The sequence below is a fragment of the Gilliamella sp. CG25 genome (assembly GCF_046635705.1).
GTDB lineage: Bacteria > Pseudomonadota > Gammaproteobacteria > Enterobacterales > Orbaceae > Gilliamella > Gilliamella apicola_I.
In genome coordinates, this window is record NZ_JBIDFJ010000006.1 from 1 (window position 1) to 57,671 (window position 57,671).

At 34.1% G+C, this 57,671-nt stretch carries 59 protein-coding genes, 3 tRNA genes and 1 pseudogene; 37 read left to right on the forward strand and 26 right to left on the reverse strand.

Annotated elements, in window-relative coordinates:
• Positions 1-173: 173 nt before the first annotated feature.
• The 6 genes and pseudogenes from ACGH6P_RS05970 (at position 174) to ACGH6P_RS05995 (ending at position 5,039) form a co-directional block, all read left to right on the forward strand.
• A complete protein-coding gene (locus tag ACGH6P_RS05970) occupies positions 174-737 on the forward strand; it encodes a pseudouridine synthase (RefSeq protein WP_267360526.1) in 564 nt (187 codons plus the stop codon).
• Between the two features lie 161 nt (positions 738-898).
• Positions 899-1,822: pseudogene (gene ftsY / locus ACGH6P_RS05975) on the forward strand (signal recognition particle-docking protein FtsY); the annotation flags it as partial.
• Between the two features lie 9 nt (positions 1,823-1,831).
• A complete protein-coding gene (ftsE, locus tag ACGH6P_RS05980; RefSeq protein ID WP_267360522.1) occupies positions 1,832-2,485 on the forward strand; it encodes a cell division ATP-binding protein FtsE in 654 nt (217 codons plus the stop codon).
• Between the two features lie 5 nt (positions 2,486-2,490).
• Positions 2,491-3,453 carry a permease-like cell division protein FtsX gene (gene ftsX / locus ACGH6P_RS05985; RefSeq protein WP_267360521.1) on the forward strand — a complete coding sequence of 321 codons (963 nt, stop codon included), beginning with the start codon at positions 2,491-2,493 and terminating at the stop codon, positions 3,451-3,453.
• A 198-nt stretch (positions 3,454-3,651) separates the two neighbouring features.
• Positions 3,652-4,512, forward strand: a complete 861-nt coding sequence (gene rpoH, locus ACGH6P_RS05990; RefSeq protein WP_267360520.1) for an RNA polymerase sigma factor RpoH — start codon at positions 3,652-3,654, stop codon at positions 4,510-4,512.
• Between the two features lie 221 nt (positions 4,513-4,733).
• Entirely contained in the window at positions 4,734-5,039 is a 306-nt protein-coding gene (locus tag ACGH6P_RS05995) for a hypothetical protein (protein WP_267360518.1), read from the forward strand.
• A 213-nt stretch (positions 5,040-5,252) separates the two neighbouring features.
• Here the strand turns inward: ACGH6P_RS05995 and ACGH6P_RS06000 are convergent, their stop codons facing one another.
• Complete coding sequence (locus ACGH6P_RS06000; protein ID WP_411596974.1) at positions 5,253-5,954, reverse strand: aspartate/glutamate racemase family protein; 702 nt, start codon at positions 5,952-5,954, stop codon at positions 5,253-5,255.
• 147 nt (positions 5,955-6,101) lie between these two features.
• Between ACGH6P_RS06000 and ACGH6P_RS06005 the strand changes: the two genes are divergently transcribed.
• Genes ACGH6P_RS06005 through cobB form a run of 3 tightly spaced genes read left to right on the forward strand, consistent with a single transcriptional unit; the run spans position 6,102 to position 8,475 of the window.
• A complete protein-coding gene (locus ACGH6P_RS06005; protein WP_411596975.1) occupies positions 6,102-6,941 on the forward strand; it encodes a VanW family protein in 840 nt (279 codons plus the stop codon).
• The gene (locus ACGH6P_RS06010) at positions 6,925-7,740 is read left to right on the forward strand and encodes a hypothetical protein (RefSeq protein WP_411596976.1); all 816 of its coding nucleotides are present in this window, start codon (positions 6,925-6,927) and stop codon (positions 7,738-7,740) included. Before ACGH6P_RS06005 ends, ACGH6P_RS06010 begins: the two co-directional genes overlap by 17 nt.
• Before the next feature lie 45 nt (positions 7,741-7,785).
• The gene (cobB, locus tag ACGH6P_RS06015) at positions 7,786-8,475 is read left to right on the forward strand and encodes a Sir2 family NAD+-dependent deacetylase (RefSeq protein WP_411596977.1); all 690 of its coding nucleotides are present in this window, start codon (positions 7,786-7,788) and stop codon (positions 8,473-8,475) included.
• A gap of 507 nt (positions 8,476-8,982) precedes the next feature.
• On the opposite strand, the gene ACGH6P_RS06020 is transcribed toward cobB, so the two are convergent.
• The 3 genes from ACGH6P_RS06020 to ACGH6P_RS06030 all read right to left on the reverse strand — a co-directional run bounded on the left by ACGH6P_RS06020 (position 8,983) and on the right by ACGH6P_RS06030 (position 12,434).
• On the reverse strand, positions 8,983-9,831 hold the full coding sequence (locus tag ACGH6P_RS06020) for an HNH endonuclease signature motif containing protein (RefSeq protein ID WP_267360509.1): 849 nt from the start codon (positions 9,829-9,831) through the stop codon (positions 8,983-8,985).
• Between the two features lie 5 nt (positions 9,832-9,836).
• On the reverse strand, positions 9,837-10,709 hold the full coding sequence (locus ACGH6P_RS06025) for a phosphorothioated DNA-binding restriction endonuclease (protein WP_411596978.1): 873 nt from the start codon (positions 10,707-10,709) through the stop codon (positions 9,837-9,839).
• A gap of 1,649 nt (positions 10,710-12,358) precedes the next feature.
• Positions 12,359-12,434: transfer RNA gene (locus ACGH6P_RS06030), tRNA-Phe, on the reverse strand.
• Positions 12,435-12,591: 157 nt separating this feature from the next.
• Here ACGH6P_RS06030 and ACGH6P_RS06035 point away from each other — a divergent pair.
• The 3 genes from ACGH6P_RS06035 to groL all read left to right on the forward strand — a co-directional run bounded on the left by ACGH6P_RS06035 (position 12,592) and on the right by groL (position 15,160).
• The gene (locus tag ACGH6P_RS06035) at positions 12,592-13,029 is read left to right on the forward strand and encodes an FxsA family protein (RefSeq protein WP_267380051.1); all 438 of its coding nucleotides are present in this window, start codon (positions 12,592-12,594) and stop codon (positions 13,027-13,029) included.
• A 146-nt stretch (positions 13,030-13,175) separates the two neighbouring features.
• On the forward strand, positions 13,176-13,469 hold the full coding sequence (locus tag ACGH6P_RS06040; RefSeq protein ID WP_034915350.1) for a co-chaperone GroES: 294 nt from the start codon (positions 13,176-13,178) through the stop codon (positions 13,467-13,469).
• A 47-nt stretch (positions 13,470-13,516) separates the two neighbouring features.
• Complete coding sequence (groL, locus tag ACGH6P_RS06045) at positions 13,517-15,160, forward strand: chaperonin GroEL (protein WP_065558075.1); 1,644 nt, start codon at positions 13,517-13,519, stop codon at positions 15,158-15,160.
• Between the two features lie 198 nt (positions 15,161-15,358).
• Here groL and ACGH6P_RS06050 read toward each other — a convergent pair whose 3' ends face one another.
• Genes ACGH6P_RS06050 through ACGH6P_RS06060 form a run of 3 tightly spaced genes read right to left on the reverse strand, consistent with a single transcriptional unit; the run spans position 15,359 to position 17,821 of the window.
• On the reverse strand, positions 15,359-15,934 hold the full coding sequence (locus ACGH6P_RS06050; protein ID WP_267360503.1) for a manganese efflux pump MntP family protein: 576 nt from the start codon (positions 15,932-15,934) through the stop codon (positions 15,359-15,361).
• 59 nt (positions 15,935-15,993) lie between these two features.
• Positions 15,994-16,608, reverse strand: a complete 615-nt coding sequence (locus tag ACGH6P_RS06055; RefSeq protein WP_411596979.1) for a hypothetical protein — start codon at positions 16,606-16,608, stop codon at positions 15,994-15,996.
• 31 nt (positions 16,609-16,639) lie between these two features.
• Positions 16,640-17,821, reverse strand: coding sequence for a bifunctional tRNA (adenosine(37)-C2)-methyltransferase TrmG/ribosomal RNA large subunit methyltransferase RlmN (locus ACGH6P_RS06060; protein ID WP_411596980.1), 1,182 nt, complete (start codon positions 17,819-17,821; stop codon positions 16,640-16,642).
• A gap of 91 nt (positions 17,822-17,912) precedes the next feature.
• Here ACGH6P_RS06060 and ACGH6P_RS06065 point away from each other — a divergent pair, with 91 nt between their 5' ends.
• A complete protein-coding gene (locus ACGH6P_RS06065; RefSeq protein ID WP_267350023.1) occupies positions 17,913-18,659 on the forward strand; it encodes a M15 family metallopeptidase in 747 nt (248 codons plus the stop codon).
• Between the two features lie 25 nt (positions 18,660-18,684).
• Here the strand turns inward: ACGH6P_RS06065 and ACGH6P_RS06070 are convergent, their stop codons facing one another.
• A complete protein-coding gene (locus ACGH6P_RS06070; RefSeq protein ID WP_267350021.1) occupies positions 18,685-19,986 on the reverse strand; it encodes an ATP-binding protein in 1,302 nt (433 codons plus the stop codon).
• 18 nt (positions 19,987-20,004) lie between these two features.
• Entirely contained in the window at positions 20,005-20,685 is a 681-nt protein-coding gene (locus ACGH6P_RS06075; protein ID WP_065558131.1) for a response regulator transcription factor, read from the reverse strand.
• Between the two features lie 333 nt (positions 20,686-21,018).
• Between ACGH6P_RS06075 and ACGH6P_RS06080 the strand changes: the two genes are divergently transcribed.
• From ACGH6P_RS06080 to ACGH6P_RS06090, 3 genes are all read left to right on the forward strand, one after another.
• Positions 21,019-22,323, forward strand: coding sequence for a serine dehydratase subunit alpha family protein (locus tag ACGH6P_RS06080; RefSeq protein ID WP_411596981.1), 1,305 nt, complete (start codon positions 21,019-21,021; stop codon positions 22,321-22,323).
• A gap of 124 nt (positions 22,324-22,447) precedes the next feature.
• Positions 22,448-22,523: transfer RNA gene (locus ACGH6P_RS06085), tRNA-His, on the forward strand.
• 26 nt (positions 22,524-22,549) lie between these two features.
• Positions 22,550-22,626, forward strand: a tRNA-Pro gene (locus ACGH6P_RS06090).
• Between the two features lie 96 nt (positions 22,627-22,722).
• On the opposite strand, the gene ACGH6P_RS06095 is transcribed toward ACGH6P_RS06090, so the two are convergent.
• Positions 22,723-23,583: a hypothetical protein gene (locus tag ACGH6P_RS06095; protein WP_411596982.1), complete on the reverse strand. Its 861-nt coding sequence runs from the start codon at positions 23,581-23,583 to the stop codon at positions 22,723-22,725.
• Positions 23,584-23,986: 403 nt separating this feature from the next.
• Here ACGH6P_RS06095 and ACGH6P_RS06100 point away from each other — a divergent pair, with 403 nt between their 5' ends.
• The 10 genes from ACGH6P_RS06100 (at position 23,987) to asd (ending at position 33,866) form a co-directional block, all read left to right on the forward strand.
• Positions 23,987-24,709 carry a GntR family transcriptional regulator gene (locus ACGH6P_RS06100; RefSeq protein WP_220216178.1) on the forward strand — a complete coding sequence of 241 codons (723 nt, stop codon included), beginning with the start codon at positions 23,987-23,989 and terminating at the stop codon, positions 24,707-24,709.
• Positions 24,706-25,389, forward strand: a complete 684-nt coding sequence (locus ACGH6P_RS06105) for a GntR family transcriptional regulator (protein ID WP_411596983.1) — start codon at positions 24,706-24,708, stop codon at positions 25,387-25,389. Before ACGH6P_RS06100 ends, ACGH6P_RS06105 begins: the two co-directional genes overlap by 4 nt.
• An 11-nt stretch (positions 25,390-25,400) precedes the next feature.
• The gene (locus ACGH6P_RS06110; RefSeq protein ID WP_220216176.1) at positions 25,401-25,868 is read left to right on the forward strand and encodes a PTS sugar transporter subunit IIB; all 468 of its coding nucleotides are present in this window, start codon (positions 25,401-25,403) and stop codon (positions 25,866-25,868) included.
• A 17-nt stretch (positions 25,869-25,885) separates the two neighbouring features.
• Entirely contained in the window at positions 25,886-26,722 is an 837-nt protein-coding gene (locus ACGH6P_RS06115) for a PTS mannose/fructose/sorbose/N-acetylgalactosamine transporter subunit IIC (protein WP_294829508.1), read from the forward strand.
• Complete coding sequence (locus ACGH6P_RS06120) at positions 26,703-27,524, forward strand: PTS system mannose/fructose/sorbose family transporter subunit IID (protein ID WP_411596984.1); 822 nt, start codon at positions 26,703-26,705, stop codon at positions 27,522-27,524. The genes ACGH6P_RS06115 and ACGH6P_RS06120 overlap by 20 nt, the downstream gene beginning before the upstream one ends.
• Before the next feature lie 13 nt (positions 27,525-27,537).
• A complete protein-coding gene (locus ACGH6P_RS06125) occupies positions 27,538-28,623 on the forward strand; it encodes an SIS domain-containing protein (RefSeq protein WP_411596985.1) in 1,086 nt (361 codons plus the stop codon).
• Positions 28,620-29,618 carry an SIS domain-containing protein gene (locus ACGH6P_RS06130; protein WP_411596986.1) on the forward strand — a complete coding sequence of 333 codons (999 nt, stop codon included), beginning with the start codon at positions 28,620-28,622 and terminating at the stop codon, positions 29,616-29,618. The genes ACGH6P_RS06125 and ACGH6P_RS06130 overlap by 4 nt, the downstream gene beginning before the upstream one ends.
• Before the next feature lie 12 nt (positions 29,619-29,630).
• The gene (locus tag ACGH6P_RS06135) at positions 29,631-30,065 is read left to right on the forward strand and encodes a PTS sugar transporter subunit IIA (protein ID WP_411596987.1); all 435 of its coding nucleotides are present in this window, start codon (positions 29,631-29,633) and stop codon (positions 30,063-30,065) included.
• A gap of 502 nt (positions 30,066-30,567) precedes the next feature.
• Positions 30,568-32,547: a prolyl oligopeptidase family serine peptidase gene (locus ACGH6P_RS06140; RefSeq protein WP_411596988.1), complete on the forward strand. Its 1,980-nt coding sequence runs from the start codon at positions 30,568-30,570 to the stop codon at positions 32,545-32,547.
• Positions 32,548-32,762: 215 nt separating this feature from the next.
• Positions 32,763-33,866 carry an aspartate-semialdehyde dehydrogenase gene (asd, locus tag ACGH6P_RS06145; protein ID WP_267360951.1) on the forward strand — a complete coding sequence of 368 codons (1,104 nt, stop codon included), beginning with the start codon at positions 32,763-32,765 and terminating at the stop codon, positions 33,864-33,866.
• A gap of 66 nt (positions 33,867-33,932) precedes the next feature.
• Here the strand turns inward: asd and ACGH6P_RS06150 are convergent, their stop codons facing one another.
• From ACGH6P_RS06150 to nagB, 3 genes are read right to left on the reverse strand one after another with little or no spacing between them, the layout of a single operon-like run.
• The gene (locus ACGH6P_RS06150; protein ID WP_267360953.1) at positions 33,933-35,162 is read right to left on the reverse strand and encodes an ROK family protein; all 1,230 of its coding nucleotides are present in this window, start codon (positions 35,160-35,162) and stop codon (positions 33,933-33,935) included.
• Positions 35,163-35,196: 34 nt separating this feature from the next.
• Complete coding sequence (nagA, locus tag ACGH6P_RS06155; protein WP_411596989.1) at positions 35,197-36,339, reverse strand: N-acetylglucosamine-6-phosphate deacetylase; 1,143 nt, start codon at positions 36,337-36,339, stop codon at positions 35,197-35,199.
• An 11-nt stretch (positions 36,340-36,350) separates the two neighbouring features.
• Positions 36,351-37,157 carry a glucosamine-6-phosphate deaminase gene (nagB, locus tag ACGH6P_RS06160; protein ID WP_267349995.1) on the reverse strand — a complete coding sequence of 269 codons (807 nt, stop codon included), beginning with the start codon at positions 37,155-37,157 and terminating at the stop codon, positions 36,351-36,353.
• 250 nt (positions 37,158-37,407) lie between these two features.
• On the opposite strand from nagB, the gene nagE reads away from it, so the two are divergent.
• Entirely contained in the window at positions 37,408-38,907 is a 1,500-nt protein-coding gene (nagE, locus tag ACGH6P_RS06165) for an N-acetylglucosamine-specific PTS transporter subunit IIBC (protein ID WP_267360956.1), read from the forward strand.
• A 268-nt stretch (positions 38,908-39,175) separates the two neighbouring features.
• Here nagE and tusC read toward each other — a convergent pair whose 3' ends face one another.
• The 3 genes from tusC to fkpA are packed head-to-tail and all read right to left on the reverse strand — an operon-like array spanning position 39,176 to position 40,754.
• Positions 39,176-39,529 carry a sulfurtransferase complex subunit TusC gene (gene tusC / locus ACGH6P_RS06170; RefSeq protein ID WP_267349992.1) on the reverse strand — a complete coding sequence of 118 codons (354 nt, stop codon included), beginning with the start codon at positions 39,527-39,529 and terminating at the stop codon, positions 39,176-39,178.
• A 17-nt stretch (positions 39,530-39,546) separates the two neighbouring features.
• Positions 39,547-39,912, reverse strand: a complete 366-nt coding sequence (gene tusD, locus ACGH6P_RS06175; RefSeq protein WP_411597052.1) for a sulfurtransferase complex subunit TusD — start codon at positions 39,910-39,912, stop codon at positions 39,547-39,549.
• Positions 39,913-39,920: 8 nt separating this feature from the next.
• Complete coding sequence (gene fkpA / locus ACGH6P_RS06180) at positions 39,921-40,754, reverse strand: FKBP-type peptidyl-prolyl cis-trans isomerase (RefSeq protein WP_267349990.1); 834 nt, start codon at positions 40,752-40,754, stop codon at positions 39,921-39,923.
• A gap of 221 nt (positions 40,755-40,975) precedes the next feature.
• Between fkpA and fabZ the strand changes: the two genes are divergently transcribed.
• From fabZ to rnhB, 4 genes are read left to right on the forward strand one after another with little or no spacing between them, the layout of a single operon-like run.
• Positions 40,976-41,422, forward strand: a complete 447-nt coding sequence (gene fabZ, locus ACGH6P_RS06185; RefSeq protein ID WP_065558097.1) for a 3-hydroxyacyl-ACP dehydratase FabZ — start codon at positions 40,976-40,978, stop codon at positions 41,420-41,422.
• 45 nt (positions 41,423-41,467) lie between these two features.
• The gene (gene lpxA / locus ACGH6P_RS06190; protein WP_411596990.1) at positions 41,468-42,247 is read left to right on the forward strand and encodes an acyl-ACP--UDP-N-acetylglucosamine O-acyltransferase; all 780 of its coding nucleotides are present in this window, start codon (positions 41,468-41,470) and stop codon (positions 42,245-42,247) included.
• The gene (gene lpxB, locus ACGH6P_RS06195; protein ID WP_411596991.1) at positions 42,247-43,431 is read left to right on the forward strand and encodes a lipid-A-disaccharide synthase; all 1,185 of its coding nucleotides are present in this window, start codon (positions 42,247-42,249) and stop codon (positions 43,429-43,431) included. Before lpxA ends, lpxB begins: the two co-directional genes overlap by 1 nt.
• Entirely contained in the window at positions 43,425-44,015 is a 591-nt protein-coding gene (gene rnhB, locus ACGH6P_RS06200) for a ribonuclease HII (RefSeq protein ID WP_411597053.1), read from the forward strand. The genes lpxB and rnhB overlap by 7 nt, the downstream gene beginning before the upstream one ends.
• Here the strand turns inward: rnhB and ACGH6P_RS06205 are convergent.
• Complete coding sequence (locus ACGH6P_RS06205) at positions 44,012-44,617, reverse strand: YiiX family permuted papain-like enzyme (RefSeq protein WP_411596992.1); 606 nt, start codon at positions 44,615-44,617, stop codon at positions 44,012-44,014. The genes rnhB and ACGH6P_RS06205 overlap by 4 nt on opposite strands.
• 130 nt (positions 44,618-44,747) lie before the next feature.
• Positions 44,748-46,037, reverse strand: a complete 1,290-nt coding sequence (locus ACGH6P_RS06210) for an NAD(P)/FAD-dependent oxidoreductase (RefSeq protein ID WP_411596993.1) — start codon at positions 46,035-46,037, stop codon at positions 44,748-44,750.
• A gap of 335 nt (positions 46,038-46,372) precedes the next feature.
• On the opposite strand from ACGH6P_RS06210, the gene ACGH6P_RS06215 reads away from it, so the two are divergent.
• The 5 genes from ACGH6P_RS06215 (at position 46,373) to rraA (ending at position 51,318) form a co-directional block, all read left to right on the forward strand.
• Complete coding sequence (locus ACGH6P_RS06215; protein ID WP_411596994.1) at positions 46,373-47,344, forward strand: HlyD family secretion protein; 972 nt, start codon at positions 46,373-46,375, stop codon at positions 47,342-47,344.
• The gene (locus tag ACGH6P_RS06220; protein ID WP_411596995.1) at positions 47,326-48,465 is read left to right on the forward strand and encodes an ABC transporter permease; all 1,140 of its coding nucleotides are present in this window, start codon (positions 47,326-47,328) and stop codon (positions 48,463-48,465) included. The genes ACGH6P_RS06215 and ACGH6P_RS06220 overlap by 19 nt, the downstream gene beginning before the upstream one ends.
• A 16-nt stretch (positions 48,466-48,481) precedes the next feature.
• On the forward strand, positions 48,482-49,645 hold the full coding sequence (locus ACGH6P_RS06225) for an ABC transporter permease (protein WP_411597054.1): 1,164 nt from the start codon (positions 48,482-48,484) through the stop codon (positions 49,643-49,645).
• Positions 49,646-49,840: 195 nt separating this feature from the next.
• A complete protein-coding gene (locus ACGH6P_RS06230) occupies positions 49,841-50,737 on the forward strand; it encodes a 1,4-dihydroxy-2-naphthoate polyprenyltransferase (protein ID WP_267349975.1) in 897 nt (298 codons plus the stop codon).
• Between the two features lie 89 nt (positions 50,738-50,826).
• On the forward strand, positions 50,827-51,318 hold the full coding sequence (rraA, locus tag ACGH6P_RS06235; RefSeq protein ID WP_065558104.1) for a ribonuclease E activity regulator RraA: 492 nt from the start codon (positions 50,827-50,829) through the stop codon (positions 51,316-51,318).
• An 81-nt stretch (positions 51,319-51,399) separates the two neighbouring features.
• Here rraA and dprA read toward each other — a convergent pair whose 3' ends face one another.
• Entirely contained in the window at positions 51,400-52,503 is a 1,104-nt protein-coding gene (dprA, locus tag ACGH6P_RS06240) for a DNA-processing protein DprA (protein ID WP_411596996.1), read from the reverse strand.
• 149 nt (positions 52,504-52,652) lie between these two features.
• Here dprA and def point away from each other — a divergent pair, with 149 nt between their 5' ends.
• Positions 52,653-53,165, forward strand: coding sequence for a peptide deformylase (def, locus tag ACGH6P_RS06245; RefSeq protein WP_267349971.1), 513 nt, complete (start codon positions 52,653-52,655; stop codon positions 53,163-53,165).
• A gap of 203 nt (positions 53,166-53,368) precedes the next feature.
• Here the strand turns inward: def and fliR are convergent, their stop codons facing one another.
• From fliR to ACGH6P_RS06280, 7 genes are read right to left on the reverse strand one after another with little or no spacing between them, the layout of a single operon-like run.
• Positions 53,369-54,163, reverse strand: coding sequence for a flagellar biosynthetic protein FliR (gene fliR, locus ACGH6P_RS06250; protein ID WP_411596997.1), 795 nt, complete (start codon positions 54,161-54,163; stop codon positions 53,369-53,371).
• A gap of 5 nt (positions 54,164-54,168) precedes the next feature.
• The gene (gene fliQ / locus ACGH6P_RS06255; RefSeq protein ID WP_065558107.1) at positions 54,169-54,438 is read right to left on the reverse strand and encodes a flagellar biosynthesis protein FliQ; all 270 of its coding nucleotides are present in this window, start codon (positions 54,436-54,438) and stop codon (positions 54,169-54,171) included.
• A 37-nt stretch (positions 54,439-54,475) separates the two neighbouring features.
• Positions 54,476-55,228: a flagellar type III secretion system pore protein FliP gene (gene fliP, locus ACGH6P_RS06260; RefSeq protein WP_324101200.1), complete on the reverse strand. Its 753-nt coding sequence runs from the start codon at positions 55,226-55,228 to the stop codon at positions 54,476-54,478.
• The gene (gene fliO / locus ACGH6P_RS06265; RefSeq protein WP_411596998.1) at positions 55,219-55,656 is read right to left on the reverse strand and encodes a flagellar biosynthetic protein FliO; all 438 of its coding nucleotides are present in this window, start codon (positions 55,654-55,656) and stop codon (positions 55,219-55,221) included. Before fliO ends, fliP begins: the two co-directional genes overlap by 10 nt.
• A 20-nt stretch (positions 55,657-55,676) precedes the next feature.
• Positions 55,677-56,057, reverse strand: coding sequence for a flagellar motor switch protein FliN (gene fliN / locus ACGH6P_RS06270; protein WP_267360979.1), 381 nt, complete (start codon positions 56,055-56,057; stop codon positions 55,677-55,679).
• Positions 56,050-57,087 carry a flagellar motor switch protein FliM gene (fliM, locus tag ACGH6P_RS06275; RefSeq protein ID WP_411597000.1) on the reverse strand — a complete coding sequence of 346 codons (1,038 nt, stop codon included), beginning with the start codon at positions 57,085-57,087 and terminating at the stop codon, positions 56,050-56,052. Before fliM ends, fliN begins: the two co-directional genes overlap by 8 nt.
• 5 nt (positions 57,088-57,092) lie before the next feature.
• Positions 57,093-57,560: a flagellar basal body-associated FliL family protein gene (locus tag ACGH6P_RS06280; RefSeq protein ID WP_267349961.1), complete on the reverse strand. Its 468-nt coding sequence runs from the start codon at positions 57,558-57,560 to the stop codon at positions 57,093-57,095.
• Positions 57,561-57,671 lie beyond the last annotated feature (111 nt).

Consider the following 57,671-nt stretch of genomic DNA (forward strand, 5'->3'; position numbering starts at 1 on the left):
AGTGAAACGCCGTAGTGCCGATGGTAGTGTGGGTATTACCCATGTGAGAGTAGGGTGCCGCCAGACTTTTAAATAAGAGCGAGAGCCCAGCAGAGATGCTGGGCTTTTTTGCTATTTACAGAATAACAAATTAAAATCAATCAAACTGACGACTGAACGGGATATGATTTGAAATGAGCTCATTAATCGCTTTTAATAAACCATTCAATGTAGTTACACAATTTTCAGCACATGAAAAATATCCAACATTGAAAGATTTTATCTCATTACCCAAATTTTATCCTGCTGGACGATTAGATACTGACAGTGAAGGATTACTTTTATTAACAAACGATGGTAAACTACAAGCTAAAATTAGTTCACCAAAATTTAAGCTACCAAAAACGTATTGGGTTCAAGTTGAAGGATCAATTACTCAACAAGCAATAGATAAATTAAAGCGTGGTGTTCAATTAAAAGAATTTTATACTGCACCTGCACTAGCAACTATTTTAGAAGAACCAACATTCCTATGGCAAAGAGTGCCTCCTATTAGAGAACGTAAAACTATTCCGACATCATGGATAAGTATCACTATTACAGAAGGTAAAAATCGACAAGTTCGAAGGATGTGTGCTGCAGTTGGTTTTCCATGTTTACGATTGATTAGAGTCCAAATAGGTCAATATAATTTATTCAGCCATAATTTACCTTTAGGTGAATGGAAAACAATAAACCTAGATAATCTTTATCTATAAAATAAATAGTAGATAATTAAGTACTATTTTGTAGAGAATTTTTGAATAAACTAGATCAATATATTCATCTATTTGTACTGAATAAATTGGGCTTTATACTAAAATAAGATAAAATGATCTTTATCATGATCATAGGATAACTATTTATGGTAGAACAAAAAAAAGAGGGATTTTTTTCTCGTCTAAAACAAAGTCTCTTTAAAACAAAACAAAATATAGGATCAGGTTTTTTAAATTTATTTAGAGGAAAAAAAATAGACGATGCTTTATTTGAAGAACTTGAAGAACAATTATTAATTGCAGATGTTGGTTTTGAAACTACGCAAAAAATTATTTCAGCTTTAACTCAACAAGCTTCTCGCAAAGCGTTAAAAGATGCTGATGCTTTACATGAACTATTAAAGCAAGAAATGAAATCTGTGTTAAATGGAGTTGATAAACCGCTGGATATTTCAACTCATAAACCATTTGTGATATTAATGGTTGGTGTTAACGGTGTCGGTAAAACAACAACAATAGGTAAATTAGCTCGTCAATTTCAACAACAAGGTAAATCTGTTATGCTTGCCGCAGGTGATACATTTCGTGCTGCAGCGGTTGAACAATTACAAGTATGGGGAGAACGAAATAATATTCCGGTAATTGCACAGCATATTAATGCGGATTCGGCTTCAGTTATTTATGATGCCATTCAAGCTGCCAAAGCTAAAAATATTGATGTTCTAATAGCTGATACTGCAGGTCGTTTACAAAACAAATCACATTTAATGGATGAACTAAAAAAAATTGTTCGAGTGATAAAAAAACATGATGAAACTGCACCACATGAAATCATGTTAACAATTGATGCAGGCACTGGACAAAACGCAATTAGCCAAACTAAATTATTTAATGAAGCAGTTGGATTAACAGGCATGACCTTAACTAAATTAGATGGTACCGCAAAAGGAGGTATTATCTTTAGTATTGCTGATCAGTTTAATATCCCTATCCGTTATATTGGTGTTGGCGAAAAAATTGAAGATTTAAGACCTTTCAACGCTGATGATTTTATTAACGCACTGTTTGATGAAACAGATGAATAGAGAGAGGCTATGATCCAATTTCAACATGTGAGTAAAGTTTATTCTGGCGGAAGACCTGCATTGCAGAATATAAACTTTACATTATCAACAGGTGAAATGGCATTTTTAACAGGTCATTCGGGTGCTGGCAAAAGCACCTTAATGCGTCTTATTTGTGGTTTGGAAAAAGCGAATGATGGTAAAGTAATGCTTAATAACATTGATGTGTCAACGTTACGAAAGCAGGATATGCCTTTTTTACGGCGAAAAATAGGTATGATCTTTCAAGATCACCAATTACTTATGGATCATACTGTTTATGACAATGTTGCTATTCCTTTAATCATTTTAGGTAAACCAGTTGAAGAAATCCGACGACGGGTTTCTGCATCGCTTGATAAAGTTGGATTAATCAATAAAGCTAAATTCTATCCCATTCAGTTATCTGGTGGAGAACAGCAAAGGGTAGGGATTGCAAGAGCGATTGTTAATCGTCCCAGTGTGTTATTAGCCGATGAGCCTACAGGTAATCTTGATGATAAACTTTCAAAAGATATCTTAAAATTGTTTGAAGAATTTAATCAAGCTGGCGTAACGGTATTAATGGCAACGCATAATATTGGGCTTATTCGTCGAAAACACCACCGGATACTTCATTTAAATCAAGGGCGTTTAGAGGGCTAATATTAATGATAAACGCTAATGTCAGATCAGCCAAATCAACTTCTAAAAATAAAAGTCACTTTTTAGGTCGTTGGAAAAGACAAATAAGTTATGCATGGCAAAATGTTTTTAATCATTTCAAACAAAATATTTTAACATCACTACTGACAATTTTAGTTATAGCAATTTCAATAAGCTTACCAACAATCGGCTATTTATTATGGAAAAATGCGAATCAAGCTGCACATCGGTGGTCTCCAACGCCAAATTTAACGGCATATATAAGCAAGACATTTAATGCTGAGCAAACTGACGAATTAATTGAAAAAATCAAATCTCTTTCAGAGGTGGAAAAAGTTAATTATCTTTCACGCGATGATGCTAAAGAAGAATTTATTTCATGGTCTGGATTCAGTAGTGCATTAGATTTATTAGAAGAAAATCCACTGCCGGCGGTAGCAATTATTATTCCTAAACCAGAAGCAAAAAAGACAGAAATACTTCATAAATTACAATCAGAAATTTTCAAAATTGATGGTATCGATGATGTCAAACTAGACGATAGCTGGTTTACTCGTTTGACAGCTTTAACTGATATGGTTAAAGCAATAGTTTGGGCTATTGCAATATTTATGATTATTGCAGTATCACTGGTTATTGGAAATAGTATTCGTTTAAGTATTTTTGCCCGAAAACAAACAATTATTGTTATGCAATTAATAGGCGCTACCGAAGGTTTTATTTTACGCCCTTTTCTGTATAGTGGAATGTTTATTGGATTTATAAGTGCTTTATTTTCTGTCGTTTTATCGGAAATATTTATTTTTCAGATAGAATCTATTATATTAAATGTCTCAAATGAATTCGGAACAGTATTTTCACTAGAAGGGTTATTGTGGGATGAAGTCTTGCTAATTGTATTAATTACAATTGTGATAGGATGGTTATCATCACTTATTACAACAAAAAGATATTTAAAAATTAGTTAATTAAGATAGTTCTTCTTAATAGTATTAAGTAGAAAAGGTGATTAATATTTTTATAAATATTTTTTTATTTTAAACCTAATTGTGAACTAAATTACATTTTAACTGTCTAATATTAAAAGTTTAAAACTGTATAAAGTTTTATATTGTTGTAATCAAAAATAAATACAACAAAAAAAGTTTAAATAAAGGGGGAATTAAATGAGTACTGATTTAAAAATGCAAGTAGGTGCTTTAATCCCACAAGGCAATATTGAATCTTACCTTCGCTTGATTAATACCTATCCTATGCTAACTGCTGAGGAAGAAAAATCTTTAGGCGAAAGACTTTACTATCATGATGATGTTGATGCAGCAAGACAATTAATTTTATCGCATTTACGTTTTGTTGCGCACATCGCCCGTGGTTATTCTGGTTACGGTTTACCACAAGCAGATTTGATACAAGAAGGTAATATTGGTCTAATGAAAGCAGTACGTCGCTTTAATCCTGAAATGGGCGTTCGTTTAGTGTCATTTGCAGTACATTGGATTAAAGCTGAAATTCATGAGTATGTGTTAAAAAACTGGCGTATTGTTAAAGTTGCAACGACTAAAGCACAAAGAAAATTATTCTTTAATTTAAGAAAAAATAAACAACGTTTGGGTTGGTTTAATAGTGCTGAAGTTGATATGGTTGCTGATGAATTAGGTGTTAGCCGTAAAGATGTGCTTGAAATGGAATCGCGTATGTCTGCACAAGATATGTCCTTTGATGTCGATAGCGATGATGATGATAACGCAGTTGTTGCGCCGGCATTATATTTAGAAGATAGTAATTCAGATTTCTCTAAATCAATTGAAAATGATAATTGGGAAAATGATGCAACCGACAAGTTACATGATGCTTTATCACAATTAGATGAACGTAGCCAAGATATCATTAAAGCTCGATGGTTAGATGCTGATGATAGTAAATCAACGTTGCAAGTTTTGGCTGATAAATATAGTGTTTCGGCTGAACGAATCCGCCAACTTGAAAAAAATGCTATGAAAAAACTACGTGTTGCGATAGAAGCATAAGCTTTTTGTTAACTGCTACTTTTATAAGCCTTGCTGGAAAAGCAGTAAGGCTTTTTTTATGAATAAAATCTTTAAATTACAGTTAATAGGGGTTTAAAATACTATTATCAAAATTCATCCAAAAAACATATAAATATGTTATAAATAAAAAATAATCTTTATTTATGACCACATTGCATAAATATATTTATGTAAATGACTTACTAATTTAGGAATAAGAAATGTTGAAAAAAATTACTAAAAGTATTTTATTAAGCCTTCTGTTTGCAAATCTTGTTGCTTGTAATGAAAAAAATAAACATGACCTAGGAACTATCAAAATAGATACTGGTGCAGTTGAATGTGATCGCTATATTGCATTGATTTTGGATTTACAAAATACATCACAACTGCCTGCCGAATCTGAAGAGTCAATTAAAAAAAGTATTGAGGAGTTTAGACAGATGGTTGAAAAAAATCCAGATGTGATTAAAGGTGAATGTAATGCGGCCTATTCTGCGATGCGAGGCGCTATAGAGGAACGCTAATTTCAATGAAACATTGAACAAGGATTATTTAGCGCACCCATTCAAAAGAATTTTTATGTATTTATAATAACTGATTTCAAAGCGCACAATAAAAAGTTAATTGGTTTTTGTTGAAAATGCATATTATTTAAATCAGTTAAAATCAAGAATTTTTTGTAGCGATTTTATATTAAAGGCAATCGGTAAGTATTTAGATTGCCATCTGCTATAGGATTAAAAACAACCTTTATTTATTGCGCTTAATGCTGCTTCTTGAGCATGTAACAGAGCTGTATCAAAAAAAGGGATCTTGTGATCTGCTTGAGAAATTAATAAACCAATCTCCGTACAACCAAGTATCACTCCTTGGGCTCCTTTTATAACTAGCTTATCAATGATATTAAGATAGGTTTGTTTCGATGTAGGGTTAATGATACCATGGCAAAGTTCATCATAAATAATTTGATTGATGATCATTCTATCTTGCTCATCGGGAATCAGCACTTTTAAACCTTTATTAATCAGTTTTGATTTATAAAAGTCTTGTTCCATCGTATATTTTGTTCCAAGCAAAGCAACGGTTTGAATATTTTCTTTAATTAAGTGCTGTGCCGTAACATCAGCAATATGAAGAATGGGAATATCAATGGCTGCTTGAATCTGATCTGCGACTTTATGCATAGTATTGGTGCAAATCACGATAAAATCTGCACCAGCTTGCACTAACCTTTTCGCTGCATCAATTAAAATAAGCGCACTTTTATCCCACTCACCATTGGCTTGGCAATGTTCAATTTCTTGAAAATTGACACTATATAAGAGTGTTTTTGCTGAATGTAAACCACCCAATGATTTACCGATTATTTGATTAATCACTTGATAATAAGTCACGGTACTTTCCCAGCTCATCCCGCCGATTAAACCTATTGTTTTCATTTTATTCATCCTTAACGTACTAAATCATAATATAACTTCTTTAAGATATCTTTTAGTTTATTATTAAAAGTTTATGTATCTCTTCTCTCAAAAAATAGTACTAATGTTATAATTTATCTTATTGGAATTTAAGCTAAAAAACAATTAATGTCTAAACCGTTATCAAGTTATCATCCCTTACTTTATTGGTTAAGGGTAAATCAGCGTCGTTTGTTTCGTCATTTGTTCTGGTATTGTTCTTCGCGTCAATATAGCTTAGAACGTAGTCATGATTTACGTTTACCATATCGCTATAAAAAACATACATCCAAATTAATACGTCGATTGGGTAACAGCGACATTCAGCTTCAATACAATAAAGTCACAAATCTAAAAATTGCAGTGGATTCGTTAAATGGAATCTTAATTAAACCTGGTGAGTATTTTTCGTTTTGCCGATTAGTCGGAAAACCAACTAAAAAGCGAGGATTTGTGAATGGAATGGAACTTTCATTTGGTGTAGCTCGTTCCGGTATTGGCGGTGGTATATGTCAGATTAGTAATCTAATTCATTGGTTAGCTCTCCATTCAGAACTCCAAATAGTCGAACGAGCAAATCATAGCTTTGATCCTTTTCCTGATGATGGTCGAGTGTTGCCTTTTGGTTCGGGTGCCGCTGTTTTTTATAATTATATTGATCTTATTATTCATAATCCTACCGATAAAACGTTTCAAATTATGCTTCATGTTGGCAATCACCAACTAGAGGGTGAGCTATTATGTGATGAAGAAAGACAATACAGCTATCATGTTTATGAAAAGCAGCATGCCTTTATCAAAAGGCAAGGTGTTATTTATAGAAAAAATGAAATTTGGAGAGACACCATGACCAAAAACAATATTGGTGGCGCTCCCGCATATATTCGTTCAGAAATGATGTATAAAAATAATGTAATTGTAAAATACGAAGTGAATGGAGAATTGATAACAAATGAAGAAAACGAGTAAATATCTATTATTAATGCCAATAATGTGTTTAGTTTTTTCTTTTTCATGTTTTGCTGATCCCAAAGTGATTCATGTCGTTGTTGCATTATGTGATAATAAGTATCAAGGCATTGCACCAGTTCCGGCTGCAATCGGTAATGGTCAAGATCCAAAAAATAATCTTTATTGGGGGGCGGCCTATGGTTTTAAAACCTACTTTGGTAAACAAAAAGAGTGGCAAGTAGTACAAATCAATAAACCTGATGATGATAAAATATTAGAAGAGATTATATATAAGCATCGAAGCAAAGATGTTTATCTGATTGCTCAGGCATATAATGGCAAATACATAGATGATACTATTGATGATTTTATAGAATATTCAGCAGGCAAAAAACAATCATCATTTACGATAGATAACAAGCAAATAACGGCTGGAGGTAAAGCTGATTTAGTCGTTTATATTGGTCATAATGCTTTAATGGAATGGTCTTGGCATAAATTTTTGCCTGATAACTGGCGTTGGGAAACTCTACCAAATGACGCACAAGAACAACAAAAATCGAGATATGCGGCCGTTTTTGCTTGTAAAAGTCAGAAATATTTTTCGAAGCCGTTATCTCGTTTGGGGATTTCGCCCTTGATTTTAACTATGCATCTTATGGCTCCGGAAGCATATAGTGTGCACGCTATGATTGACGCTTGGTTAAAAGGCGAAAGTAAAGCTAATATTCGATTGAAAGTGGCTACTGCCTATAGCAAATATCAGAAATTAAACAAACCCGCTTTGAATATGTTTACTACTGAATATAGTCAATAGCATCGTAGTTAAATCGGCATAATTTTGAATACTAGAGTCTAAAATATGATCAAAACACCTAAAATTGTTATTTTAACTGGTGCCGGTATTTCGGCTGAGTCTGGGCTATCGACATTCCGTGCGCAAAATGGATTGTGGGAAGGGTATGATGTTAACGATGTTGCAACCTATGAAGGTTATAGTCGTAATCCCATTGCGGTTCATTCCTTCTATAATATGCTACGAAGAAAATTACAACGTCCTGATGTAAAACCGAATTTAGCTCACTTTACTTTAGCTGAACTGGAACACAAATTGGGCAGTGAAAATGTATTAGTGGTCACACAAAATGTAGATAATCTACATGAAATAGCAGGTTCTAAAAATATTATTCATATGCACGGAGAATTACTTAAAGTGCGCAATGAACAAACAGGGCAGATTATCGATTGTCTGGAAGATGTCGATTATCAACAAAATAAATTTATTCGCCCCCATATAGTATGGTTTGGAGAAATCCCATTACAAATGGATAAAATCTACGATGCACTTTCACAGGCTGACTATTTCATTTCTATTGGGACATCTGGTAATGTTTATCCTGCCGCAGGATTTGTAAAAGTTGCCAATCAATCGGGAGCTAAAACTGTTGAGCTTAATTTAGAGCCAAGTTTAAGAGAAAGTTTATTTCAAACCAAAATTTACGGCCCAGCAAGTCAAGTTGTGCCTGAATTTATTAAAAAATTTATTGTTTAATTTATGTTTGAAAAAAATTAAATAAAGAATTTTTAATCTATAATTTCATTTAAAGAGCTTAATTGCAAAAAAAGAATAAGTGGTTATTTGGAAAAAATAGATTTTTTATATTAAATTTATCGATAAAATACTATTTTTGTAATTTAATCATATGATTTAAAGCATTAATCAATTCCGATTATTTTAATCTAAGCTTTCTTTTAAGATAATTGACAGAGCTTCTTTCATATTCTTAATATATTTAAAAATTTTTTACTAATGCCATTTTAGTTTGATATTATTTATTTTAAAAAGTGCTATAGTTTAGAAATTTATGTGGGAGAAATGTTTTATTGGTTTCTTAACTATTCTCTTTATTAAAACTTAGTAATCAGCTTATTGAACACATAATCGATATCAAATTAGATAATGCTGCTAGTAATCTACTTTTTTAATTTCACATTACCAGGTTGAGCAAAAAAATATTTCCCTTCACTGGTAATTACGGAAGCAATAATATGAATAAATTTATTTGTGTTTAGTGGCTGCTTTTGCTCTTAATTTGGCAATTTTTTTTAATTTTGTAATATCGTTATCATTTTTAACAATATGCATTTTACGGTGGCAGTTAGGACATAATGCAACCGTATTTTCTATTGAATCTTCGCCACCTTCAGATAACCAGATTATATGATGACACTCTAGATAAGGAATATTATCCTTTGTCAAGAAAGGTGCTGGATTGTCACAAAGATCACATTTTCCTTTAGCTTTACGTTTTGTAAATTCAGCTAACTCAGCACTTCTTATATATTGAGGCGTAACAATGTCTCGTTTACCTGGTTTTTTATTTTGCTTAATTATTTTACTGAGTAACTTATCTACTTTGTATTTGTGAACTTGTTCTTCTTTTGCTTTTTTATAATTAGAAAAAATTCTATTTGGTAACTTATTCTCAGTAAGTTTTAGTGGAAAAACCCAAACTTTACGTAATACTTGATTAGCATCGTGTTGCTGAGTTTGATAGGGTGAAGCAGCTTTAATTAAACGTCCTGAATAGGTATATTCTTTTTCCTTAAACACTTCAAAATAATGTACACTAATGCCATTAGATTCAATTTCATTAAGTGTTTTATTTTGCATAAAATCTAAACTTTGATCACCTGTTTGTCCCATTCCTGTATAATGAAGTACATCATCATTCCAAACATCAGAATAAACTGACTCTACATGATTCGTAATTAGAACTAGAGTATGAGTAGTATTAGATTTTCGCATTCCACCTTGTGGACTACATTTAAAAATATCACATAATTGTTGATTATTTAAAACTGTACCAGGTATTAATTGTTTAATTTGATTGTCGATTTTGGCCATCGTTATTAGTTCCTAAACACTTCTCTCAAATGCCATTCAACAAACCGATCATGTAAATAATCTTCCTTCGATCTAGGTTGCTTAATATCTTTTCCGTCAAAATCCCAAAATAGTCTCTCGACAATTTGATTACCGTTAATACCATTCGATATTTTAATTTTTAAACTACTATCAAGCCCAATTACTCCCATATCAAAAGCCGAATGATGTAATGAACAAAGCGCTAAACCATTATTGATAACACAAGGACCGCCATGCTGTTTCCATTTTACATGGGCTGCTTCAAGACCAATGGATACTGAATCATACCTTAAATCAAAACCACAAATTGCACATTGGTAATTGTAAGCTCGTAAGACTAACTGTCTGAACTTTGGATCGCGTTGGCGATGAAAATCGGTTAAACTAAAATCAAGTCGATTGATTAAATTTTCTTGCACACTTTCAGGAAAATGCTGACTTAAAATCTGTTCTGCTATTTGATCGATAGCAGATGGATTTTTTATAAGACATTGAAAGGATGGTTCATCAAATCCCCCATAAACTTGTGATGAGGCTAGCTGTTTGCTGGTTGGCTCTTTACTTGGATTATTGATATTTATGCAATTTTCAATATTGGTTAATTGCCAGAATCCATCATTTTTCAATCGCCAAAAAGGCATATTAGGATAGTAATGTGTACGCTGAGGACCAAAACGCATCAAGAGATCATGCAACGGTTCCTCAATTTCAGTTTTATAATTAAATAAACGTGTATGACTTTGTTTATATTTTGATAAGACATACAGAAGTAATAAAGGTTTATGTGGTGCTCGTTGTTCGCCTTTTTTCCAAATGGTGATATCAATGATTTTTTTCTGTAATTGTTTGCAATCCATTATTTTTGATAAATTAATGTAAAGATAAAGATTGGACATTATTATAAAAATAAAATTATTTTTGTGATCTAGTTCACAAAAATATGAAACATACTGTAAAAAATTAGTTTATTACAGAACAAATAAGAATATTTACTTCCAAATCGTATTTGATAAAAAGCTAGGAATAGCCGGCTTTATTTTTGGATACTAAATTAGATTACACAGTTTGTTAATTCCATATTATTCTTACAGAACGTTAATATAACGGGTCTTAAAGTATCGCCATGTATAATTTCAGGGGGGGACATTTGTTTTGTTCGCAGATTGAATCAATGTGTTGGTAATAGCGAATGTAATTTTAAATTTATATCAAACGTTCAAGATAGATTTCGCATCCACGTTATTTCCGGATAATTATAGTCTTTGTAGGGAGATATATACATACCTTCATTGGGATATACTTCTATGAAACACCCTTATATCAATTTTTTTCTCAATGCTGGCTAAGTCTTCACCAATATAGAATTGTATGCCTTCGAAGGAGATCCAACAAATGGGGTCTTTATCAATATCGACATGTTTAGTGGGATTTAGGTTATTATCTTCATTACATGAAAATAGCAGCATGAATAATAAGAACAGGATGAACTTCTTTTTCCCTTTTAATTTTAATTTATTTCCGCAATATTCCCATATTCATTTATTTTAAATTTTGTCTTTTGAGAACATATATTCTAATTATCATGCGTGTCAAAAAATTATTGTTTTTTAAAACAACATATTTATAAATTTTTCAATTCCTGCAATCCTCTGTTATTGCTGATTCCTCAATCTTTTTTACAGGATATTCCAAACCATTGTAAAATAAATAAAACGTTTTTTAGGTAAGACAATTTCATGCGTAATACACGCCATAATCATTTACCAGAGCTATTCGATTTACATTTTTAAAACAATTAGGTCGACATAACCATGAGTCATACTACTTCCCAATATTATATTACGATCATAGATATGAATGTTATGTGCGTACCTTTGATCATTCTCAACTGAAAGTTCAAACATGGGGAGATTATCAACAACGGGTTTTAATTTATCATTTTGTTTAACGTAGAGATTAATATATTCTGCGCTATAAGGAGAGGAAGTTGATCTGATTCTATATTGAATACGAACACCAAAAGCCAAAGTTTAAGGATTAAGTTGATAACGATCTGTATCAATTTCAAAATCAACTAATTCTTTGGCATAACTTTTAAGTGCATTAAGTTGCCAACTATGTAGTAAGGGTAAAACGACAATAGATTTGCTTTCATCTGCTGGTCAAACTTTGCAAATTGTTATCACGAGAATGGTGTCGTTCATTGAGCAATATATCAATCCATTTTTTACCATCTTCGTGACTAACAATAGGTAAACATAATAGTGTTAATAACAACGAATTTTTTAACCAATCATTTGATTATACTTTTATAAGCCTTTTCTATTGGGATTAGAATTTATATTTTATTAATATAGTTATTTTTTATTTTAACGTGAGGATTGTTTTAAATTTCAGGTCAATAAACATATTGATTCATCGATATTAATAACGATTTTTTAAAGTTTTTAATTTGCTGGAATTTCAGACACAAAAAAACCAGCTTTCGCTGGTGTTCTTTTAGGATTGGTGCCCGGACGCGGAATCGAACCACGGACACGGGGATTTTCAATCCCCTGCTCTACCGACTGAGCTATCCGGGCAACAATGGAGGTGTATTAAACACGATCTGTGATAATTCGTCAATTCTTTTTGTGATATATTTTTAAAAAAATAGTTTGTTTGGTTGAAAAATAACTTATTAGCTTTATATTATTACTAATATATAACAATATCACGTTATTTTAAGGGAATTGTTACATGCGATATTTCTTGTGTATTCTTTTTTTCATTTATGCTTATTTCGAAATTAGTTTTTTCATAAAGGTTGCTGATTCAATTGGAGTATTCCTTGCGCTAATTTGTATTATTGCTACTTCCTTTATTGGGTTTTCTTTAGTTAAAACACAAGGTTTAAAGAATTTTAGTATTATGCGACAAAAAATGGCTAATCATCAAAGTTTGAAAAACGAAGTAATTAAAAATGTCGCTTTGCTATTTGCTGGTTTTTTCCTGCTGATTCCGGGATTTTTGACTGATATATTAGGAGTGATTTTATTAATTCCTTACGTACAAAATTATTTAGTGAAATTAATTGTAAAAAAAATGCCTATTCAATCTAGCGTTGATTCATCAAGATCCTTTAATCAATCTGATGAGATTATTGAAGGAGAATTTATTCGGAAAGATGATGAATAAATAATCAATTGGTCATTTTTTTGAAATTCCTCACTTGAAGAATATAAAAAAGACCCCCATGTAAACTTCACTACATTTTAAAATCATAATTTTATGATTTATTTTTAATTATCATCTATTTAAATATTAGTGCTAGGAGATAACTAATGAAAATTCGTCCATTGCATGATCGTGTGATCATTAAACGTAAAGAAGTGGAATCAAAGTCAGCTGGAGGTATTGTTTTAACAGGTTCAGCTGCAGGTAAATCAACACGTGGTGAAGTTTTAGCTGTTGGTAATGGTCGCATTTTAGAAAATGGTCAAGTACAACCGCTAGATGTTAAAGTTGGTGATATCGTAATTTTCAATGAAGGATATGGCGTTAAAACAGAAAAAATCGATAATGAAGAAGTACTTATCCTGTCTGAAAGCGATATTTTAGCTATTGTACAAGCATAACTGGCAACTAATTTAAATTATATACAGAATTTAGGAGAAATACGAAGATGGCCGCTAAAGATGTAAAATTTGGTAATGACGCTCGCGTTAAAATGCTTCAAGGCGTGAATGTATTAGCTGATGCAGTAAAAGTGACTTTGGGTCCTAAAGGGCGTAACGTCGTTTTAGATAAATCATTTGGTGCTCCAACTATCACTAAAGATGGTGTTTCAGTTGCTCGTGAAATCGAATTAGAAGATAAATTCGAAAATATGGGTGCACAAATGGTTAAAGAAGTGGCATCGAAAGCTAATGATGCTGCTGGTGATGGTACAACAACGGCAACTGTACTTGCTCAAGCTATTGTTAACGAAGGCTTAAAAGCTGTGGCTGCAGGAATGAATCCAATGGATTTAAAACGTGGTATCGATAAAGCAGTCGTTGCAGCTGTTGAAGAGCTTAAAAAATTATCAGCTCCATGTGCAGACTCTAAAGCAATTGCACAAGTTGGTACTATTTCTGCTAACTCAGATGAAACTGTGGGTACTTTAATTGCGCAAGCAATGGAAAAAGTAGGTAAAGAAGGTGTTATCACTGTTGAAGACGGCACGGGTTTACAAGACGAACTTGATGTGGTTGAAGGTATGCAGTTTGATCGTGGTTATTTATCACCTTATTTCATCAATAAACCAGAAACAGCAACGGTTGAATTAGATAGTCCATATATTTTATTAGTTGATAAAAAAATCTCTAATATCCGTGAATTATTACCGGTATTAGAAGCGGTTGCAAAAGCGGGTAAATCACTATTAATTATTGCTGAAGATGTTGAAGGTGAAGCATTAGCAACATTAGTTGTGAATACTATGCGTGGTATTGTTAAAGTTGCAGCCGTAAAAGCACCAGGCTTTGGTGACCGTCGTAAAGCAATGTTACAAGATATCGCTATTTTAACAGCTGGTACTGTCATTTCAGAAGAAATCGGTTTAGAGCTTGAAAAAGCAACGTTAGAAGATTTAGGTCAAGCTAAACGTGTTGTTATCAATAAAGACAATACTACTATCATCGATGGTGTGGGTGAAGAGTCTTTAATTAATGCTCGTGTTGAACAAATTCGTAAACAAATTGAAGAATCAACTTCTGATTACGATAAAGAAAAACTTCAAGAACGTGTGGCTAAATTAGCTGGCGGTGTTGCAGTAATTAAAGTTGGTGCAGCTACTGAAGTTGAAATGAAAGAGAAAAAAGCACGTGTAGAAGATGCATTACATGCAACTCGTGCTGCAGTTGAAGAAGGTGTTGTTGCTGGTGGTGGTGTAGCATTAGTTCGTGCTGCCTCAGCGATTGCTGAACTAAAAGGTGCAAATGAAGATCAAAACGTAGGTATCAAAGTTGCACTTCGTGCAATGGAAGCACCATTACGTCAAATCGTCACTAACTGTGGTGAAGAAGCATCTGTTGTTGTTAACGCAGTTAAAGGTGGTAAAGGTAACTATGGTTACAATGCTTCAACTGAAGAGTATGGTGATATGATTGCAATGGGTATTTTAGATCCAACTAAAGTAACTCGTAGTGCATTACAATATGCTGCATCTGTCGCTGGTCTTATGATCACAACTGAATGTATGGTAACTGATTTACCTAAAGATGATAAAGCTGATTTAGGTGCTGCTGGTATGGGCGGCATGGGTGGTATGGGCGGAATGATGTAATTCTTTCCTTACACACAAAATAATTATTTAAAAAACTATCCGTTTACGCGGATAGTTTTTTTGTATTCACAAATCAATCTTTTTTTCACCTTTTCATTTTCTTTTTATCAAAAAAACTTTTTACAAGTTTGAATAAATTAACAAATTGAAATTAAATGTATGTTGGAATTTGTAAAAAGAGTATTGAATTTTGCGAACTTAATTTGAAAGATGCTGATAAAGTGTTATTACGCCAATCGCAATTAACACCAATCCGCCTAAAATCTCGGCTTGTTTTCCGATAAAACAACCAATTTTTTTTCCTAGTAATAAACCTATAGTCACCATGACACAGGTTGCTAATCCAATCATGCTTGCTGCAATATAAATATTAACACTAGCTAATGCTAAACTAATTCCAACAGCAAATGCATCCAAGCTGGTAGAAATAGCGGTAAAAATTAAGATAAGAAAAGATTTTTTGGAAGAAGCTATTTCTTTTTCTGAAAAATCATCATCGCCATCTTTAAAACTATTATAAATCATGCTAATGCCTAAAAATAACATGACAGCAAATACTACCCAGTGATCCCAACGCTCTATATAGTGCAGTGTCAAAATGCCTATGAGCCAACCTAGCAATGGTGTGATTGCTTCAACGACACCAAATAAAATACCAACTTTTAAGGCGCCAATAAAGGGAGTCGATTTAAATGAAATTCCACGACAAACAGCAACCGCAAAAGCATCTGTAGACATTGCCATTGCTAATAAAAATATCGTCAAAAAACTCATGACATATGCTCTTGTTTATAATTATTTGGATAAACGATTATTTAATATAGGGTTGTACTTTATTGTTCAACAATTGATAATAAATAACTCGCTATTCTTTTATCACCTTTATTTTGATAAAGATCAGCTGTTTTTAAAACCGTTTCACGACGTTTTGCATCATATTGGAAAAGTTGTTTAAACATTAAGTCAGCTGTTTTTTTATCATCATTTTGGATTGCACAATATCCATACTGTTCATAGGTATCGGCTTTCCAATTATGGCGATCGTATTCAAGGCTTTTTTCAAACTCCTTTTGTGCTTCCTGATAACGTCCAAGTCCACATAAAAAAGATCCATAATGTACATGATATAAGCCATTACCTGGTTGCATAAGGGTAATGCGTTTATAAATCATTTCTGCTTCATTGTATTCGCCAACGTGCTGATCAAACATTGCCATAGCTAGCATAATTTGTGGGTTATTGGGTGAATATTGATTTGCTAATTTGAGATTATAGTGTGCAGCTTTAATGTTATCTTCCGATTCATTTGCTTTGCTTAGATATCCTAACCCTAATTGCATTCTTGCAAAAGCTGCCGCTTCGGGATCGAACTCTTCGTTACCATTTATTTGGCAGCCTGATAGTGTTAATAATGCTAAACAGCTTAGTAATATGAGTATTTTTTTCATCAACTATTCCTTTATTAATTTACCTTGATCGTTATGCTGTTTGTTTAATAAGATTTTGCTTTTTATATAAAGTCCGTTTAGTACGATCAACGACGTCACCGGCCAACTGACCGCAAGCCGCATCAATATCATCGCCACGTGTTTTACGAACAATCACTGTAAATCCATATCCCATTAACGTTTTCATAAAACGATCGATACGTGTGTTTGAGCATTTTGAAAAAGGAGCGCCAGGGAATGGGTTCCAAGGTATTAAATTGATTTTACTTGGAACGTTTTTTAAGAATTTAGCAAGTTCATGAGCATGTTCAACACTATCATTGATTTGATTAAGTAATACATATTCAATCGTTACTTTTCCATGATTAGCGTTTGATGTCGACAGATAACGTAAAATTGAGTCGCGTAACATTGCCATATCATATTTTTGATTAATTGGCATAATTTCGCTACGTATATTATCATTTGGCGCATGCAATGAAATAGCTAAGGCGACATCAATCATACCGGCTAATTTATCTAAAGCAGGAACAACACCAGAAGTCGATAGGGTTACTCGTCTTTTTGATAAGCCATAACCAAAATCATCTAACATGATTTCCATTGCTGGTACGACATTCGATAAATTGAGTAGAGGCTCTCCCATACCCATCATGACCACATTCGTAATAGGTCTATCTGCTAATTTACCTGTTACTCCAATGACTTTCGATGCTCGCCATACTTGACCTATAATTTCAGATACCGTTAAGTTACGATTAAAGCCTTGTTGTGCGGTTGAACAGAATTTGCACGCTAAAGCACAGCCAACTTGTGATGAAACACAAAGGGTTGCACGATCTCTTTCTGGAATATAAACAGATTCAATCATCTGGTTATCACCAACATCTAACGCCCATTTTATCGTACCATCGGATGAGCGCTGTTCCATTGCAATTAGTGGTGCTTTGATTTCAGCGATTAATTTTAGATGTTCACGTAACTTTTTGTTGATATCGGTCATCTGATCAAAATCATCTACCCCAAAATGGTAGATCCATTTCATGACTTGATCGGCTCTAAATGGTTTTTCGCCCAATGAAATAAAAAACTCTCTCAATTGTTGACGAGTTAAATCAAGTAAATTTATTTTTTCACTTTTAGGATTAGTTGTATTAAGATTGGATGCATCTGCACAATTAACAGACGTATTTGGTGTAGCAGGTGTTAACATATGGCCTCGTTTTTACACATTATGGCTATTTAAAAATTTAAGGAAAGGATTATACTGTTTTTCCCTTTATATGGCTAATAGAATATTAATAATGAAAACAAATTCAGCAAAATATATCCATATTTTCTGTTTAACATTAACCCTATTTTTATATTCAACGTTTACTATGGCACAACCTATACCTTTTAACAAACTAATTGGACAGTTTGATGAAAAGATTGACAATAATTTTGTCGCATTAGATTCTACCATGTTACCTGTCAATAAAAAGGGCATGTATCTTCAAAAGGAACCCACTCAGCAGCTTATAAAAGCTTATCAAGCTTTTAAAAAAGCACATCCTGATATTCCGTTTATTATCGTAAGTGCTACACGTAATTACACCTATCAAAACTCAATTTGGCAGCGTAAATGGGATAAATTGTCCAATCAGTTTAATGATCCAGAACAAATTGCTGAAGAAATACTAAAATATTCATCAATGCCCGGTACATCTCGTCATCATTGGGGAACGGATATCGATATTACCAGTGTTTCATCAGATTATTTCAAAAATGATAAAAAGGGTAGAATTTTATATCAATGGCTTCAGGACAATTTACCTAAGTATGGCTTTTGCCAAGCGTTTAACGAAGGAAGAAATGGAGGCTATCAGCCAGAAGAGTGGCATTGGTCCTATAAGCCTATCGCTAGCCAATATATAGCACAATATAAAACACTATTAGAAAATGAACCAAGCACCATCACACAAGTCTTGAATTTCATCGGTCACGATAAAATTGATTTAGAAAGATTAGTGAAAGAATTTGTCTTAACGGTTAATACTGATTGCTATTAATCCGTAAATGAATATGCATGGTTGATTAATGCTTTCGCCAATAAGGTAAGCGAATTGTCACCGTAAGTCCACCATGATCACGGTTTGTTGCTTGAATAGTGCCATTATGCATGGTGAACGTCTTTCTGGCTATTGCAAGACCAAGACCGTAACCCTTACCTAATTGAGGCGATTGAATGCGAACAAACGGTTCAAAAATACTCGATAGTTTATTTGGATCGACACCAGGACCACGATCTTTAACTTCAATTTGTAGGTATTTACCGACTTCTTTTAAAGATACATTAACTTCTTGTCCCGGCTTTGAAAAACGAATTGCATTACGAATAATATTTTCAACTGCACGGCGAATTTGTTCCGAGTTACCTTTAACAATAGAATGAATAATCGCTGATGAAATGAAGTGAACATTTATCGATTGGTGATTCGCTTCATAATTTGCATCATTAATGACCACACGCAATAAATCTTTTAGATCAAAATATTCATCTGTGCGATTATTCATTTCAGCACGTGAATAATTTAATATTTCACCAATAAGTTGATCTAATCGTTCAGATTCTAATTCTATTCTTGCTAATGCGGTATCAATATTTTGCTTATTTTGTTGAGCTAATCCGATGGCTAATTGTAAGCGAGCAAGTGGCGTTCTAAGCTCATGTGATACATCATGCAAAAGAGCTTGGCGGTCTGAGATTAAAATATTGAGTTGTTCAACCATCATATCAAAATCTTTGCCTAATTCGCTAAGCTCATCATGGCGTGGTTTAAGTTTATTGAATAATCTAACCGAGAGATCACCTTGAGAAACTCTGAAAAAGCCTTGCCTTAATAGTTTCATTGGTCTGGTTAAGTTCCAAGCCAAAAAGAGACTAAAGACTAATCCCACACAAATTCCCATTAACACAATTGGCATTGGCATATTAAACAGGGCTTTTTTGACTTGATCGTCTTTGTCTTTATCTTCCCTAAATGAAACCGCATAAAGTGTTCCATCAGGCGCAACTGCTGTACGTTGATAAATATAATTTGGCGGTTCTAATTCATCCGTAATGATATTGATTTGATCGTTTTGAGGAGAAATCAATTTTATTGATAATAAAACTCGCTCGCGTTCAGGCAGATGAGCAACAAAATTTAACGTTTCATTTTCACCTGCTACATGTAATAATTGAGCGATCATATCGACTTTTGTCGGCATATGATTGAGAAATCGTTGGTTTTTATTTTCTATATAATAAGAAAATGCAATCCAGGTTAACTGAAAAGTAAGATAGAAAATCACCCAAAATATAATGAGTATTTTCCAAAATAATCGACGATTCATCTCAAGCCTATTATCAAATTAACGGATTCGGTAACCAACAGCTCGAATAGTTTCAATAGTTACTACATTTTGAGCAACTTGATGAAGTTTTTGGCGAATATTACTGATATGTACATCGACACTACGATCATAAAGTTCACGAGCTCGACCAAGACCTATTTCAGATAACTCTTCTTTAGTGACCACCCGCTCACTGTGTTTTACCAATAATACTAATAAATTAAACTCGGTTGATGTCAAATCTATCACTTGGCCATTCCAAGTGCATAAACGTTGCGGTAAATCTAATACTAAGCCATTAAAATGGTATTTTTTATCATCGACCAACTCAACAGACCGTTCATCAAAACGACGTAAAACAGCACGCAGTCTTGCTAATAATTCGCGTGGATAACAAGGTTTTGGAATATAATCATCTGCGCCCAATTCTAACCCTAAAACACGATCAATATTATCGCCTTTAGCGGTTAACATAATAACAGGCATATTACATTGCTGACGAATACTTTTAAGAACATCAATTCCATTAATATCGGGTAACATTACATCCAAGATTGCAGCTCGATATTTGCCTGATAAGGCTTCTTCAATACCATCTTTACCTAAATAAACACTTTTGATATTAAAGCCTTCATTAGTCAGATACTCACTTAGCATCTGTGATAATTCAATATCATCATCAATTAATAAAATATTTATCATAATCGCCATTATTATATAATTATAGGTAGTTATATTATTGCAATAATAAAAAAAATGTCAGGTAATTTTACTAAAATATTACATATTTTGAACGATTGCTGTTTATTTAATTTACTACCTAATTGTTTAAAAAATGTTAGTTTAGCTATAGCTTTAATCAAAATTTAAATGAAATTGAATAACACTTTATTTTGATTAATCTAATTTGCTATAAAATTGCACTATTATATAGAGATTGTGTCATATCATCATTCAAATATAGCTTAAGATATAATAAAATATTGATAAATAAATTGTTAAATTTTCAACTAATAACATTAAGATTGATGAATGGAAGAATCTAAACAGCAAACACAATGGCAGACATTAATTCAATTAATAAAACATGAAGTTTTACCAGCACTTGGTTGCACTGAACCTATTTCTTTGGCATTTGCTTCAGCGGTTGCTAGTCAATATCTTGACAAAAATAACATAAAAAAAATTGAAGCTTATGTTTCGCCAAATTTAATGAAAAATGGAATGGGTGTCACTGTTCCTGGTACCGGTATGGTTGGCTTACCTATTGCTGCTGCGATTGGTGCGATAGGCGGTGATGCAGATGCTGGGCTTGAAGTGTTAAAAAACATCACTTCAGCGCAAATTATACAAGCAAAAGAAATGCTCACTTATGGTAAGGTACGTGTTCAAATTGCAGATAATCATAAAGCAATTTATGCAGAGGCTAATGTTTACACTGAAACAGATCATGTCAAAGTCTGTATTGAAAACACGCATACTCATTTGATATTAATTGAAAAAAATGGTGATCTTCTTTACCAAACCGATTCAGTTAATCAAGCGTTATCTCACGATGATCTTATCATAAAACAAATGACGGTTAGATTAATCTATGAATTTGCCACCTATGCTAATTTTGACGATATAAAATTTATTTTAGAGGCAGCAAAATTAAACGATGCTTTATCTGAAGAAGGATTAAAACAGGCTTATGGTCTAAGTATTGCGACCACTTTACGTGAGCATACTAAAAATGGATTAATGGCAGATGATTTATTATCTAAAGTAATTATTCGTACAACTGCAGCATCTGATGCTCGAATGGGCGGTGCAACATTGCCTGCGATGAGTAATTCAGGTTCAGGCAATCAAGGTATTACAGCGACCATGCCAGTAGTTGTGGTGGCTGAACATTTAAATGTCACGCAAGAGCAATTAGCCAGAGCGCTTATTCTATCGCATACCATTGCAATTTATATACATAGTAAATATCCGCCGTTATCTGCGCTTTGTGCCGCTTCAACCGCTGCTATGGGGGCAGCGGCAGGAATGGCATGGTTACTAGGCAAAGGTGAGTATGAACCGGTAGATATGGCAATTTGTAGTATGATTGGTGATTTATCTGGTATTATTTGTGATGGTGCATCTAATAGTTGTGCTATGAAAGTTTCGACATCCGTATCCTCTGCCTATAAAGCGGTATTAATGGCTTTGAGTCGTATTCGGGTGACGGGTAAGGAAGGGATTGTGTGTGATAGTGTTGAAACATCAATTAATAATTTAGGGGCAATTGTCAGTAACAGCATGAAAGCTACCGACACACAAATTATTCATATTATGTCTCACAAAGCATAAATTTTTCAAATATTTTAGTGAGTTAAACACTGTTGCGGTTTTTATATAACCAATTGGTCAATTTTTTTAAAAATATACTGGACAATATTATTTTTTATGCGTAATATTTCGTCCTACTTCAGCGGTGGCTATAGCTCAGTTGGTAGAGCCCTGGATTGTGATTCCAGTTGTCGTGGGTTCGAGTCCCATTAGCCACCCCATTTATGCCATGCATAAGTAAATCTAACGGCGAGTAGCGCAGCTTGGTAGCGCAACTGGTTTGGGACCAGTGGGTCGGAGGTTCGAATCCTCTCTCGCCGACCAATTTAGATATAAAAACCGACTTATTTAAGTGGGTTTTTTTATTATCTGCGTTTTAGTAAAATAAGAACTAATATGCGGTTTTCGTCCAATAATAGATTAATTACTCGATTCTGTTTTAAACGGTTTAATCCATAATTTTTTATTTTTGAAATCTATTTTAATTAAATGACTTTGTAGTACATCAATACCTAAAAGCCCATCTGATTGGAATTCGGGGGGAAGAGAATCGAGAATAATCGCTTCCACTTTATCCGATGAAACGTAGCTCACACCAAGTTCAACAAATTGATAATCACTATTTTCATCCTTAATTTTAATTGATTGAGGTGAAAGAGATTGCGCTTTAATCATAGATAAGCTTGCTCCGGTATCTAATATCATTTGGTAATTTTTATAACCATCTGACATTTCAATAACTAAACCTTCATCCATTAAATGGAAAGGTAATTCAACCCATGTGTTATCTAAATTTAAATTTATATCGTCTGAAATAATAATTTCACTTTTAGGAAAATTTAAGGTTAAAACATATTGATCAAATAAACCTAATCCAATAGCAGGGAAATCATCGCTTTCTTCTTTTTCATTGTTACTTGATATGGCTAAACCCCATGGTTTATATTCAATAACATTAACTTTTTTAAATATTAGTGAATTGATGACTAAATTATTCGCAATAAAAGATCTTGTTATATTTATATTACCAGATAAATCAATACTTTTTTTGTTTTTAGAAAGTTCAATTTTATCAACGATATTATCAATAAAATCTAATGGTAAATATAATCCTTCTTTACCACCTGTGTCTAAGGTAACCTCAATATCTTTACCATCAATGTTTAAGTTCAGATGAGGAATATTAAACTTTCCATCAAAATTTATTTTCCAAACAAACTCATCACTTTTGGCTAATGCACTAAATAAACATAGAATTAAGAAAATTATTTTTTTAATCATCCTTTTCCCCTTATTAAAGCAATGATAAAACAGATTATCCTATCGGCATATTTTATAATGTTAAAAAATAGTCATTTCTGCTCAAAATTCTTCATTATACTTATGTTTATATAATAAATTCATGAACTTTATAACACAATCATTTCTATTTATTATTTAAAGTATCACCTATCTCATCTTAATTATCCGTAGTTTTTCAATTTTAATGATTCAACATATTCGTTAATGCATATTACGAGTTATTATTTTGATTTTATGTTGATAATAAAAAATATTGTGATCATGACAACACTTTTGGTACTTAAAATTGACGGCATGTATTTTTTTAGATAATTTTTAATCAGTAATTGGTTGTTAAAGATATATCTATTGGATAAAAAAGCCCAAATATGGAGCGTGATCTTTGGAATACCGTGATATTGCAGTCAAAACTGAAGTCGAAGAACAAATTAGAGCAAATCCTAAAATAATCAGTCAAATAAAGACAGAAAGAGGGCTTGCCGAATATTTTGGGGTAAGTCGAACGACAGTTAGAAGAGCATTAAGTGATTTAATGATGGAAGGTGATGTTTTTCAGGAAGATCACCATCTCCCTAATCATACTGTCTTTGAAATGAATATGCTAAAAATGTCTTCGTTTACTGAAGAGTGCCAAAAAGAAGATGATGTTCACATCAAAATTAAAGTACTCTCTAATGATATCATTCCAATGCCTACCGAATTAAACACCTTTTTTAAATCAAATCAGCGATTAATCAGAATAGCAAGACAACGTTTATTGAATAAAACTCCGTTATCTTATGAAATAAGTTATCTTCCTTCTAAAAAATTTAAAGATTTAGTTAAACAAGATTTAAATGATGTTTCGCTTTATGAATATTTAAAAACACATTTTCATGTTATACCCAGTCATGGTCGAGAAGAGATCGCATACGAAGTCGCTCTCAACGATAAAGCCAAATATTTAGCAATTACTGAAGGCACACCTATCTATAAAGTATCAAGTTACAGTTATGATCATGACTTTGAACCGTTTGAACACACCGACCAGTACTTAATTGGTAATCGATTTAAATATCACTTATCTGCAAAAAATATCTTTAATTATCAGGAAGAATACAAATGAAGTTATTTGAAAAATTAGCACTCCAATTAATGGAGCAGATAAGTACAGGACAATATAGTGTGGGTACAGAGTTACCGCCAGAAGGTCAGTTGCAAAAAGATTATGATGTCAGTCGAACCACAGTCCGTAAAGCGATTGATCGTTTAGTTGAAAAAAATATGGTGGTCAGAAAGAAAGGGGTTGGATTATTTGTCGCTCCTACACTTTCAACTCAAACGATTTTAGAAATGACAGGCATAATTAAACCTCAAGCTTATTCAAATCATAAAAAGCAGATCAAAGAAACCTATCTCAGGCAAGCAGGTTGTTATTATAGCCAATTATTAAAAATAAAATCAACGGAACTTATCTACTTTATTGGTTTTTTGGAGATAGCAACAAATAGCGTAACGAAAACCATTTTTTTGCTACCGTTAACTAATTTTCCAGACTTTCAGCTTTCCATTATCAAGGTACTATCAGCACTTGAAATCATTAATTCGGGAAAGAAAAAAGTCGATAAATTAGAGCAAGATTTGCAATTGATGGTAGCCAATGCTGAACTTTCCAAACAATTACGTATCAATATTAACGCCCCATTTTTTAAAATTACTAATCACTATTTTGATATTAATAACGAACCGATTGCGCTTGAGTACAAGTTTGCTAGTAATACTAAATATGTGGTCGATTTCACCTAGGAGGTATATCAATGATTAAATTATTACGTGTAGATCACCGTTTATTACATGGCCAGGTAGTTGTTTCATGGTTCGAAAATGTTGGTGCAAACACTATTTTAGTGGCTAATGATGTCGTGGCTAATGACGAATTACGTAAATCTGCTATTCGTTTAGCTAAACCAGAAAACGCAAAATTAGTGATGAAGTCAATTGATGACAGTATTGAGGCGATCAATTCAGGCGTAACAGATAAATATCAAATGTTAATTGTCGTTGAATCCGTTGCAGATGCTGAAAAACTCATTCGAGCCACGCAAGGAAAAGTCACTAGCCTAAATTTAGGTGGTACTAAACCTCGAGAAGGGACAAAAAATTACTCTAAAACAATTAATTTAACTGATACTGAGGCGGATTTATTAACAGGATTACAACAAGACGGCATTGAGATCTATATTCAACAAGTCCCAAGCGAATCAAAGCAAAAATTTGAAAAATAGTTAAGAGGGACAAAAATATGAGTATCGAATTAACAGCTGTTGTTTTAGCTTTGATTGCGATGTTAGCCAATGGTGAATACTTATTAGGTTCATCAATGTTATCCAGACCACTTGTTACTTGTACTTTAGCTGGTTTAGTCATGGGCGACATCACACAAGGTATTGTTATTGGTGCTACATTAGAACTCGCATTTGTAGGTTCGTTTTCTATTGGCGCTTCTATTCCACCCGAAATTATATCAGGCAGTATATTGGGTACCGCGTTCGCCATTGGGGCAGGTAAAAGTACCGAAATTGCTTTGGCGTTAGGTATTCCTATTGCTTCTTTAGTTTTATTGGTTAAAAACTTATGTTTTCTTTTTATTCTTCCTTACTTTGTTCATAAAGCGGATAAATACGCCAGTGAAGGCAATGGTAAAGGTATGGATCGAATGAATTTATTAGGTGGATTCTTTTCAATCAATCTGCCAATCGGTTTAGTCGTAGGACTTTCTTATCTATTTGGCAGTTCTGCGGTGAATGGTCTATTGGAAATGATACCTAAATTTATTATTGAGGGACTAGGTATTGCAACTGGTTTATTGCCGGCATTTGGATTTGCAATGTTAATGAAAATCATGATTAAAAAGACCAATGCTACCTTCTTTATTTTTGGTTTTGCACTTGCCGTTTATATGAAAGTACCCGTTACCGGTGTGGCAATCTTTGGGGGATGTCTTGCGCTCATTTTAACGGGTTATTCGGCATTTAATGGCAAAAAGATGATTACAGAAGAAAGTGGGCAAAAACTCAGTACCACTATGGGAAATGCGGTAGTTGCACAGGAGATCGATTATGAAAATGAAGAGTTCTAAACTAATAACCAATAAGGAGTTATCCAGAACGTTTTGGCGTTCATTTACCGCTGAATGGTCATGGAATTATGAACGACAAATGAACTTAGGCTATTCCTATGCGATGAGACCAGCTTTAGATAAGATTTACAGTCATAATAAAATCGAACTCACTGATGCCTATCAACGACATTTAGAATTTTATAACGTCACACCATGGTTAATCACCTTTCCACTAGGTATTTGTATTGCCATGGAAGAACAAAATGCCACCGATAGTGATTTTGATAAAAGCGCTATCAATGATGTCAAAATTGCACTAATGGGGCCTTTAAGTGGTCTGGGGGATTCGTTCTTTTGGGGAACATTACGCGTTATTGCAACAGGTATTGGTACCTCTTTAGCACTGGAAGGTAATATTCTAGGTCCACTTCTTTTTTTACTTATCTTTAACGTACCTGCCATTTTAGCCCGTTATTTTGGTTTACTTATAGGCTATAACATTGGCGCATCTTTTATTGGAAAGGTTCAAAAGACAGGTTTAATGGATAAGTTATCTTATGGAGCATCAGTGTTAGGGCTATGTGTGGTTGGCGCCATGGTTGCTACTATGGTGACATTAAATATGCCGTTAAAAATTGGGTCTGGCGATGATTCAGCCTCACTACAAGATATCTTTAACGGAATTGTACCGCAAATTTTGCCTTTGATGTTTACGTTATTCATCTTCATGTTAGTCAAAAAAGGGATCAAAGCGCATTGGATACTTCTACTTATTGCCGCAATCGGGATTTTAGGGGCATGGAGTGGATTATTGGGATAATTAGGAAATAAAAATGAAAAGTATCGCAGACTATGTCGCCTTAGAGCCAGAATTTTATCAAAGCATATTAGATCATTATCAATCGTTATTTGCTGATCAGATAGATTTAAATACTGAAAAGTCACTTCAATCGATTGTCATTTTTGCTACAGGATCGAGTGCCAACGCCGCTTATGGTGCCAGACCATTGATGAGTAAAATATTAAAAATCCCTGTTTATATTGAAGATCCTTCCATGGCAGCAAACTACTTACACTATAATGACGCTAATACGCTCTATTTTGCCATATCACAAGGTGGGGAAAGCTATTCTACCATTCATTTGGTTGAACAATTTATTAAAGAAAATCGAACTATTTATACCCTCACTAGCAATTCTAACAGTCCGATATATAACATCAGCAATCATGTTTTATCAATGGGGATGCCTGTTGAAGAAATGCCCTATGTCAGTGCTGGCTATAGTGTCATTATTCTTGATTTAATGTTGATTGCGTTAATTATTGGTCAAAAAACAGGGTGTTTGGATAAGCAACAATTTGAAAGTTATCTTAAACAAATACAGGATATTACGACATCATTGCCACAAGTTATCCTACAATCACAATCATGGGTATATCATCATCTCAGACAATTTAATCACGCTAAACGAGTGATTTTTATTGGCTATGGGGCAACTTATGGTGTCGCCCGTGAAGGAGAAACTAAATTCACCGAAACGGTTCGTAACACGGCGTTCGGAAAAGAGTTGGAAGAGTACATGCATGGCCCTTATCTCGGCTTACATCCTGATGATTACATCATATTTATTGAACCAAAAGGATTATTAGAAGCAAGAGCCGTAGCATTAAAAACCTTTTTGAATCGTTATGTAAAACAGGTAATAACCCTATATGCACAGCACTCGCATTCTATTACTGAGCATGATCTAAACTTTGATATCCATTGTGATGAATTATTAACATCATTATTTATGACTATTCCTATTCATCTACTCAGTTACCAACTATCCCAGTTAAAGGGTCATAATCTAGAAAAATCAACTTATCCAGAATTTGATGAAATCACTAAATCCAAAATTAAGAGGGTCACCGTATGAGAAAATTTGACGAACAAAAAGAGCTTAACAGTATGAATGGCGCATTAAAATTACGTCCGTTTATTAATCAGTTTATTGATCAGATTCATGAACGAGGTTATCGTAATATCTGTTGGTTAGGCATTGGTGGCACTTATGCTTCATCAATGCAAGCCGTCGTTCATATGAAAGAAAAATCTGCACTAGAAACTTTTGTGCAACATGCTGCGGAATATTTGGTAACTGGCAATAAGCGAATAACCAAAGATTCTTTAATAATCATCTCCTCCGTGACTGGCTCAACACAAGAAGTCGTTGAGGCTATCGATAAAATTCAAAAAGAAGTCGGCTCAACGGTATTAGCCTTTTTAGATAATGCTGATTCACCATTAGGCAAAATGGTAGATCACGTTATTTCTTATCCGATGAATGAACAGTTAAAATTCTTTATGACCGCAGACAGACTGATGTATTTAGCCGGTGAATTTCCAGACTATGATGAATTTTATCAACAAATGGATCAGCACTTTGCCAAAAACATTGTTGCTGTTGCCAAAAAAGCCGATGCCTTTGGACAAGACGTTGCGCAAAAACATCACGATGACGCTATGCATTACTTTGTTGGAGCGGGTAATCAATGGGGAGCAACTTATTCACATGCTATGTGTTATTGGGAAGAACAGCATTGGTTACGTTCAAAATCAATCGAATCTGCTGAATTTTTTCATGGAACATTAGAAATTATAGACAGGGATACGGCTGTTACTGTTTACGTTGGTGAAGATAGTCAGCGCTCACTTAGTGAAAGAGTAGCTAGATTTTTACCACAAATCTGTGCTAATTACACCATAATCGATACTAAAGATTATGAATTGCCGGGTATTTCGGAAAAATATCGGGGGCACTTATCTCCATTTGTTTTTCGTGCTATTAATAACCGAATTGATGCTTATGTCGAACATCTCAATCGTCATCCAATGTCAATCCGTCGTTATTATCGTTGCTTAGATTACTAAAAGGAGTCGTGCATGATTGCAGTATTAGTAAGTACTCACGGCACAATGGCTAACAGTTTAATTGAAACGGCTGAAATGATATGTGGTAAGCAAACTCAATGTGAAGCCGTTTCCTTTTTAATGGGACAATCGCTAGATGATTTTCAACAGCAAATTGAACAAAAGTTAGCAATGTTAACTAAATCGGGATCAGCCATTTTATGCTTAGTCGATTTAAAAGGCGGTACGCCTTTTAATACTCTTGTTAAACTGATCCCAAATTACCCGATGATGGAAATTATCACTGGCGTTAATATTCCAATGCTATTAACCACATTTATGCTTAGAACGGATAAAAATGATCTAATTGATTTATTGCCAGAAGTCATCGAATCATCAGTACAAGGTATTGAGCGATATAATTTAATTTCAATTAGTAACAATAATATTCAAGATGAGGAATTTTAAATCAAATAATGACTAGAAAGCTCAATTATAGTGATATTTAGTCTTATAAATAATCATAAGTTTTGTTAATTCCATAAGAAAATATATATGTGGTTATTATGAAATAATAGATAAAGATTGGAGAAGGTTTATTAGGAGGAATAAACAACGCATTTTTTTAGCAAGAGCTCTTGCTCTTTATTACAAACCAAATATTATCATCTTGGATGATGCTAGTCGTGCATTGGATAATGATAGCGAGCTTTATGCTAATAAAGTTATTGAAAATTTCGATATAACAAGAGGTATCATCACTCGCAAAGAAACAACAATAGTTTCAGTAGATAGAATCATTAAACTAAATTAATCATCAATCTTTGAAGGTTATGTTTAGATGTTTAAGATATTTAATATAGCTTAATGGGGTAGACAACATTGAATGTTACTTAAAAAAAACGCATTAATTATTTTATTTTTTTTATTATCATCAAGTGTTATTTCATGTTCAATCAAAAAAGGTCTTATGGATTTAGAAAAATATGATACTTATAATTGGATGGAAACTGAGCAAGAAAAAATGCATAATTGGTTATTATCTGAATCCGATCGTTCAGTCAATATTCTTGAAAAGTTGGATTGGTTTGCTTCGATTAAAAAACGACTTGAAGAATTAACTGAATATGGAGCTGAACCAGTAATTTTTTATATTAGATTACAAGGTAATAACACTTTTTATTTTAAACAAACAGCTCAGCATCCTTATAATCGTCTCTTTGTGAAAAATCGTTTTGGTAAAGAAACACTATTGATTGATCCTCCTGTTGGTTACGGTATCTATGATTACTATCCTTCTTATGATGGGCAATATATTGCTTATAGTATTTCTGAAAATGGTTCGAATGTTTCTACAATAAAAGTGTTTAATTTAAAAACTCGAACACATCTTCCAGATAACTTATCGGGCATTACTGACACAAATTTATTGTGGGCGGAGGATAATTTATCTTTTTTCTACCATAGAAATAATTTATTTAAAGCCAATAATATAAAAGCTGGAATCGAAGAAATTTATTTACATCACTTAGATTCTGATACAAAAAAAGATATCGTAATTTTTGGTAAAGATCAGCTGTCGAACTATAACGCCAGAACAGATCAAAATACATCTTTATCACTTTCTTCGAATTGGGCGATTGCTTGCTCTTCATCTTCATTATCAGGCTATAATCTTGATTTATACAAATTACCTCGAGAGAACCTTAATAAAAATAATGTTAGTTGGAAGAAAATTATCGATAGAAAAGAGAATGTTACGGATTTTTTGGTAAAAGATGATTGGTTATATTTGGCTAAATATAATCATTATTCAGGCTATAGTATTTTTCGGGTTAATCTTAATGATATCAATCAATCAGAAGAAAAAATTATTGAATGGCAAAATGGAGAATTAACGAATTTTGTCGCCAATAAAGATGCAATTTATCTCACCTATCATGATTCTGAGCAATTAAAATTTGTGTCTATTCCTTTTTCAGATATTCATAATATTAAATCGATTCCTATTTCAAATAATAATGAAGTAACGGCTATATTTACGAATTCAGATCAAGATGAGATTTTATTTACGCAACAAAGTTGGACTAGCCCACCAAAAATATTTCGTTATCATCCGAATAATCAGTTAATTGAAGATTCTAAAATTTTAAATTCAGATCATGCTTTATTTTCAGAATATGAATCTGAACAAAAATGGGTTAAATCAAATGATGGAATACTCATTCCATTAACACTCATTTATAAAAAAGGAATGAAATTTGATAGTAGTGCACCAACTTGGTTAACAGTGTATGGTGCCTATGGTGAAAGTGAATTCCCCAATTATGATGCTTCACGTTTAATATGGCTTGAAAAAGGTGGCATAATTGCCATAGCTCATGTGAGAGGCGGGGGGGAATTAGGTCCGAAATGGCATTATGATGGTACAGGTTATAAAAAACAAAATTCAATTAATGATTTTATAAAATGCGCTGAATACTTAATTCATTATCATTATACTCAACCCTCTAAATTGGTGATAAGTGGAAATAGTGCTGGCGGTATTGTTATAGGTATGGCATTAATAAAGCGTCCGGATCTTTTTGCTGCTGCATCAGTTAAGGTTGGCATGTTGAATATGAGTCGATTAGATAAAATTCCAATAGGAAGGGCTAATTTTGAGGAATTTGGTTCACCTTTTAAAAAACACGAGTTAGAAAATTTAATTAATATTGATGCCTATCTTAATTTAAAAGAAGGTGTTGAATATCCTAATGTCATGGTGTCGGTAGGATTACAAGATGATCGCGTTTCACCATGGCAAAGTGCTAAATTTGCAGCAAGACTTAATGATATAAAGCGTCAACAAGATGAAAGGGTTTTTATTATTACCGATAAGTATGGTGGACATTTTATGGATAACTTTTTATATATGATGACATTCTTTTTTTGGAAAACAGATAACTAAAATTATATTTGTAACGTCATTAGTTTTTTCTTATTAGCAATAAAAACACCATTATTTTAAACGAAATATTGAGTTCTAAAAACGAGTTAAATATAACGCCATGTTATTATTTTATAACCTACAAAAATAATTCTTATCTTGCTTGTTTTATGATGATATTTTGCTTTAATAGTAAAAAAGTCTCTTGGTATAACATCTACTTTTGGAAATAAAATATGAAAAATGTTGGTTTTGTTGGATGGCGTGGAATGGTGGGGTCGGTTCTGATGCAACGTATGGTTGAAGAACACGATTTTGATTATATTAATCCTATTTTCTTTTCGACTTCACAAGCAGGGCAAGCTGCACCTAGTTTTGGCGGTAAAACAGGAACATTGCAAAATGCTGATAATATTGAAGCATTAAAGGCGTTAGATATTATCGTGACTTGTCAAGGTGGAGATTATACTTCCGAAATTTATGCAAAATTACGTGCTTCGGGGTGGCAAGGATATTGGATTGATGCCGCATCTACATTGCGTATGGAAGATGACGCCATTATCGTATTAGATCCTGTCAATAAAGCGAATATTCAAACAGCATTGGACAAAGGTATTAAAACGTTTGTCGGCGGGAATTGCACAGTCAGTTTAATGTTAATGTCACTGGGTGGCTTATTTGCTGAAAATTTGATTGATTGGGTGTCGGTATCAACTTATCAAGCGGCTTCTGGTGGTGGTGCTCGCCATATGCGTGAACTTTTAACGCAAATGGGGATGTTAAATGCCGAAGTTGCCAAAGAACTACAAGATCCTCACTCTTCAATTTTAGAGATTGAACGTAAAGTAACCCAAAAAATGCGTGATGGAAGTTTGCCAACCGATAATTTTGGTGTACCACTTGCTGGGAGTTTAATTCCTTGGATCGATAAAGCATTGGATAATGGACAAAGTAAAGAAGAGTGGAAAGGGCAAGCTGAAACCAACAAAATATTAGGTACCAATCAAATTATTCCTGTAGATGGACTATGTATTCGTATTGGTGCTTTGCGCTGTCATAGTCAGGCATTTACCATCAAGCTGAAAAAAGACATTAGCGTGCCGGAAATTGAAAAATTACTTGCTGCACATAATGATTGGGTAAAAGTGATACCCAATGATCGAGAATTATCAATGAGAGAGTTAACCCCAGCAGCCGTTACTGGTACATTAACCACTCCTGTTGGTCGTTTGCGTAAACTAAATATGGGTAAAGACTATTTATCAGCATTTACCGTTGGGGATCAGTTATTGTGGGGGGCCGCAGAACCGTTACGAAGGATGTTACGCATCTTAGCATAATGGTTAATCGATGGCATGATAAAACAGCTCGATTTTTTCGGGCTGTTTTTGAACTTAAAAAGTTATTTATGCTACATCATGTTCGAGCAAAATCATCAAAAGTGATCCATTAAATAACGCTTGTTGCACTAAAGCAAATGCACCAATTGCCGAGCGGTCATTGAGTGAAGAGCAGTTGATTGAAAGATTCTTTCTTAAATCTTCTAAACTCAGTGAGTTTAAAGCGCTAGTTACTGTATCTAAAAGTATTTCTGTCGCTTTGGTGAGTTCACCTGCTAATACAATTCGTTGTGGGTTAAAAATATTGACCATAATAGCTACTGCTCGACCTAGATTTTCGCCTGCATCTTTGACTAACTTAATGGCAAGCTCATCCCCTTGATTGGCTAATTGGCAAATGTTGACGATATCACAACAATCTTTTGTTAATTTAGTCGTATAACCTTGATCAATCATCTGTTTTGCTCGTCGTTCAATGGCATCATTAACAACTCGGTTTTCCAAACAACCAAAATTACCACAATGACAGCGTTCACCTAACGCATCGACTTGAATATGTCCCACTTCGCAAGCACTTTGATTATGGTTAGTCAGTAATTGTTGATTGACAATAACACCTGATCCGACACCACGATGAACACGAATCAATATTGAATCATCGACATCTTGCGTAGAACCAAAATAATTTTCGGCTAATGCTAGACTTTGGATATCATTACCTAAAAAAATAGAAACATTAAATTGTTTCTGCAATATATCGGCTAAAGGCCATGCTTTAACTTGAATATGAGGTGTATATCGAACAATTCCTCTTACAGAATCAATCAATCCAGGTAGAACCACCGATATAGCAATAAGATGCTTAATCTTTTTACTATTTTTTTGAATAAATTGTTCAATTAATGTAATCAAATATTCTTGTGCTTGTTGCTGTATAAAAACGGTAAGAGGATACACTTCAGAAACTAAGCTGTTTGCTCCAAGATCATAGAGTTCAATGGTGACATGCGAACGACTTAATTGAATAGCAATGGCTTGATAATAATCAAACTTGGCTTGAATGGAAACAGCTGGTCTTCCGCCAGTTGATTGCTGGGCATCAACTTCTTTTATAAGTTTATTCTTAAGTAGCTGTCGGGTAATTTTGGTAATGCTGGCTGGGGCTAAATGACTGATTTCGGCTAACTGGATACGAGAAATGGGAGCTTGCTGAACAATTAAACGATAAATCATAGCATAATTTAATTGTTTAATTAGTTCAGCATTTCCAACTAAATTCAGATAATTAAATGTCATATGTTGTCTCAATAATCATTAATTATCTGACATTCTAACGGGTGATTTCTCCATTAACAACCGTTTTAGTTATCGTAAAGTCTCGATTAAAAACAACTAAGTTGGCAATTTTACCTTCACTAATGCTACCAAGTTGTTTATCCACACCGATTGCTTTAGCTGGGTAAAGTGTCGCCATTCTTAAGGCTTCATCTAATGCAATACCCACATATTCAACAGCATTTTTAACTGCATCAATCATGGTTAATGCAGAGCCACCAAGCGTGCCTTTATCGTCAACACATAGCCCATCTTTATAATAAATGGTTTTACCTGCAAAAACAGCAGAAGACAAATCAGAACCGGCTAACAACATTGCATCTGTAATTAAAATTAAATGATCTTTCTTAATTTTATGGCTATTGCGAATGTTTGCCCAACTTACATGATGTCCATCGGCAATAATACCAACATATACTTCTGGTTCATCATATATTGCACCAACTACGCCTGGCTCACGTCCTGAAATATAAGGCATAGCATTAAATAGATGAGTGCCTAATCGAATTCCATCATTAAAGCCACGACGACAGTCATCGTAATGACCATTGGAGTGACCGACAGAAACATGAATTCCTGCATTAACTAATTGTTTAATAAAATGGCTTTCAACTCTTTCTGGCGCAAGAGTAATGATTTTAATCACATCAGCATTTTCACATAAGAAATCAATCATTTTTTGTGAAGGTAAACGAATAATGTTTTCGTCATGAATCCCTTTCTTTTCAGGACTAATATAAGGACCTTCAAGATGTAAGCCTAATGCTTGATTAGGATGTCGAGCTAAATATTCACGCATGACCGCGACCGCTTTTATCATAAATTCATCTGTTGATGTGATTAAAGTCGGTAAATAGCTCGTACAACCATAAATAAGGTTGGTAGCTTGCATCGCTTCTAATGTTTCAACATTTAATGCGTCGAGTGTCTCATTAAATTGCACACCGCCACATCCATTGACTTGAATATCAATAAATCCAGGCGCAACGATCGCTCCTTGTAGATCTTCAATTTTGATATTGTCGGGTAAATTATCTTGTTTACAAATTTTGTCAATTTTATCACCGTCGATAATAACAGCATGATTTTCAAGAATCTCATAACCGGTATAAATACGACAATTTGTTAATGCATACATTGAGTTATCCTTTATAAAATGGTCACGTTAAGATTGTCTGCTTCCATTTGTTTGAAATATTTTAATGTTTTTACTTTAAGGTCATCAGTGCTTGGTTCATCACAAACAATAATAGATGCTGGGTGCATTTGTAATGCGGATACTGTCCATAAATGATTAATTGAACCTTCAACGCCGGCTTGTAATGCTAAACTTTTGTTATGACCACAGACTAATAAAATCACTTCTTGTGCATCCATTAATGTGGCGACACCAATAGTTAGTGCGTGCTTTGGAACTTGATTCACATCATTATCAAAGAAACGTGAATTGGCAATACGCGTATCTTCAGTTAAGGTTTTAATACGCGTGCGTGAGCAAAGTGACGAGCCCGGTTCATTAAAAGCAATATGCCCATCTTGACCAACACCACCAACAAAGATATTGATTTTGCCATAAGATTTGATTTTTTCTTCATATTGACGGCACTCTTGAGCAATATCGGTTGCATTACCATTTAATATATGGATATTGTTTTTATCGATATCAATATGGTTAAAAAAGTTTTCATGCATAAAAGTATGATAACTTTGAGGATGATCTTCAGGAATACCAACGTATTCATCCATATTAAACGTTACCACATGTTTAAAGCTAACATCACCTGCTTGGTAGTGTTTGATCAGTTGTTGATACATCACTAATGGCGAGCTACCGGTTGGTAAGCCTAACAAAAACGGACGATCCGCTGTCGGTTTAAATTGGTTAATTTTATTCACAATACGTTGTGCAACCCAAGCGCCCACTTCTTGAGCATTTTCTAAAGGAATAAGCCTCATTCGATACCACCTTTTCTGATATAATTAGAACCACTTCTTTTTTTTTGAAGTAAAATATGTTGACTGTATTTTACTATATTAGAGCAATTAATCAAAAAAAAGCGTGATAAAAATCACATATATTGAATAATTAATTTGCGAAGTAAAATAATATAATATGAAATAGAATGGATCGTTTACTGATATCTGAAGATGCATAACAAATCATCATGTTCAGATATAGTTTAAATAAATATAAGAGGTTAAACTTATGGGAATTTTAGCTTATATGCAACGTATTGGGCGCTCATTAATGGTGCCAGTTGCAGTTCTACCTGCTGCAGCAATACTTCTAGGGATAGGATATTGGATCAATAGCGTTGAATGGGGTGCAAATAGTATTGCGGCAACATTTTTAATAAAATCTGGTGGCGCTATCATTGATAACATGCCAATTTTATTTGCTATTGGTGTTGCATATGGTATGTCCAAAGACAAAGACGGTGCAGCTGCACTTTCTGGGTTGGTCGGATTTTTGATTATTACAACATTATTATCGCCAAATTCAATTGCACTTTTTGAAGGTGTTGATACCAGTGTTGATGGTTGGCAAACGCAAATATCTCCTGCATTTGCGAAAATCAATAACCAATTTATTGGTATTTTAGTGGGTATTATCTCTGCTGAACTCTATAACAAATTTAGTACGGTTGAGTTACATAAAGCGTTAGCTTTTTTTAGTGGCAAACGACTTGTTCCGATTATTGTTTCTATCGTGATGCTACTTATCTCTGTCATCTTTTATTTTATCTGGCCAATTATTTTTGAAGCATTAGTAAAATTTGGTGAATCGATTAAGAATTTAGGTGCAGCAGGTGCAGGGGTGTATGGCTTCTTTAACCGTATATTAATTCCAGTTGGTTTACATCATGCTCTTAACTCAGTATTTTGGTTTGATGTTGCTAACATTAACGATATTCCAAATTTCTTGGCTGGTCAAAGTGCGATAGATTCTGGTAAAGCTGTTGTAGGTATTACTGGACGTTATCAAGCAGGATTCTTCCCAATTATGATGTTTGGTTTACCAGGTGCTGCTTTAGCCATGTATCACACAGCGAAAAAAGGCAATAAAGATAAAACCGCATCAATTATGTTAGCAGCTTCTTTTGCAGCATTCTTTACGGGAATTACAGAACCGCTTGAATTTGCGTTCATGTTTGTTGCACCAGTACTTTATGTTATTCATGCAATTTTAACAGGCATTTCACTCTTTATTGCTGCAACGATGCAATGGATATGTGGATTTGGTTTCAGTGCCGGTTTAATCGATATGTTACTGCAATCTGGAAATCCTCTTGCAGTGCATTGGTATATGCTCATTCTTCAAGGTTTAGTGTTCTTTGTGGTTTACTATGTTGCGTTCCGCTTTATCATTGTTAAATTTAACCTTAAAACCCCAGGTCGTGAAGATGAAGACAGTGCGGCACAATCATCGACAACTGATACCGCTAAACCAGCGCAAACGACAGCTGATACCACAGCGCTTGCTGAACAATATTTAGCTATTGTTGGCGGTAAAGAAAACCTGACCAATATTGATTCTTGTATCACTCGATTACGTTTGAGTGTGAAAGATTCTGATTTAGTTGATGAAGCAGCCGCTAAAGCATTAGGTGCAATGGCTGTGATTAAACTAGGTAAAACAGGTGTGCAAATTGTTGTAGGTCAACAAGCTGAAAAGATTGCAGATCAAATGAAAAAATTAGTTTAAACGATAACAACTTAAACTATGACTATTAATTAATCCGCCTTATTCGTCATACTTAACGACAAAATAAGGCGGTTTTTTATTTTTCTTGATTACTTATTACCCTTCGATATTCTTATTTCTTTCCGTTGTGTTTGATTTGATAATCAGTTATTGCGTTTCTAAATATGGCTTAGTCTAATGTTAATCAGACTAGATTAATCTTAATTGAAAGGATGATGTGGGCGAAACAATTTTTAATAATGAAGCAGATTAAAAATTTAATATTAAATTAGAATGTTAAAATGACATCTTGCTCATCAAGCAATTGATTTAAATCGTAATGGTTAATCACTTTAGTGGTAATATTAAAGGTGAAATCAGAAAGATTATGCGATTTTAATGCTGACTCACTCACATAAACATCTTCAATATCATAAAGTTCAAGCATATTGAATGTGGCGATATAGTCACGCATCAAAATGAGATCGGGTTGCTGTTCAGGTAATAAATGAAAAATGCCTTTATCGGTAAAAATGACCGTAATATGATTTAAAGCAGATAATGCTAAAGCCAAATCAAGTGCTTCTCGACCTTTGGCACTACCATGAGGGGAAGAATGAATAATAATGGCAATTTTCTTCATATCATTAACCGTCATATTTAAAATTGAATAACACGATCTGATAAAGTGATTGATTCAGTTAGCTCACCTAAACCGGTTAATTGAAAATAATCGGCAATATTTTCTTCGGTTATTCCACGTCTTAGCGAAGCTGCAACACAAATTGTTAAGGGTAGATCATATTTTTTTGCTAATTCTTGCCAAGCGCTGACTAAATCAAATTCATCATTGGCAGGGTCGGTATATCGATTACCATTATAAACACCATCAGCGTAAAAAAAGATATTTTTTATGGTGTGAGATGTATTTAACAATAAGGCTTGTGCAAATTGATACGCACAATAAGCAGATTGGGTCCCATAAGCAGGACCCAAAACAACGAGTGTATATTTCAATGAAGTAATCAATTTATTTATCTTATTTGCTTAAATGAAGATTGTTGATTGTTCCCATTGTTATCTCCATCAATGCCCAATAGCGAAATTTCAAAAACTAAAGTTGATTCTGGTAAAATCGCTGCTTTGTCTCCTTGAGCTGGATAATATTGACTACCATATGCTAATTCTGGTGGAATGACTAATTTGATTTTACCACCTACTCCAATTAATTGAATTCCTTCAGCCCAACCTTTAATTACTTCATCAAGTTTAAAGCTAACGGTTTCACCACGATCATATGAACTATCAAATTTACGTCCGTCAACGAGTTTACCTTCATAATGAACAATAACGTTACTATCTTTTGTTGGATGATGAGAAGAACCTTGATTAATTATTTGATAAAGTAAGCCCGACTTAGTTTGTTTTACACCACTTTGTTTAGCAAATTCTGAACGGAATTTCGAACCTGCTTCAATATTTTCTGCTTTTTCTTTTTCAAAACGCGCTTTGGCTTTTTCCATCACACGTTGACGAATAGCACTTAAAATAGCGTCAGTTTCATCATTTGATAATTGTGATTTACTGTTAAATGTTTCAGTGAGTCCGCTGATAATATAGTCAGGATCGATATCAATTTCGCTTTCTTTTAAAGAAGACGCAAATGAAGAACCTAATGCATAAGAATCTTTTTGTGTTTGAGTAGTTAATGTCACTTTATTCGGATTGGCTGATTGTTCTGCCGACGTGATAGTTTGTTCAGCATGGGTAGTTGTTTGCTTATCCGTCGGATTACTTTGGGTATCACATCCAGTTAAAGCTAACACAATTGCGCTACTGATAAGCGTCATTCTTAAAAATAACTTCATTTTAATTCTCCATATTGAAATTTTTTTATTATTATTAATATTATAACTTATTTGATATTAGATAATACAGTATTTACAAACCATTATTAGTAAAAAATTTGCCTTAACAAATCATTAACATTGTCATTAATCCTTTCTTGATGATTAAATCATTCTTGAGTGCAAGTGGCATCCTCAGTTATAATGTAAAAAGTTTATATTAATATATAAGGATAGCTATTTTGACTACCGAACTTAATACCCTTGATATCGAAGAAATTATTAGTTTATTACCACATCGATATCCTTTTTTAATGGTTGATCGTGTGATTAGTTATGAAAAAGGGAAAACGCTAAAAGCAATCAAAAATGTAACGGTCAATGAGCCTTTTTTTCAGGGACATTTTCCTAATAAACCCATTTTCCCCGGTGTTTTAATTTTAGAAGCGATGGCCCAAGCAACGGGTATTTTAGCTTTTAAAAGTATTGAAGAATTATCACCCGGACAATTGTACTATTTTGCATCTATTGATAAAGCTCGTTTTAAACGACCTGTTGTGCCTGGTGATCAGATTGTACTGGATGTGGAATATATTAAAGAGCGTCGTGGAATTGCATTGTTCCATGGTGTAGCAACTGTTGATGGAAAGTTAGTTTGCGAAGCCGAGATGATGTGTGCTCGTAAATAGTATTGATTTGTCTAAATATCCCAAAAACAGTATGAAGGAAATGCTATGGCAACGGAAATACATCCAAGTTCAGTGATAGAAAAAGGCGCCAAAATTGGTAACAATGTTAAAATTGGTCCTTTTTGCTTTATTGGTGAAAATGTTGAAATTGGTGAAGGGACTTTTTTAAAATCACATGTAGTCATCAATGGCCACACTAAAATTGGTAAAGATAACCAGATATTTCAATTTGTATCGATTGGTGAAGTTAACCAAGATTTAAAATATCGAGGCGAACCAACTCGCACTGAAATTGGTGATCGCAATATGATTCGCGAAAGCGCGACTATTCATCGCGGTACTGTTCAAGGTGGCGGAATTACCAAAATTGGCAGTGATAATTTACTAATGATTAATGCGCATGTTGCACATGATTGTCAAATTGGTAATCATTGTATTTTGGCAAATAATGCAACACTTGGCGGACATGTTCAGTTAGATGATCATGTTATCATTGGTGGTATGACTGCGGTACATCAATTTTGTGTCATTGGATCACATGTTATGGTTGGTGGTTGTTCAGGCGTTGCGCAAGATGTCCCACCTTATGTGATAGCACAAGGAAATCATGCCACACCACATGGCGTGAATTACGAAGGTCTAAAACGTCGTGGATTCAGTAAAGAAGCTTTGCAAGCTATCCGCAATAGTTACAAAATTCTTTATCGAAATGGGCTATCGTTAGACGAAGCGAAAGCAGAAATTGAGGCTATTGCAAATCAATATCCTGAAGTCAAATTATTCAATGATTTTTTTGCACGTTCAACACGTGGCATCATTCGTTAATGACTAGTCAACCAATCACAAGCCAGACAGATACGAATAAATCATTAACCATTGCTCTAGTCGCCGGTGAAACATCTGGCGACATTCTGGGCGCTGGATTGATTCGTTCTCTCAAAAAGTATCATCCTAATATTCGATTTGTTGGTATTGCAGGGCCTTTAATGCAAGCTGAAGGGTGTCAAGCTTGGTATGAAATGGATGAGCTTTCTGTTATGGGGATTGTAGAAGTGTTGGGAAAATTACGTCGTATTTTAGCAATACGTCGTGATATTACTAAGCGTTTAATTGAATTAAAACCCGACATTTTTATAGGAATTGATGCGCCTGATTTTAATCTTTCCTTAGAAGGTAAGTTAAAGCGAGCAGGGATTAAAACAATTCATTATGTGAGTCCTTCGGTATGGGCTTGGAAGCAAAAACGTGTTTTCAAAATTAAACGTAATACTAATCTCATATTAGCTTTTTTACCTTTTGAAAAAGCGTTTTATGATAAGTTTAATGTCCCTTGTCGTTTTATTGGTCACAAAATGGCAGATGATGTGCCATTAATGCCTGACCAAGTCGCAATGCGTCAACAATTAGGCATTCCGCTCAATGGTCGGTGTTTAGCAATATTGCCGGGAAGTCGTCATGCGGAAGTCACCTTATTGTCTGCCCCTTTTTTACAAGCAGCTCAGCTTTTACGTGATCGTTACCCTGATTTGCATATAGTCGTACCTTTAGTCAATGAAAAAAGACGACAAGAATTTGAGCAGATTAAAACGCAAATAGCACCAGAACTGAAAGTTCAACTATTAGATGGTCATGCCCGTGAAGCAATGATTGCCAGTGATGCTGCGATTTTGGCATCCGGAACAGTAGCACTAGAATGCATGCTAGCCAAATGTCCAATGGTGGTGGGTTATAAAATGAAGCCATTCACTTTCTGGTTAGCCAAAAAATTAGTTACAACCCCTTATGTTTCATTACCCAATATTTTAGCTGGTAAAGAAATTGTACCCGAGTTATTACAGCAAGACTGTACCCCTGAAAATATCGCTAATCATATTATTCCTTTTTTAGAAGGGGATAATAGTGAACTTAAAAAAACATTTTTATCATTACATCAGCAAATTCGTTGTCACGCTGATGAACAAGCAGCTCAAGCTGTACTTGATGTATTAGAGGATTCACCTTGTTGTTAGAATTTAGTTATCCTGATGCCACCTTAATTGCTGGAGTTGATGAAGTTGGGCGGGGACCGCTTTGTGGTGATGTTGTGACTGCAGCTGTTATTTTAGATCCTAATAAACCAATCAAAGGATTAACTGACTCTAAAAAACTTTCCGAAAAAAAACGTGAACAATTTTTTGATATCATCAAAGAAAATGCATTAGCTTGGTGTATTGCAAGAGCTTCGGTTGAGGAAATTGACAAATTAAATATTTTGCATGCTACCATGTTAGCTATGCAACGAGCGGTGACTGGACTTGCGATCCAACCTGATTTTGTTTTAGTCGACGGTAATCGTTGCCCTGAATTTGGTATTCAAACACAAGCCGTTGTCAAAGGCGATTTACTGGTGGCAGAGATTAGTGCTGCGTCGATTTTAGCAAAACTGACGCGTGATCGTGAAATGGTAGAATTAGACAAATTGTATCCCCAATATGGACTGGCAAAACATAAAGGATATCCCACTAAGGATCATTTAATGGCAATTGAGCTGCACGGTATCAATCATCTATATCGTAAAAGTTTTGCTCCAGTTAAAAAGTTATTACTTACCTAAGGCGACCAATGTTGGTCTACTGTTATTAATAACGGTGAATTAAACATAGCGACAGGCGAAATAACGGTTTCTTGAAAAGGGATTTTATCGCCATAACGCGCTTTTAATTTTTGTTTTACTGCGGCAGATGAAAGGTTGAAATCTTTGATATTTTGTAATTGACCAATTTTTAAGTTAAGTGCTCTATTATAAATTTTCCAAACTAATTCAGAACAATAGATATAATTGTCATTCCAACCAAACCAGATATCATAAGGTTTATTTTCAAAAGTTTTTGCAACTAGCTTTAATTTATTGGTTTCCTTAACAGATAAATTATGATCTTTGAGACGTTTGATTACATAATATCTATTTTTTCCTCTTTCAATAAAGCTTGTTAAAGGTGTATAAGCGACTTTACTCCCAGCTTCAAATACATAAGGTTTACCATTTTGTATAAAAATGATTCCCATATGGCTATAGGGCGAATTTGTTGCTTGTTCAACGGCTTTACTTTGACTGGATTGAGACGATTGAAAAATAATATCGCCATCTTTTGGCTGATAATTTGCTTCACAGATAAAACAGGAAAATAACAATATAAAAATCAAAGTAAATCGCATATTTTTCTATTATTCATATAGTTATATTTTGAATTGAGTTGAAAAGTACTGTCTAAATATCTTATATAAAAAAACAGCTACTGAAGATTATTTATTATCAAGTAGCTGTTGTTTATTTTTCGGTTAATAATTAATCTTGCTGACTAAAAATAGACGCAAATTTACTTTTATATTTAGCTTTGCAATCACGAGCAAAACGGATGGTTTTAAAGATACCCAATAAACTAGCTTGATGCATACGATATAATAATCGATGGATCATTAACGCAAACCAACCTTTAACACTCATTTCTTTATTGCCAATCAACTTAACCACGCCTTGGGCGGTGTCATGTAAAGAAATAATGGTTCCTTTATCGGTATAGACAAATGACTTCATGGCTTGATTGTTAATCAGACTAACGATATTTCGAGCGCAAATTTTTGCCATTTGATTAGCTGCTTGTGCTGTGGGTGGAGAGGCTCGTCCGCTATCTTGCATCGCATAAGCACTATCACCAATAACAAAGATATTATCGTCTCGTGTAGTTTGTAATGTCGGTTTAACGACTAATTGATTTGAACGACTTGATTCTAAACCAGCTATGTCTTTCAGATAATCAGGTGCTTTAACGCCAGCAGTCCAAATCATAATATCGGCTTTAATGGTTTCCCCTTCTTTAGGATAGAATCCATCACTTTCGGCCTTAGTAATCATGGTATTCGTTAAGACATGAATACCGCGTTTTTCAAGGGTTTTAGTAATGCTTAATGCCGTTTTTTCGGGTAATGCTGGTAAGATACGATTGGTTGCTTCAATAACGGATACATCTAAGAAATCAGCACACATTTTGTTTTTTCGACATACGCCAAACGTTTCAACCATATGAGGTAGTTCAGAGGCTAACTCGACACCTGTTGCGCCACCACCAACAATAGCAATGCGAAGTTTTTCCCCTTTAGTGTCAGCGTCTTTATCGAGCGTTGAACAGAAATTTATGAATTTTGATAGCAGTATTTCACGTAGGCGAATAGCGGCATTTTGATCATCTAAAAATATACAATGTTCTTTAACACCAGGCGTACCAAAATCATTCGAAGTACTACCTACTGCTATAACCAAAATATCATACGATAGGGAAATATGATTATCATTTGTATCATTGATCAGAACTTGCTTATTCTCACGATCAATATTGGTAAAAGTACCTTGAGTAAACTCAAAATGATGTTGCTTTGCTTGTTCAGAAAAGAAGATGTTATCAACTTGTTCATACATAGCACCTGTTGCAACTTCATGCAGTAGTGGTTTCCAAATGTGGTAACTATTTTTATCGATCAGCGTTATTTCAGCTTGTTTATTTTTACCTAGCTTATCACCAAGATTAGTTGCCAACTCTAATCCACCTGCACCACCACCAACAATAATTATTTTTTTCATATTTAATACCTTACAATCCTAATTTAAAATATCATACTAAATAAGTAGGTTTTTATCTATATTCTTTTGACTAATATCAATTATAAATAAAATCTATTAATATATTGATTTACAATGATTGAAAATAATTTATTTTATTAAAAATAAAATGTTTAATATTTATTAAATAGAAGACAATTAATGCCTTTATTTGGAATAAAGTGAAGGTGAACTTGTACGAATAAAGCACTTTTCGTATAATGAGTAAATAAGTTTTTACGTATGTTATCCTATTAATATTTATCTAAACATCTTGATATCTTATCCATTTAACATCACACTTTAAAAAAAATTATATGAATAAAAAAATATTTATTAGTATTGCGTTAATCATTATTTTAATTTCAATGACGATCCTAATACGCTCACACAATAGCCAGTTAATTCTTCAAGGTGAGGTTGATGCGCCGAATGTCAGTGTGGCTTCAAAAGCCAAAGGGCGTGTTCAGCTTATTCACGTTAATCGGGGTGATGATGTAAAGCCTAATGATATTCTAATTACGCTTGATAGTCCTGAATTATTAGCGCAAGTGAAAGCGGCTGAAGCCGCACGAGATCAAGCTAAAGCTCAGGTGGCACTTTCCGAACATGGTACGCGTGAAGAAAGCATACGTTATTACGAAGCATTACTTGAACAAGCAAAAGTCGCTTATGATAATGCATCAAAAGAATATGACCGTAATAAAGCAATATCTGCAAAAGGGTTTGTATCACAGTCAATATTGGATAATGCATTAAAAACACGTGATGCTGCTTTTCAACAGGTACAATCTGCACAGGCTAATTTAGATCAAGCTAAAAATGGTGATCGTATAGAACAGCGTGAAATTTATGCAGCCAAATTAAAAGAAGCAGAAGAGCAACTCAAGCAATTACAAATTCAATATGATGATCTTCAAGTTAAAGCCCCTGTTGGCGGTGAAATTGGTTCAATACCGGCTGAGGTAGGGGAATTATTTAATGCGAATAGTCCGTTATTAACAGTGATTCGATTACCGGATGCCTACTTTGTGTTTAATCTTCGAGAAAATATTATGCCGAACGTTCACAAAGGGGATCGTATTAAGTTAGAAGTGCCGGCACTAGGAAATAAAGAAATCGAAGCAGAAGTTCGTTACATTGCCCCAATGGGAGATTATGCAACCAAGCGTGCAACTCGTGCAACGGGCGATTTTGATTTGAAAACGTTTGAAGTCAGATTATATCCAATTCATCATGTAGAAGGTTTACGTGCGGGTATGAGTACTTTATGGAAATTGGACAATTAATGTTGGACTTTTGGACACGTTTTAAAGATGCATTTAATGACGAAGTGCCGCAAATATTCAAGCGGTTCACTTTTCATTGGTTAATGTGGATCTTACCACTGATTATTTTTGTCTTAATCAGTAGTATCTTTTATCGCGGTGTTTTGTTCGATTTACCCGTTGGCTATATCGATCAGGATAAAAGTGTTTTATCACGTGAAATTGTGCGTAATCTTAATGCGGGTGCGCATGCCAACCTGATTAATTACGATAGCCAACTTTCCGAGGCTGAACGGGATTTACAAGAAGCAAAAATTTATGCCATATTGTATATTCCACCCAATTTTGAAGCGGATGTTTTATCTGGTCGTCAACCTACCCCAATGCTTTATTATAATGCGTTATATTACAGTGCAGGGTTATACTCCATTATGGATTATTCGGGGTTAATTGCGGCGTTAAATACTGAATATCGAACAACGTTAGCGACCAGTGTCGGGTTACCCGTTCCACCACTTGCCAAAGTGAATTTCAATTATGATGGGCTATTTAATGCTAGCGGTAACTCAATGTACTTCCAACAGTTTTCGGCGGTTGTACATTTATTACAATTATTTGTTGTTACTACAACAATCTATATCCTGTCGCAATTACCTAAGCGAACCCGCCCTAATTATCCCTTTGTGCTTGGAAAATTAGCGCCGTATACCATTTGGTATACCATGTTACTCATTTTCGAAATTGCGATGTTAGTTTTGTTTTCGCATGCCAGGGTATCAGGATCCCCGTTTGCGATGATGACGGTGGTGTTTTTTTATGTCATAGCGGCACAAAGTATTGGTATTTTACTGTATACCTTTACGAAAACGTCTATTGATGCGTATACCTATATCGGTGTGCTAGTCGGATTGGCATTAACTTACTCTGGTATTGTTGTACCCGAACTTTCTATGCCATGGATAGCCAGATTTATATCATCCCTTGAGCCATTAACGTATGCACTAAATAAATTATTTGACCTTTTTTTACGACATTCAAGTTATCTTTCAGTATTAAAAACCTGCGGTATTTTAATGATCTATCCAATAATTATTACCGTGTTAGTCAGAAAACGTTTAGTGAAACGTTTGCATTCACAGTAAGAGGATAAGTAAGATGATTAAAATATTTTGGTCTTCGTTTATAAAAATATTCTTTTACATGTTAATGCGACCGATGTGGTTATTATTACTTTTATCGGTTTCTTTGATGAGTTTAGTTTATATTAATGGCACTATTACAAATTTGCCGGTAGCAATTGTTGATCAAGATCATACGGCGACTAGTCGAAGCCTAATACGTTCTTTAAACACCAGTTCAAAGATTGAAGCCATTACTTATGAAAATTCATTACAAGCATATGATGATATCAATAATCGTAAACTGTTTGCGGTATTTACTATTCCAAGAAATTTTGAAAAAAAGATCTTAAATGGTGAAGAAGTCACAATACCAGCCTATGGTGATGCTTCAAGTCGTTTAGCTAATGGTTTGATACAGGTGGATATTCGAGGAATCTATCAGCAAATATTAACTCAATATAATACACGGATTATGCGAAATGCTGGATTTACCGATAAACAGATCGACATCATACTATCGCCAATTAAAGGTCAAACAGAACCGCTATACAATGCTGGCATAAGCTTTGCAGCCATCACTTTTCCTGGCTTATTAGTGATGTTATTGCAGCACTCATTTTTAATCGCTGCAACACGCACTAACATTACGTTAAACTCCTTGCCACAAGGAAAACCGCCAAAAATTGTAATTTTTGGTAGCTTATTTGGTTTATTACCAATCTGGCTTTTTTTATCCATCGTGCTTTTTGGATTATGGCCTTGGGTACTTGGTTATCGTCAGTTAGCTAGCCTTACTGAAATACTAATCATGACATTTCCACTATTACTCGGTGCTTTGGGTTTAAGTAAATTGTTGACTGAGTGTTTGCGCAAAACTGAAATGATATATCTGACATTGGCATTTTTGACGACGCCTGTGTTTTATCTATCCGGTACCATTTGGCCAATTGATGCTATGCCTCATTGGGTTCAATTTGTCTCATATTTATTGCCGTCAACATGGGCGACTAACATGATTGCAGGTGTGAATCAAATGGGACTTGGGCTAGCAGATAATTGGCACAATATATTGATGATACTCTTATTAGGTGCGATATACAGCATAATGGGCATTCTTATTGCTGCATTAAGAGAAGGTCGAATACGTAAATTTTTCAGAAAGAGAAAAGCGAAAATACAATCTAAACGGCAGTTGATTTAATCTTATTGAACTTTTTATTTATCAAACCACTTCCAATAATTCGTTAATTGTCTTAGTAGTTATGATGACAATTAACGAATGTTAAGTTGCGTAATGCATTACTAAAAAAGATTTTCATTATCAAAGTCGAATTATTCGTTTTTCCTGTTATGATATTTTGCTAATGTTTTAGATAGATATCTTGTGTTGTAGTGAATGAAATATTATCCATGGATTATTAGCCTACGCTTAAAAACGTTACCCCTTTCTTTATGTGCGATATTAGTCGGTAATGCGCTGGCTTATTGGCAACAACAATTTGATTATCGGATCATGTTATTATCTATTAGTACTGCATCGTTGTTACAAATTCTGTCAAATTTAGCTAACGATTACGGTGATGCAGTTAAAGGAAGTGATAAATGTAATATAACCGCTCATACTCGTGGTATTCAATTGGGGTTAATCACATTAAAACAGTTAAAAATAGCGTTAATCATCAATATAATTTGTTGTATTTTATCCGGGCTATGTCTATTACACGTTGCTTGCAACAACCGATATGAATTATTCAGTTTTATATTATTAGGCTTGCTATCTATTATTGCTGCTATTACCTATACTATTGGCAACAAGCCTTATGGCTATAGTGGCTTTGGCGATTTATCCGTTTTAATATTTTTTGGGCTAGTTGGTGTAATAGGAAGTTACTACCTGCAAACAAAATCATTATCAAATTTAATTATTCTACCTGCTTTAGGTTGTGGATTGTTGTCAGTGGCCGTACTCAATATTAACAATTTACGTGATATTGATAGCGATCGAAATTGCCATAAGCGTACGTTAGTGGTCTTAATGGGACAAACCAAAGCTCGCTTTTATCATCTATTTCTAATTGTGACTGCATTTATTTTATTGGCACTTTTTGCTAGTCATCAGTTACATACCATTTGGCGGTGGTTATTTTTGATAACGCTACCGCTATTTATTTACCATATTTATGCTGTTTTTCGATTTAAGGTAGCTAAGGATGCTATCCCTTTATTATTACAGATGGTCAAACTTGCATTATTCACTAATTTACTTTATTGTTTGGGAATTATTTTGAACTAGCTCACGTTTATTTAAATTCGGTATCTTGTAACGCTATGTAAGCGTTATACTAGATAAACTAAAATATAAAGGCTAAAGGAGGCTTGGCAATGGAGTTTGATACTTCAATTCTTTGTGATTATTATCCGGAAGATGTTAACGTAGTAGAACCAATTTTCACTAATTTTGGTGGGGTTGCATCATTTTCAGGTCAAGCCGTAACAGTTAAATGTTTTGAAGATAACGGATTATTATACGAAATCTTGCAATCTAATGGTGCAGGTAAAATTCTAGTTATTGATGGCGGAGGATCGGTTCGTCGAGCATTGATTGATGCAGAATTGATTGATATTGCTGTTCAAAATCAATGGGAAGGCATCATTGTTTATGGCGCGGTTCGACAAGTAGATTATCTGGCAGAAGCAGATATTGGTATTCAAGCGTTAGCGGCGATACCCGTAGGTGCAGAAGATCAAGGTATTGGTGAAGTAGACATTAGAGTCAATTTTGGGGGGGTGACCTTCTTTTCTGGTGATTTTGTTTATGCCGATAACACCGGAATTATTTTGTCGGAAATTGCCTTAGAAATCGACGAAGAATAGCTTATAACTTGTGTTCATCCGCTGACCTTAATCGGCGGATGTTTGATGTTAAAAATAGTATGGCTGTAAAATATAACTAAATTAAACCGTAACGTTACGAATATACCCACCTGTTACCGTCTTAATTAAACCAGCAAGCTCCATATCTAACAATTTAATTGTCAAATCAGGAATCGATAAATTTAACTGTTGAGCAATAATATCAACTGGAATAGGTTGATGACGAATTAAAGCAAAAATTTCAGGATATAACATAGTTTCAACGAATTTTACAGATTGCGACGTTAATGGCTTGATAGTTGATAGATAATGAGAATAATGCTCTAAAATATCAGTTGGTTTTGTGACTAAATAGGCTCCTTGCTGAATTAAAGCATGCGTACCACGACTGTTTTCGTTATTAATTTCACCCGGTAAAGCAAATACATCTCGATTTTGTTCTAAGGCATAACGCGCAGTAATCAATGAGCCACTTTTTTCCGAAGCTTCAACCACAAAAGTACCCAGACTTAATCCGCTTATTATCCGGTTTCGTCTTGGAAAATATTCTGTTCTTGCTGCTTCAAAGGGCAAAAATTCAGAAACTAAAGCGCCATTTTGTGCCAAAATATCATGGGCAAGTTTTAAGTTTGATCGCGGTGCTATTTTAGCAAGCCCACTTCCTAAAACGGCTATAGTATCGCCCGATACCTCTAATGCGCCTCGATGACAAATTGCATCTAGTCCCAACGCTAAACCGCTAGTTACTGTTAAACCATTTATTGCCAATTCCCCCGCAAAATAGCGTCCCCATTGTGCACCATATTCACTAAATTGACGGCTACCGACCATGGCAATTTGAGGTGTTTGCAGTAACTGTTTATTCCCCATAACAAAAAGTAATAAAGGCGATGCGCTAATTTGTTTGAGTAGTGGTGGATAATCAGGATCACAATAGGTAATAAGCGTTTTAGACAAACCATCACTATTGAGCCAATCAAGCACAGGTTCAAAATGAAGGTATGAAGTAGCCAAAAAGCGTTCTTGTTGCATTTCATTCAATCCAAGCTTTTCGAGAAAAAATGCAACATTATTGATTGTATTTGGCAATCCATTTTTAAAAAACTGACTCATTTTTTTAAAAATGGCACGTTTTTCTTGTCCCAGCATTGAAATTCGTAATAAGAACTCATATTTACTCATCATTGTTTTATCATTTTATAAAAGTGTGGTTTCGTGAATTGGTGAGATATATTTTATCAATAGTTAACAAATGCTATTCACCAGCATCATAAATGTTTACAATGTATTTAAATCTGAAAAACCTGACAATTGAGGAGTAGATCGAAGAAATTATGGCTATTTTACCGGTATTACGTTTTCCTGATGAGCGATTACGCAAAGTTGCAAAACCAGTGACAGCATTTACACCCGAACTACAAACCATTATAGATAATATGATTGAGACCATGTATGAGCATAATGGTATTGGACTTGCCGCCACTCAAGTTAATGTGCATGAACAAATTATTGTCATTGATGTAACAGAAGATCGCAGTAATGTTTATGTAATCATTAACCCAGAAGTGATTAGCCAAGAGGGGGAGACAGGCATAGAAGAGGGTTGTTTATCCATTCCAGATTGTCGAGGATTTGTACCAAGAGCTGAAAAAATTAAGATTAAAGCGCTCGATCGCAATGGAAACCCTTACCAAATTGATGCCGATGAACTTCTTGCGATATGCATTCAACATGAAATGGATCATTTAAAAGGTAAGCTATTTGTTGACTATCTTTCTCCTTTAAAACGTCAACGAATCGAACAAAAAATGAAAAAAATGGCTCGAGAAGAGCTTAAAAGTAGATAAAAATAATGATAATTTATGTGGTAATTTAACTGAAGATACCGATTCAATTTGTTAAACTACCGCATAAATATTTTTTATTTTAACCAACCGTCAAAAGGTTTCTCTCCGAGAGTTTTATTACTTAGAACGATCTTTCATCTATATAAATTACAATATGCAATAACTGTTTTATCGCTCCTTTTAGGATACTTTGCTTAAATTATTTAACCGGCTAATGCTATTAGCATTGTTGATATATATTCAAATATCTGTTCAAACACAAATTCGGCAAAAGCGGGTAACATCGACATTAAATATGTGAGCATGATTAACCCTAATAATAAGGTTAGGGGATAACCAATAACAAAAATGGATAGTTGAGGAGTCATTCTATTTAATAGCCCTAACGCCATATTGATAATTAACAACAAAGCCATTAAGGGTAATGCTAACATTATCCCATTAATAAATAGTAATCGGCTGATATCAATCAAAGTAAGAACGCCATTTGCTTTTAACGGTAAAGTTGTTATTGGAATGATGTCAAAACTATTGGCTAGTCCATACAATAACCATAAATGACAATCTAAACTAAGAAAAATTAACAAAGCGATGATGTTGATGAAACGTGATAATACCGATGTAGATGGCCCACCAATAGGATCAAAAAACGTAGCCATACCTAGCCCCATTTGCATACCAATTAATTCACCAGCTACTCTCATGGTCATAAAGGCAAGTTGCATAGCAAGACCCATTAATACACCGATGATAACTTGCTGCGCAATCATCCAAATACCCATTAATGAATAGAGTGTTACAGGCTCATCGGTCGGGGGTAATGGTAACAAAAGTGCAATGAGTAAAGCCAAACCAATTTTGACGCGGTTAGGTACTTCTTTTTCGCCAGTAATGGGAGCAACCATTACTAGTGCTAAAATACGTACAAACGGTAAAAACGAGTTTTTAACCCAAGAAAAAAAATCAATATCAAATAGATAATTAATATCAAATTCCATTAAATTTAGCTGGTTAGATTTGGAATGTTGGTAATAACAATTTTAATATAGTCAGTCATTGTCGATAGCATTGATGGCCCTAAAACAATTAAGACGACAATCACCGCTAAAATTTTAGGAATGAAAGATAAGGTCATTTCGTTAATTTGTGTTGCAGCTTGTAATAAACTAATAATCAAGCCGGTCACCAATGCAGCTAAAAGTAAAGGGCCAGCAAGTGAGGCTGCGACTTTGACAGCTTGAATGGCAAGCGTACTAATCGAATCAGGTGACATAATTTTCCTTAATTTAAGAATCTTGAGTTTATGTTTTTCAACTAAAAAAGCTCTGTGCCAGTGAACCTAGTAACAAATGCCAACCATCCGCTAAAACAAACAACATTAATTTGAATGGTAGAGATACGGTTGCAGGTGGTACCATCATCATGCCTAATGCCATTAACGTACTTGCAACAACTAAATCAATGACTAAAAAGGGAATAAAAATCGTAAAACCAATTTGGAAGGCTGTTTTTAATTCACTGACGACAAAGGCAGGTACTAGTACATTCAATGGCACTTGTTCTCGTGTTTCAACTTCGTTGACATGAGACATATTCATAAATAAGGCAAGATCATTTTCCCGTGTTTGGCTTAGCATAAATTCGCGTAATGGTTTTGCAGCTGTTGTTAAGCCTTCTTGCATCGTGATTTGATTTTGTGAATAAGGAATATAAGCATCTTGATAAATTTTATCGATCACCGGTGACATAATAAAAAATGTCATAAATAGTGCAATGCCCAAAATAACTTGGTTGGGTGGGGCTGATTGCGTGCCAAGCGCATTGCGTAATAATCCCAATACAATGATGATTCGGGTAAAACTGGTCATCAAAAGTAAAATAGCAGGTATAAACGTGAGTAACGTTAAAAATACCAATGTTTCAACAGGTAATGACCAACTATGTTCACCATTTTGTATTGTTTCAGTCATAAACGGGAGTGATGAAGGATCGGCAAAACAAAATCGGCTAAAAAACAATAAGCTTAATAATGTCGTTAGCAATATAAAAATTTTTAACCGCACAAGGCATCACTCCTTTTTCGTTTTAACGCTGATTGCAAGATTTGCTTGAACACATTGTTATCAGCTGATTTAGCAACGGGTGTTGATTGTGATAATAATTTTTCGGCACGTTGTTCATCAATGGTATGTAGCAACGTCATATGATGCGAAGTGATACCGACAACCAATAATTGCTTATCCACCTCAACTAACATGATTCGTTCTTTTGGACTAATGCAATGCGTTGCTTTAACATCAATAAATGCATTACGTTTCTTATTATGACCCAGACGTTTAACTATCCAACCTAACAATAGAATCATAAAAATGACACCAATTAGCGCCGTGCCAATTGATGTGCCCATTTGACTGTAAAGATTTAATTCAGATGATGACGATACAGTATTGCTCGTGATAGTGTGGGTACTTGAGGTTGAGATCTTAGTCATATTTTTTAGGTTTATCGCCATTAACGGCTCAGTCTGCGCACACGCTCGGAAGGAGTTATAATATCGGTAATACGGACACCGTAATTATCACCAACAACGACAATTTCGCCTTGAGCAATCAAATAACCATTGATCAAAATATCTAAAGGTTCGCCAGCAAGTCCGTCGAGCGCAATCACTGATCCTTGAGTAAGATTGAGTAAATCTTTGATTGTCATTTTAGTTCGACCAAGTTCGACACTTAAATGAACAGGAATATCTAAAATAAGATTGATATCTTGTTTTTTATCTTCTGTATGATTAGGTGAAAGTGTTTCAAAAATGGCTTCTTTGGCAATAAGTTCATCATTGAGCGTATCATTCGCTTGGTTTTCGTCATTATTTTGTTTGTTATCAGTCATTGAATTCCCCTTCATTCAATTGTTCTAATACAGGATTAATTACTTGTTCTACTTGAATAGCATATTGTTTATGGGTTTTTCCATAGTGACCTTTTAATATAGGTACACCCCCGACAGTAACATCAAGAAGAGTTGGTTTTTCGATTACTAAAATATTATCTACTTTGAGCGCAAGTAGTTTGTCTACTGTTGTTTGAATTGTCGTAAAGTTAGCAACTAACTCGACGGTAGATTGTTTGATGCCACTGGTTAAAGAACTCATCCAAATGTTATCATCTTGATGCGTTTGTTGCTCAATTGGTGGTTTTATTAACAGCTCTTTAATGGGTTCAACCATTGAATAAGGAATACAGATACTGAATGTTGTTTTAGAATTACCAATTTCAACTTTAAAGTTTGATGTTAAAACGACATCATCCGGTGAACTTGTGATATTGGTGAATTTGCTCTGTATTTCTGAACGAATGTATTCAGTTTCAATTGAATATATATCTGTCCAGGCATTTTGATAAAACGTTAACGCTAGTTCGAGTACGCGTTTAATAATTTGCTGTTCGGTATGGGTAAATTCACGTTCTTCTGTATCGAGTTGCGAAGCATGGCCATCACCACCAAATAAAGTATCAACCACGGTATAAATAATCTCAGGCGAAAACGCAAATAAGCTTGAACCTCGCAATGGATTGAGGTGCACAAGATTTAAATGGTTAGCCGCTGAAATCTGTGAAAACTCTTTAAAAGTTTGAGGTTCAATCGGTGAGGCAATGACATCCGTATTTCGTCTTAATAAGTTAAATAAACCTATTCTAAATTGACGAGCAAAGCGCTCATTCACAATTTCTAACGCAGTTAAACGTTCAGGAATAAAACTATGTTTGACAGATAAATCATAAGGTTTAACTTCAATTTTTTTTGATGATATATGATTGTCAGGATCTTTCTTATTTGTTGTCATTGGTTTGTCTTCAGACGGTGGTAAGCTATCAGAAGACTCATTCATATTACGCGTAGGCGCTTGCTTATCCGGCATGATAATCACCGTATGATAAAATCGGTAAACAATACTTCATCAACCTTCACTGAATGTTTAGGATCGTATTGTCTGGATAGAGCGACTTTGATTTGCTCTTGCAAATCAAGTTTACCTGTTTCAAGCTTTAAATTATTGACATATTGTTTAGAGGTTAACAGCAATACATCGCTTCTGACTTCCGGTAAATACTCTAAAAGTACTGATTTTTGTTCTTCGTCAGCAACACGTAATACCATACCAACATAGAGAACTTTGTTAATTTCTGTACTATCTTCTGAAGTTGGTAATGAAATTGTAAACGGTTTTAGTGTTAAAAATACCGGTGATAAAACAGGTGGCTCTTCTTTAGCTTTAATTGTATTTTTAGACTGATTTTGGAACCATAAATAGGCAGTTGTTGCTAATGCTAACATTGTAATGATAATAAGTATTAGGTTTAAAATACTCACTTTTTTCTTGGAAGTTGGCATGTTTATTCTTATCTCAGTTAAAATTTGGAAAAATAATAACCAATTGAATGGTTAAAAATACAAGAATAATAGATCAAGCTGACAGAATTGATTTGAAGAATAGGCGATAAA

Coding starts and splice junctions, on each gene's coding strand:
- rpoH (WP_267360520.1), top strand. CDS start 3,652: ATGAGTACTGATTTAAAAATGCAAGTAGGTGCTTTAATCCCACAAGGC.
- ACGH6P_RS06035 (WP_267380051.1), top strand. CDS start 12,592: ATGCGATATTTCTTGTGTATTCTTTTTTTCATTTATGCTTATTTCGAA.
- fkpA (WP_267349990.1), bottom strand. CDS start 40,754: ATGAAGTTATTTTTAAGAATGACGCTTATCAGTAGCGCAATTGTGTTA.
- ACGH6P_RS06210 (WP_411596993.1), bottom strand. CDS start 46,037: ATGAAAAAAATAATTATTGTTGGTGGTGGTGCAGGTGGATTAGAGTTG.
- lpxA (WP_411596990.1), top strand. CDS start 41,468: ATGGCAACGGAAATACATCCAAGTTCAGTGATAGAAAAAGGCGCCAAA.
- ACGH6P_RS06025 (WP_411596978.1), bottom strand. CDS start 10,709: ATGGATTGCAAACAATTACAGAAAAAAATCATTGATATCACCATTTGG.
- ftsX (WP_267360521.1), top strand. CDS start 2,491: ATGATAAACGCTAATGTCAGATCAGCCAAATCAACTTCTAAAAATAAA.
- ACGH6P_RS06020 (WP_267360509.1), bottom strand. CDS start 9,831: ATGGCCAAAATCGACAATCAAATTAAACAATTAATACCTGGTACAGTT.
- fliM (WP_411597000.1), bottom strand. CDS start 57,087: ATGCCGGATAAGCAAGCGCCTACGCGTAATATGAATGAGTCTTCTGAT.
- rraA (WP_065558104.1), top strand. CDS start 50,827: ATGGAGTTTGATACTTCAATTCTTTGTGATTATTATCCGGAAGATGTT.
- ACGH6P_RS06040 (WP_034915350.1), top strand. CDS start 13,176: ATGAAAATTCGTCCATTGCATGATCGTGTGATCATTAAACGTAAAGAA.
- lpxB (WP_411596991.1), top strand. CDS start 42,247: ATGACTAGTCAACCAATCACAAGCCAGACAGATACGAATAAATCATTA.
- ACGH6P_RS06150 (WP_267360953.1), bottom strand. CDS start 35,162: ATGACATTTAATTATCTGAATTTAGTTGGAAATGCTGAACTAATTAAA.
- nagA (WP_411596989.1), bottom strand. CDS start 36,339: ATGTATGCATTAACAAATTGTCGTATTTATACCGGTTATGAGATTCTT.
- ACGH6P_RS06095 (WP_411596982.1), bottom strand. CDS start 23,583: ATGATTAAAAAAATAATTTTCTTAATTCTATGTTTATTTAGTGCATTA.
- ACGH6P_RS06130 (WP_411596986.1), top strand. CDS start 28,620: ATGAGAAAATTTGACGAACAAAAAGAGCTTAACAGTATGAATGGCGCA.
- ACGH6P_RS06080 (WP_411596981.1), top strand. CDS start 21,019: ATGGAAGAATCTAAACAGCAAACACAATGGCAGACATTAATTCAATTA.
- ACGH6P_RS06205 (WP_411596992.1), bottom strand. CDS start 44,617: ATGCGATTTACTTTGATTTTTATATTGTTATTTTCCTGTTTTATCTGT.
- ACGH6P_RS06060 (WP_411596980.1), bottom strand. CDS start 17,821: ATGTTAACACCTGCTACACCAAATACGTCTGTTAATTGTGCAGATGCA.
- ACGH6P_RS06230 (WP_267349975.1), top strand. CDS start 49,841: ATGAAATATTATCCATGGATTATTAGCCTACGCTTAAAAACGTTACCC.
- ACGH6P_RS06105 (WP_411596983.1), top strand. CDS start 24,706: ATGAAGTTATTTGAAAAATTAGCACTCCAATTAATGGAGCAGATAAGT.
- fliQ (WP_065558107.1), bottom strand. CDS start 54,438: ATGTCACCTGATTCGATTAGTACGCTTGCCATTCAAGCTGTCAAAGTC.
- ACGH6P_RS06065 (WP_267350023.1), top strand. CDS start 17,913: ATGAAAACAAATTCAGCAAAATATATCCATATTTTCTGTTTAACATTA.
- ACGH6P_RS05970 (WP_267360526.1), top strand. CDS start 174: ATGAGCTCATTAATCGCTTTTAATAAACCATTCAATGTAGTTACACAA.
- ACGH6P_RS06140 (WP_411596988.1), top strand. CDS start 30,568: ATGGATTTAGAAAAATATGATACTTATAATTGGATGGAAACTGAGCAA.
- groL (WP_065558075.1), top strand. CDS start 13,517: ATGGCCGCTAAAGATGTAAAATTTGGTAATGACGCTCGCGTTAAAATG.
- ACGH6P_RS06050 (WP_267360503.1), bottom strand. CDS start 15,934: ATGAGTTTTTTGACGATATTTTTATTAGCAATGGCAATGTCTACAGAT.
- ACGH6P_RS06120 (WP_411596984.1), top strand. CDS start 26,703: ATGAAAATGAAGAGTTCTAAACTAATAACCAATAAGGAGTTATCCAGA.
- ACGH6P_RS06125 (WP_411596985.1), top strand. CDS start 27,538: ATGAAAAGTATCGCAGACTATGTCGCCTTAGAGCCAGAATTTTATCAA.
- ACGH6P_RS06070 (WP_267350021.1), bottom strand. CDS start 19,986: ATGAATCGTCGATTATTTTGGAAAATACTCATTATATTTTGGGTGATT.
- ACGH6P_RS06005 (WP_411596975.1), top strand. CDS start 6,102: ATGTCTAAACCGTTATCAAGTTATCATCCCTTACTTTATTGGTTAAGG.
- ACGH6P_RS06135 (WP_411596987.1), top strand. CDS start 29,631: ATGATTGCAGTATTAGTAAGTACTCACGGCACAATGGCTAACAGTTTA.
- ACGH6P_RS06215 (WP_411596994.1), top strand. CDS start 46,373: ATGAATAAAAAAATATTTATTAGTATTGCGTTAATCATTATTTTAATT.
- dprA (WP_411596996.1), bottom strand. CDS start 52,503: ATGATGAGTAAATATGAGTTCTTATTACGAATTTCAATGCTGGGACAA.
- fliN (WP_267360979.1), bottom strand. CDS start 56,057: ATGACTGATAACAAACAAAATAATGACGAAAACCAAGCGAATGATACG.
- nagE (WP_267360956.1), top strand. CDS start 37,408: ATGGGAATTTTAGCTTATATGCAACGTATTGGGCGCTCATTAATGGTG.
- ACGH6P_RS06000 (WP_411596974.1), bottom strand. CDS start 5,954: ATGAAAACAATAGGTTTAATCGGCGGGATGAGCTGGGAAAGTACCGTG.
- ACGH6P_RS06115 (WP_294829508.1), top strand. CDS start 25,886: ATGAGTATCGAATTAACAGCTGTTGTTTTAGCTTTGATTGCGATGTTA.
- ACGH6P_RS06010 (WP_411596976.1), top strand. CDS start 6,925: ATGAAGAAAACGAGTAAATATCTATTATTAATGCCAATAATGTGTTTA.
- asd (WP_267360951.1), top strand. CDS start 32,763: ATGAAAAATGTTGGTTTTGTTGGATGGCGTGGAATGGTGGGGTCGGTT.
- cobB (WP_411596977.1), top strand. CDS start 7,786: ATGATCAAAACACCTAAAATTGTTATTTTAACTGGTGCCGGTATTTCG.
- ACGH6P_RS06280 (WP_267349961.1), bottom strand. CDS start 57,560: ATGCCAACTTCCAAGAAAAAAGTGAGTATTTTAAACCTAATACTTATT.
- ACGH6P_RS06220 (WP_411596995.1), top strand. CDS start 47,326: ATGGAAATTGGACAATTAATGTTGGACTTTTGGACACGTTTTAAAGAT.
- ACGH6P_RS06055 (WP_411596979.1), bottom strand. CDS start 16,608: ATGAAAAAAATACTCATATTACTAAGCTGTTTAGCATTATTAACACTA.
- ftsE (WP_267360522.1), top strand. CDS start 1,832: ATGATCCAATTTCAACATGTGAGTAAAGTTTATTCTGGCGGAAGACCT.
- ACGH6P_RS06110 (WP_220216176.1), top strand. CDS start 25,401: ATGATTAAATTATTACGTGTAGATCACCGTTTATTACATGGCCAGGTA.
- ACGH6P_RS05995 (WP_267360518.1), top strand. CDS start 4,734: ATGTTGAAAAAAATTACTAAAAGTATTTTATTAAGCCTTCTGTTTGCA.
- def (WP_267349971.1), top strand. CDS start 52,653: ATGGCTATTTTACCGGTATTACGTTTTCCTGATGAGCGATTACGCAAA.
- nagB (WP_267349995.1), bottom strand. CDS start 37,157: ATGAGGCTTATTCCTTTAGAAAATGCTCAAGAAGTGGGCGCTTGGGTT.
- fliR (WP_411596997.1), bottom strand. CDS start 54,163: ATGGAATTTGATATTAATTATCTATTTGATATTGATTTTTTTTCTTGG.
- fliO (WP_411596998.1), bottom strand. CDS start 55,656: ATGACTAAGATCTCAACCTCAAGTACCCACACTATCACGAGCAATACT.
- tusC (WP_267349992.1), bottom strand. CDS start 39,529: ATGAAGAAAATTGCCATTATTATTCATTCTTCCCCTCATGGTAGTGCC.